Origin of the sequence: Ornithinibacillus californiensis, assembly GCF_001038485.1 — a bacterium.
Classification (GTDB): Bacteria; Bacillota; Bacilli; order Bacillales; family Amphibacillaceae; genus Ornithinibacillus; species Ornithinibacillus californiensis.
Window position 1 is genome coordinate 113,056 of record NZ_LDUE01000060.1, and the last position, 57,671, is coordinate 170,726.

56 protein-coding genes (2 of these 56 only partly in view) are annotated in these 57,671 nt (G+C 39.4%); 45 read left to right on the forward strand and 11 right to left on the reverse strand.

Annotated elements, in window-relative coordinates:
- The 3 genes in view from TE34_RS15600 to TE34_RS15610 are tightly spaced (each overlapping or abutting the next) and all read right to left on the reverse strand, a layout consistent with a single transcriptional unit that may run on beyond the window.
- On the reverse strand, positions 1-423 hold the 5' portion of the coding sequence (locus TE34_RS15600) for a P-II family nitrogen regulator (protein WP_047985742.1). Its footprint begins 315 nt before the window's first position; only the first 423 of its 738 coding nucleotides appear in the window; it begins with the start codon at positions 421-423; its stop codon lies beyond the left edge, outside the window.
- On the reverse strand, positions 377-1,147 hold the full coding sequence (locus TE34_RS15605; RefSeq protein WP_047985743.1) for a DUF1538 domain-containing protein: 771 nt from the start codon (positions 1,145-1,147) through the stop codon (positions 377-379). The genes TE34_RS15600 and TE34_RS15605 overlap by 47 nt, the downstream gene beginning before the upstream one ends.
- A complete protein-coding gene (locus TE34_RS15610; protein WP_047985744.1) occupies positions 1,144-1,836 on the reverse strand; it encodes a DUF1538 domain-containing protein in 693 nt (230 codons plus the stop codon). Before TE34_RS15610 ends, TE34_RS15605 begins: the two co-directional genes overlap by 4 nt.
- Before the next feature lie 306 nt (positions 1,837-2,142).
- On the opposite strand from TE34_RS15610, the gene TE34_RS15615 reads away from it, so the two are divergent.
- Complete coding sequence (locus tag TE34_RS15615; protein ID WP_047985745.1) at positions 2,143-2,895, forward strand: hypothetical protein; 753 nt, start codon at positions 2,143-2,145, stop codon at positions 2,893-2,895.
- Between the two features lie 279 nt (positions 2,896-3,174).
- On the opposite strand, the gene TE34_RS15620 is transcribed toward TE34_RS15615, so the two are convergent.
- Positions 3,175-4,236 (reverse strand): NAD(P)/FAD-dependent oxidoreductase, encoded by a 1,062-nt coding sequence (locus TE34_RS15620; RefSeq protein ID WP_047985746.1) that lies wholly within the window; start codon positions 4,234-4,236, stop codon positions 3,175-3,177.
- 233 nt (positions 4,237-4,469) lie between these two features.
- On the opposite strand from TE34_RS15620, the gene TE34_RS15625 reads away from it, so the two are divergent.
- On the forward strand, positions 4,470-5,246 hold the full coding sequence (locus TE34_RS15625; protein WP_047985747.1) for a hypothetical protein: 777 nt from the start codon (positions 4,470-4,472) through the stop codon (positions 5,244-5,246).
- Between the two features lie 33 nt (positions 5,247-5,279).
- Here TE34_RS15625 and TE34_RS15630 read toward each other — a convergent pair whose 3' ends face one another.
- Positions 5,280-5,954, reverse strand: coding sequence for an SIMPL domain-containing protein (locus TE34_RS15630; protein WP_047985748.1), 675 nt, complete (start codon positions 5,952-5,954; stop codon positions 5,280-5,282).
- 91 nt (positions 5,955-6,045) lie between these two features.
- Positions 6,046-6,915, reverse strand: coding sequence for a protease HtpX (gene htpX, locus TE34_RS15635; RefSeq protein WP_047985749.1), 870 nt, complete (start codon positions 6,913-6,915; stop codon positions 6,046-6,048).
- Positions 6,916-7,057: 142 nt separating this feature from the next.
- Between htpX and TE34_RS15640 the strand changes: the two genes are divergently transcribed.
- The 5 genes from TE34_RS15640 (at position 7,058) to TE34_RS15660 (ending at position 12,412) form a co-directional block, all read left to right on the forward strand.
- Entirely contained in the window at positions 7,058-7,540 is a 483-nt protein-coding gene (locus TE34_RS15640) for a PaaI family thioesterase (protein WP_047985750.1), read from the forward strand.
- 23 nt (positions 7,541-7,563) lie between these two features.
- The gene (locus tag TE34_RS15645; RefSeq protein WP_053075108.1) at positions 7,564-7,860 is read left to right on the forward strand and encodes a DUF3219 family protein; all 297 of its coding nucleotides are present in this window, start codon (positions 7,564-7,566) and stop codon (positions 7,858-7,860) included.
- A gap of 99 nt (positions 7,861-7,959) precedes the next feature.
- On the forward strand, positions 7,960-8,586 hold the full coding sequence (locus TE34_RS15650) for a LytTR family DNA-binding domain-containing protein (RefSeq protein WP_047985751.1): 627 nt from the start codon (positions 7,960-7,962) through the stop codon (positions 8,584-8,586).
- A gap of 124 nt (positions 8,587-8,710) precedes the next feature.
- Complete coding sequence (locus tag TE34_RS15655) at positions 8,711-10,228, forward strand: acetyl-CoA hydrolase/transferase family protein (RefSeq protein ID WP_047985752.1); 1,518 nt, start codon at positions 8,711-8,713, stop codon at positions 10,226-10,228.
- Positions 10,229-10,489: 261 nt separating this feature from the next.
- A complete protein-coding gene (locus tag TE34_RS15660; RefSeq protein WP_047985753.1) occupies positions 10,490-12,412 on the forward strand; it encodes an ATP-dependent DNA helicase in 1,923 nt (640 codons plus the stop codon).
- 383 nt (positions 12,413-12,795) lie between these two features.
- On the opposite strand, the gene TE34_RS15665 is transcribed toward TE34_RS15660, so the two are convergent.
- Positions 12,796-13,413, reverse strand: a complete 618-nt coding sequence (locus TE34_RS15665) for an NUDIX hydrolase (protein WP_047985754.1) — start codon at positions 13,411-13,413, stop codon at positions 12,796-12,798.
- A gap of 194 nt (positions 13,414-13,607) precedes the next feature.
- Here TE34_RS15665 and TE34_RS15670 point away from each other — a divergent pair, with 194 nt between their 5' ends.
- The 10 genes from TE34_RS15670 (at position 13,608) to TE34_RS15715 (ending at position 22,244) form a co-directional block, all read left to right on the forward strand.
- A complete protein-coding gene (locus tag TE34_RS15670) occupies positions 13,608-14,117 on the forward strand; it encodes a DUF3231 family protein (protein WP_047985755.1) in 510 nt (169 codons plus the stop codon).
- 195 nt (positions 14,118-14,312) lie between these two features.
- Positions 14,313-15,365 carry a fatty acid desaturase gene (locus TE34_RS15675; RefSeq protein ID WP_047985756.1) on the forward strand — a complete coding sequence of 351 codons (1,053 nt, stop codon included), beginning with the start codon at positions 14,313-14,315 and terminating at the stop codon, positions 15,363-15,365.
- 82 nt (positions 15,366-15,447) lie between these two features.
- Entirely contained in the window at positions 15,448-16,578 is a 1,131-nt protein-coding gene (locus TE34_RS15680; RefSeq protein ID WP_047985757.1) for a sensor histidine kinase, read from the forward strand.
- A complete protein-coding gene (locus tag TE34_RS15685; protein WP_047985758.1) occupies positions 16,575-17,177 on the forward strand; it encodes a response regulator transcription factor in 603 nt (200 codons plus the stop codon). The genes TE34_RS15680 and TE34_RS15685 overlap by 4 nt, the downstream gene beginning before the upstream one ends.
- Positions 17,178-17,566: 389 nt before the next feature.
- Positions 17,567-18,685, forward strand: a complete 1,119-nt coding sequence (locus tag TE34_RS15690) for a carbohydrate kinase (protein WP_407944367.1) — start codon at positions 17,567-17,569, stop codon at positions 18,683-18,685.
- The gene (locus TE34_RS15695) at positions 18,682-19,596 is read left to right on the forward strand and encodes a pseudouridine-5'-phosphate glycosidase (RefSeq protein ID WP_047985760.1); all 915 of its coding nucleotides are present in this window, start codon (positions 18,682-18,684) and stop codon (positions 19,594-19,596) included. Before TE34_RS15690 ends, TE34_RS15695 begins: the two co-directional genes overlap by 4 nt.
- Before the next feature lie 126 nt (positions 19,597-19,722).
- Positions 19,723-20,328, forward strand: a complete 606-nt coding sequence (wrbA, locus tag TE34_RS15700; RefSeq protein WP_047985761.1) for an NAD(P)H:quinone oxidoreductase — start codon at positions 19,723-19,725, stop codon at positions 20,326-20,328.
- A 157-nt stretch (positions 20,329-20,485) separates the two neighbouring features.
- The gene (locus tag TE34_RS15705) at positions 20,486-21,271 is read left to right on the forward strand and encodes an ion transporter (protein ID WP_047985762.1); all 786 of its coding nucleotides are present in this window, start codon (positions 20,486-20,488) and stop codon (positions 21,269-21,271) included.
- Between the two features lie 65 nt (positions 21,272-21,336).
- Positions 21,337-21,975: a pentapeptide repeat-containing protein gene (locus TE34_RS15710; protein ID WP_047985763.1), complete on the forward strand. Its 639-nt coding sequence runs from the start codon at positions 21,337-21,339 to the stop codon at positions 21,973-21,975.
- A 17-nt stretch (positions 21,976-21,992) separates the two neighbouring features.
- On the forward strand, positions 21,993-22,244 hold the full coding sequence (locus TE34_RS15715) for a hypothetical protein (protein ID WP_047985764.1): 252 nt from the start codon (positions 21,993-21,995) through the stop codon (positions 22,242-22,244).
- Positions 22,245-22,339: 95 nt separating this feature from the next.
- On the opposite strand, the gene TE34_RS15720 is transcribed toward TE34_RS15715, so the two are convergent.
- Positions 22,340-23,356 carry an LLM class flavin-dependent oxidoreductase gene (locus tag TE34_RS15720; protein ID WP_047985765.1) on the reverse strand — a complete coding sequence of 339 codons (1,017 nt, stop codon included), beginning with the start codon at positions 23,354-23,356 and terminating at the stop codon, positions 22,340-22,342.
- A gap of 238 nt (positions 23,357-23,594) precedes the next feature.
- Here TE34_RS15720 and gltB point away from each other — a divergent pair, with 238 nt between their 5' ends.
- The 5 genes from gltB to TE34_RS15745 all read left to right on the forward strand — a co-directional run bounded on the left by gltB (position 23,595) and on the right by TE34_RS15745 (position 33,705).
- A complete protein-coding gene (gene gltB / locus TE34_RS15725) occupies positions 23,595-28,223 on the forward strand; it encodes a glutamate synthase large subunit (protein ID WP_047985766.1) in 4,629 nt (1,542 codons plus the stop codon).
- A 23-nt stretch (positions 28,224-28,246) separates the two neighbouring features.
- The gene (locus TE34_RS15730) at positions 28,247-29,731 is read left to right on the forward strand and encodes a glutamate synthase subunit beta (RefSeq protein WP_047985767.1); all 1,485 of its coding nucleotides are present in this window, start codon (positions 28,247-28,249) and stop codon (positions 29,729-29,731) included.
- Positions 29,732-30,053: 322 nt separating this feature from the next.
- Positions 30,054-31,121: a 23S rRNA (adenine(2503)-C(2))-methyltransferase RlmN gene (gene rlmN, locus TE34_RS15735; protein ID WP_047985768.1), complete on the forward strand. Its 1,068-nt coding sequence runs from the start codon at positions 30,054-30,056 to the stop codon at positions 31,119-31,121.
- Positions 31,122-31,228: 107 nt separating this feature from the next.
- Positions 31,229-33,007, forward strand: a complete 1,779-nt coding sequence (gene asnB, locus TE34_RS15740; RefSeq protein WP_047985769.1) for an asparagine synthase (glutamine-hydrolyzing) — start codon at positions 31,229-31,231, stop codon at positions 33,005-33,007.
- 53 nt (positions 33,008-33,060) lie between these two features.
- Positions 33,061-33,705, forward strand: a complete 645-nt coding sequence (locus TE34_RS15745) for a DUF421 domain-containing protein (protein WP_047985770.1) — start codon at positions 33,061-33,063, stop codon at positions 33,703-33,705.
- A gap of 43 nt (positions 33,706-33,748) precedes the next feature.
- Here the strand turns inward: TE34_RS15745 and TE34_RS15750 are convergent, their stop codons facing one another.
- Positions 33,749-35,005, reverse strand: coding sequence for a GGDEF domain-containing protein (locus TE34_RS15750; RefSeq protein WP_047985771.1), 1,257 nt, complete (start codon positions 35,003-35,005; stop codon positions 33,749-33,751).
- 283 nt (positions 35,006-35,288) lie between these two features.
- Between TE34_RS15750 and TE34_RS15755 the strand changes: the two genes are divergently transcribed.
- Genes TE34_RS15755 through TE34_RS15770 form a run of 4 tightly spaced genes read left to right on the forward strand, consistent with a single transcriptional unit; the run spans position 35,289 to position 38,959 of the window.
- Positions 35,289-36,473 (forward strand): carboxylate--amine ligase, encoded by a 1,185-nt coding sequence (locus TE34_RS15755; RefSeq protein WP_047985772.1) that lies wholly within the window; start codon positions 35,289-35,291, stop codon positions 36,471-36,473.
- 13 nt (positions 36,474-36,486) lie between these two features.
- Positions 36,487-37,980, forward strand: a complete 1,494-nt coding sequence (locus TE34_RS15760; RefSeq protein WP_047985773.1) for a Mur ligase family protein — start codon at positions 36,487-36,489, stop codon at positions 37,978-37,980.
- Positions 37,981-38,018: 38 nt separating this feature from the next.
- The gene (cuyB, locus tag TE34_RS15765) at positions 38,019-38,744 is read left to right on the forward strand and encodes a cysteate racemase (protein WP_047985774.1); all 726 of its coding nucleotides are present in this window, start codon (positions 38,019-38,021) and stop codon (positions 38,742-38,744) included.
- 17 nt (positions 38,745-38,761) lie between these two features.
- The gene (locus TE34_RS15770) at positions 38,762-38,959 is read left to right on the forward strand and encodes a hypothetical protein (protein WP_047985775.1); all 198 of its coding nucleotides are present in this window, start codon (positions 38,762-38,764) and stop codon (positions 38,957-38,959) included.
- A gap of 49 nt (positions 38,960-39,008) precedes the next feature.
- On the opposite strand, the gene TE34_RS15775 is transcribed toward TE34_RS15770, so the two are convergent.
- A complete protein-coding gene (locus TE34_RS15775; RefSeq protein WP_047985810.1) occupies positions 39,009-39,989 on the reverse strand; it encodes an NAD(P)/FAD-dependent oxidoreductase in 981 nt (326 codons plus the stop codon).
- A gap of 370 nt (positions 39,990-40,359) precedes the next feature.
- Between TE34_RS15775 and TE34_RS15780 the strand changes: the two genes are divergently transcribed.
- A complete protein-coding gene (locus TE34_RS15780; protein ID WP_236687174.1) occupies positions 40,360-40,770 on the forward strand; it encodes a PaaI family thioesterase in 411 nt (136 codons plus the stop codon).
- Between the two features lie 72 nt (positions 40,771-40,842).
- Complete coding sequence (locus tag TE34_RS15785; RefSeq protein ID WP_047985776.1) at positions 40,843-41,214, forward strand: VOC family protein; 372 nt, start codon at positions 40,843-40,845, stop codon at positions 41,212-41,214.
- A 122-nt stretch (positions 41,215-41,336) separates the two neighbouring features.
- Here TE34_RS15785 and paaX read toward each other — a convergent pair whose 3' ends face one another.
- The gene (gene paaX / locus TE34_RS15790; protein ID WP_047985812.1) at positions 41,337-42,170 is read right to left on the reverse strand and encodes a phenylacetic acid degradation operon negative regulatory protein PaaX; all 834 of its coding nucleotides are present in this window, start codon (positions 42,168-42,170) and stop codon (positions 41,337-41,339) included.
- A gap of 456 nt (positions 42,171-42,626) precedes the next feature.
- Here paaX and paaA point away from each other — a divergent pair, with 456 nt between their 5' ends.
- From paaA to TE34_RS15875, 17 genes are all read left to right on the forward strand, one after another.
- Complete coding sequence (gene paaA / locus TE34_RS15795) at positions 42,627-43,616, forward strand: 1,2-phenylacetyl-CoA epoxidase subunit PaaA (protein ID WP_047985777.1); 990 nt, start codon at positions 42,627-42,629, stop codon at positions 43,614-43,616.
- Between the two features lie 18 nt (positions 43,617-43,634).
- Positions 43,635-43,988, forward strand: coding sequence for a 1,2-phenylacetyl-CoA epoxidase subunit PaaB (gene paaB / locus TE34_RS15800; protein WP_047985778.1), 354 nt, complete (start codon positions 43,635-43,637; stop codon positions 43,986-43,988).
- A complete protein-coding gene (gene paaC / locus TE34_RS15805) occupies positions 43,985-44,806 on the forward strand; it encodes a 1,2-phenylacetyl-CoA epoxidase subunit PaaC (RefSeq protein ID WP_047985779.1) in 822 nt (273 codons plus the stop codon). Before paaB ends, paaC begins: the two co-directional genes overlap by 4 nt.
- A gap of 63 nt (positions 44,807-44,869) precedes the next feature.
- Positions 44,870-45,367, forward strand: coding sequence for a 1,2-phenylacetyl-CoA epoxidase subunit PaaD (gene paaD / locus TE34_RS15810; RefSeq protein WP_047985813.1), 498 nt, complete (start codon positions 44,870-44,872; stop codon positions 45,365-45,367).
- 11 nt (positions 45,368-45,378) lie between these two features.
- Positions 45,379-45,684, forward strand: coding sequence for an EthD family reductase (locus TE34_RS15815; RefSeq protein WP_047985780.1), 306 nt, complete (start codon positions 45,379-45,381; stop codon positions 45,682-45,684).
- Positions 45,677-46,447: an enoyl-CoA hydratase/isomerase family protein gene (locus TE34_RS15820; RefSeq protein ID WP_047985781.1), complete on the forward strand. Its 771-nt coding sequence runs from the start codon at positions 45,677-45,679 to the stop codon at positions 46,445-46,447. Before TE34_RS15815 ends, TE34_RS15820 begins: the two co-directional genes overlap by 8 nt.
- A 7-nt stretch (positions 46,448-46,454) precedes the next feature.
- Positions 46,455-47,228: an enoyl-CoA hydratase/isomerase family protein gene (locus TE34_RS15825; RefSeq protein WP_047985814.1), complete on the forward strand. Its 774-nt coding sequence runs from the start codon at positions 46,455-46,457 to the stop codon at positions 47,226-47,228.
- Between the two features lie 24 nt (positions 47,229-47,252).
- A complete protein-coding gene (locus TE34_RS15830; RefSeq protein ID WP_047985782.1) occupies positions 47,253-48,773 on the forward strand; it encodes an aldehyde dehydrogenase family protein in 1,521 nt (506 codons plus the stop codon).
- A gap of 278 nt (positions 48,774-49,051) precedes the next feature.
- On the forward strand, positions 49,052-49,927 hold the full coding sequence (locus TE34_RS15835; RefSeq protein ID WP_047985783.1) for a 3-hydroxyacyl-CoA dehydrogenase: 876 nt from the start codon (positions 49,052-49,054) through the stop codon (positions 49,925-49,927).
- Complete coding sequence (locus TE34_RS15840; RefSeq protein ID WP_047985784.1) at positions 49,924-51,123, forward strand: acetyl-CoA C-acyltransferase; 1,200 nt, start codon at positions 49,924-49,926, stop codon at positions 51,121-51,123. The genes TE34_RS15835 and TE34_RS15840 overlap by 4 nt, the downstream gene beginning before the upstream one ends.
- 195 nt (positions 51,124-51,318) lie before the next feature.
- Positions 51,319-52,095: an enoyl-CoA hydratase-related protein gene (locus TE34_RS15845; RefSeq protein ID WP_047985785.1), complete on the forward strand. Its 777-nt coding sequence runs from the start codon at positions 51,319-51,321 to the stop codon at positions 52,093-52,095.
- A gap of 15 nt (positions 52,096-52,110) precedes the next feature.
- Positions 52,111-53,079 carry an NAD(P)H-dependent flavin oxidoreductase gene (locus tag TE34_RS15850; protein ID WP_047985786.1) on the forward strand — a complete coding sequence of 323 codons (969 nt, stop codon included), beginning with the start codon at positions 52,111-52,113 and terminating at the stop codon, positions 53,077-53,079.
- Positions 53,080-53,220: 141 nt separating this feature from the next.
- Positions 53,221-54,276, forward strand: a complete 1,056-nt coding sequence (gene pdhA / locus TE34_RS15855) for a pyruvate dehydrogenase (acetyl-transferring) E1 component subunit alpha (RefSeq protein ID WP_047985787.1) — start codon at positions 53,221-53,223, stop codon at positions 54,274-54,276.
- Position 54,277: 1 nt separating this feature from the next.
- The gene (locus TE34_RS15860; RefSeq protein WP_047985788.1) at positions 54,278-55,285 is read left to right on the forward strand and encodes an alpha-ketoacid dehydrogenase subunit beta; all 1,008 of its coding nucleotides are present in this window, start codon (positions 54,278-54,280) and stop codon (positions 55,283-55,285) included.
- A gap of 176 nt (positions 55,286-55,461) precedes the next feature.
- Positions 55,462-56,451 carry an ABC transporter substrate-binding protein gene (locus TE34_RS15865; protein WP_047985789.1) on the forward strand — a complete coding sequence of 330 codons (990 nt, stop codon included), beginning with the start codon at positions 55,462-55,464 and terminating at the stop codon, positions 56,449-56,451.
- A 121-nt stretch (positions 56,452-56,572) separates the two neighbouring features.
- Entirely contained in the window at positions 56,573-57,550 is a 978-nt protein-coding gene (locus tag TE34_RS15870) for an ABC transporter permease (RefSeq protein ID WP_084710741.1), read from the forward strand.
- Between the two features lies 1 nt (position 57,551).
- Positions 57,552-57,671 carry the beginning of an ABC transporter ATP-binding protein gene (locus tag TE34_RS15875; protein WP_047985790.1) on the forward strand. The gene runs 675 nt beyond the window's last position, so the window shows 120 of its 795 coding nt (coding positions 1-120); its start codon is at positions 57,552-57,554; its stop codon lies off the right edge, out of view.

Below are 57,671 nucleotides of genomic sequence, written 5' to 3' on the forward strand. Positions count from 1 at the left end.
ATTTACGATGGTAACGATTACGTCATAAAGTATCTTATCCTCATTCATGGTGATTGTAACCTCCTCCTCTTCGCCTGCTGCTGTATCTAATTCTAATCCAAGCATGTGACAAATTCCAGTAACATTTTTTGTATTAATAACAAAAGCAATTCCATGCTTTTTTTCATTTAATTTTGCGGTAGTAATAATCGTATCTAAAATGGTAGGATATATATCATCTGTCACTAACGTTAGTATAATTTCCCGTTCCCGTTCAACAGGGATGCCCATAAAACGCATCTTTTCTTCCGCGCGAAAACCATTTCCTAGGAGAGTAGTTCCGCCTTTGGCACCAGCTTTCTTCGTAGCTTGAACGATCTTTTTTGCTTTTTCCTTTTTAACGATCGTGATAATGAGCTTTTGATTTAGCTTGGTTTGAGGCATATTGTCTCTTCTCCTTCCTACCAAATAAAATTCCAAGTGTTAATACACTTAATATAGGAGCAAGTGCAACAAGTGCTACCATGCCGAAACCATCTAGAAGAGGGTCCCTTCCTTCGGTTACCGATGCCACCCCAACAAATAAAGCAAGTAAGAAGGTAGCTGTCATCGGTCCAGTAGCTACACCACCGGAATCAAAGGCAATAGATGTAAAAGTCTTGGATGAAAATTTAACCAAGATTAGTGCTATTATATATCCTGGCACGAGAAAATACCATAGGGAAATGCCCAAAAAGATACGAATAAAAGCAGCAACAATAGCTAAGCCAACTCCTATAGATAACGTGTATAAAAGTATTTTACCTGGTATATATCCACCGGAAACTTTTTCTACTTGATTGATAAGAACGCTTACAGCTGGTTCCGCATAGATAACGAAGAATCCGATGACGAACCCGATCGGTAAAAGAATCCATTTATTTGGTAAGGCACCAAGTTGTTTACCCATTAATTCTCCCACCGGCAGGAAACCTATATGTACGCCTTGTAGAAATATGGATAGACCTAAGAAAGTAAGTAAAAAGCCCATTCCGATATCTAGTATTTTTCGAAGCGGTAATTTTAAAAAGAATAGCTGGAAGAATAAAAACACAGCAGCTAATGGTGCTAATGCAGTAAATACATCTAACAACACGTGTGAAAAGCCTTCAAATATATTCAAGCTCATCCGTAAATCACCCCTAATAGTAGAACGGAAATGATGGGACCAATTGAAGCTAAGGCAACTAGACCAAATCCGTCGCTAGAGGATGATTTCCCGCGAATAACAGTAGCAACCCCTACCCCTAAAGAAAGAATAAAAGGAACGGTCAAAGGACCAGTTGTTACGCCACCAGAATCGAAGGAAATTGGCACAAAGGTTGCTGGGGTAAATGCAGCAAGCAGGAATATAACGGTATATCCAGCTATCAACAAATAGATAATGTTAATATTTAATATGATACGGAGCATAGCAAGACCAACAAATAAGCCTACCCCTAATGCAACAGATAATATTAAGATACTTTGAGGGATTTCACCACCAGATACGCTATCCACTTGAGTAGCGAGTACTCGTACATCTGGTTCAGCGACGGTTACAACAATTCCTAAAATTACTCCAAATAATACAATCATCCATACCTTTTTTGTCTTTGAAAGTGCAGAACCAATTAATTCGCCAACAGGTTGTAATCCGACACTAACTCCCAATAAAAATAATATAAGTCCAACACCTACCATAAGCGCTCCTAATAAGAATTGAAGGAAAACCTCTGTAGGCAATCCAATTAAAGTAAATTGGAGAATGGTAATGAGGATTGTGATAGGAACAATGGATAAAAATACCTCTTTTATAGTTTCCTTTATCGTTTCCATGTATGACCACCCTTCTTCACGATGTGATTATAATAAAGATAATAAAATGAGTATTCAGACTCTTAGGTGTAAGAAATTTTATGAGAAAAGAAATGGAGTAATAAAGTAAAAATAGGAGAAAAAAACACAGTGGTACAAATAAATTATATCACCAATTTGGAATTTTCATAAAGCAATTGAGCGGTAAATAGGATAGTTTATGAAAAAATATGAATTTTTGCAGAGTGGTTTTTTGGTTTACTGTCCCGTGTTATTACGAGGAGCATAGTATGAAGTAATGGAATCGCAAGAAAGGGAGAGGTAATTGTGAGCTTATTCATTAATAACCAAGCACATCCGAATCTATATAAAAATAGAACGTCCATCAATGAGCCTAATCAAACGATTTATCAAAGTGATTATTTAAAAGATCTATTAGCAGAGCAAAGTAAAATGAATGATACCTTTCAGCAAACAATGAAGAATCTACGGATTACGTTTCAAAAGCATCAATATAGTGAGGCGAAAAAGTGGAGAGAAGTTAACGAGAACTTAGATGAATTGAAGAAGAATAATGAACAACATGAGGAGTTTGAACAACAGACGAGGGAGTGGATTACGATGTTAGAGCGTAACAGCCAGGAACTTCACCGTATAGTAGAACAAAACGGTACGATCAATCAGGATATTTTGAGTGAAATAAACCGAATACATTCATCCAATGACGAAATTATGAAACAGTTAGCTGCCTTTCATGCTGCCAATGAGCAGGTTAGTAGTAAAATGGGAGAACTTGCAGACCAACAAAAACTCATGACAGAGCAAGTTTCCGCGCAAGACAATAAGCAGGATAAAGTATTAGAGCAACTAGAAAACCAAGAAGCACTAATGGAGAAGTCCTACCGACAACTGAGTACACTACGTTCCATCCTATTTGAACGAACTAGCTTCGTTGCAGAAAAAATCGAAGAAAGCTATAAACTAACATCATCCGTATTATACAAATTCCTAACAGGAACCGACAAACCCCTAACCCTAATGATGAACCAGAAGAGCCGAGAGACTAATAAGCAGGAGTAGTTCTGCGTATTAATACTAAGTTAAACTAATTAGTTAAGTGGATGAGGTTGGTATACAATAAAATTCTTCATTTAAATGCATAACAATACTAATTAGCTCCGGAAAATGTACGTAGACTCCTGCGGGAGGAACGGCATCGGTGAGACCCCGCAGTGCGCTAGCACGAGGAGGCTCACCAGCCGCCCGCGGAAAGCGGAGTACATTTTCCGGAGCGAGGTAGGTGCGCTATATTTTGGATTTCCTTATTACTGAACTCTATATTCCTAATCTCATTTCTAATTAATGTCTCTTACTTAACCACAACACACCAGACTTCACTACTCTAGGTACAATCCCCATTAAAGGCTGATTCATCATATTACCAAAACCATCATTTTTCCCAAGAGAACCAAGTGTCCCTTTTAAACGAATATCTTTTGGCTTTTTAGGTTCTTTATTGCGTAAGATACAATTTAATATGGTAGCTGTTTGTTCACCTTGTATACCTGCAAGCTGTGCACTCGGTGAGTATACAGAAGAAGCACAATCCCCAATGACATACACATTTGGTTGGTCAGGAACTTGATAGTATTCATTCACAATGACTTTTTCTTGGTTGTCTTTATCAAATGGTAATTCCCTTACAACACGATTTGGGCGAACCCCTGCAGTCCAAATCGTAACATCGTTTACGTAACACACCCCGTTGTTGCAAACCCCGTCTTTTTCCACGTATTCTACATTGGCGTGATGTAATACCTCTACATCATTTTTATTAAACCAATCTGCTACATAACCTTGAATTCTGGGATCAAATGCTCGTAATACAGAGCTCCCACGGTCTAATAGGCGAATGTTCAGATCGGCTCTACTCTCGCGGATTTCTGATGCTACTTCAATCCCACTAAGACCAGCACCAACGATTGTTACTTTTCCATTCGCTTTTAAATTACCTACTGCGACACCTGCTTTACGTGCTTTAGCAAAGGTTTGAACACTCTCGGTATAGACTTCTGCCCCTTCTACCCCATGATAATTATCCTCGCAGCCTAATGCTATTACTAAGTAATCATACGAAACTGTTTGGCTACGGTCTTGAAATAAGATCTGTTGGTTAACGGTGTCTATCTTTTCTACTTCCGCAAACACATACTCCACTTGTTCATGCTTTGGGAAATCGTTCCGTACGTCCTTATCTGCAACTGTACCAGCAACGATTGTATAGAATTCGGTTTTAAGTGATTGATACGGGTTACGATCAACAATTGTTAGCTTCACATCATTGGGTAATGCTTTATCAAGTAAGCCTAAAGCAACCTTAATTCCCCCATAACCTCCACCAAGTATTACTAAGTTTTTCATATAAATTGCCCCCATCCCCTGGTTGAAATGTGAATATTAGTAGTTTGGGATAATTAAATCCGTATTATTTCCACCTCTAAGATTAACAAAGAAATCATTGTTAGACTAGTAGAAATGGTAATCTTTATCAAATATTAAACGAAAATAAGAAGGATATATTCATGTATTTTCATTTTTTGGAAATAGTAACAAATGATTTTATATAAAATTTCATATAGAAAGGAAGAAAACAGATGAAGGAAAGATTGTTATTTGTGCTAGCAGCGGTTCTAATTGCCGGTTCATGGCAGGTCTCTACTGTATTCGGAGAAGGACAAGATGAGGTATGGTTTGATTTCTTGAAAAAGGATCAAGAGGAAGAAAATGAGCAGCAGGATGATGAGAAGGATAAGGATGTACATAAACATGAAGCTTGGATTAAGTACAAGGCAAAAGAGCTAGGAATTGAAACGGAAGGAAAGGAACTTGGTGACTTAGCAAAAGAAGTTAAGCAGGCAAAGCTCCTGAAAAAGGCAGAAGAGCTAGGTGTTGAGACGGAAGGAAAAGATCTAAAGCAATTAGCTAAAGATATTCATCATGCGAAAGTCCTGCAAGAAGCAGAAGAGCTAGGGGTTGAAACAGAAGGTAAAGAGCCTGAAGAACTAGCGGAAGAGGTAATGGATGTTAAGCTCCAAAAGAAAGCAGAAGAGCTTGGAATTGATACGGAAGGAAAATACAAGGAAGATCTTTTAAAGGAAGTTCAAATGGCTATCCTCGAGAAAGAAGCAGAGACTTATAATGTAGATACAGATGGAAAGAAACACCATGAAATTATCATGGATATCCATGAGGCAAAAATTTACGATTCGGCAGAGAAGTTAGGAATGGAAACAGAAGGCAAGAAGCCGCAGGAGATCCTGAATGAAATTTTTGAGGAGTATGCGGACGAAGCAAAAGAACTACAAATCTTCCCATTTGAAGATAATAAAGATAAATTTTACTTGCAACATTATATGAAAGAACATGATTAATGCTTGAGGAGGGACTGTCCCTCCTCAAGTTTTTTAATAGGTAAATTCAGCTTCTACTTGCGCTTTTATTTCTAGTTGGCCGGCTTCGATCGGGGTCGTTGCGGCACTTTCGGTGGAAACACCCAAAACGAATGGACGTGGTGGTTCAGGTGCCATGCTAGTAATTTCTTTAAGTCGGATTGGTACTTGGTTGATGGAAACACCGAGGGTTTGTGCCATGGTAGTTGCTTTATCTTGGGCATTTTGTATAGCATTCGTCAGTGCTTGATTATAATAGGGATTTTTATCGGATACAGTCAATTCAATGTTCCGCACCGTATTTGCCCCGTTATCCACAGCAATATCCACAATTTCACCAACCTTTTCTATTTCGTCAATTTGTACAGTAAGTAAATTGGTTACTTGATAGCCACGAAATACTTGGGTACCATTTTGGAAATCGTATTGGATATTGACTCGGAATTCGGTGGTCTGGATATTTTCTCGGGGAACACCACTGTTAACAATGGCATTAATCACATTCCTAGTTTGGGTAGCATTGGTTTGTTGAGCAGTTTGTAGGTCTTTGTTTTCGGTTATTACGCCCAATACTACGGTTGCTTGATCTGGTTGGGCAAGAACAGAACCTTCACCATAAACCTTAAGCAAATTATTGTTTTGTCTAGTTGGATACGCATTCCGGAAGTAAGGATTAGCTTGATAATACATTTTTTTCACCTCTTTTAGGTTAAATATATGAAACTAGTTGCCTAAAAGTGTGGAAAATGAAAAAGAAGTACTCCAGGAGTACCTCTTTCGTTTACGCTAAACGTCTAATTCGCTCATCTAAATCTGGGTGTGTAGAGAATAGCGATGATTTACGTTTATTATTAATTTTTAACGTAGCAATGGATGTATCTTCGCCACCTTTAATGCGGCCAGTATAAGCTTTCAGACTTTCTAATGCATGACGCATCTTATCTTTACCAGCTAAATCCGCACCACCACGGTCTGCGTGGTATTCACGGTGTCTGGAGTACGCGAATACAACGATGCTTCCTAAGATAGAGAATACAATTTGGAATACGATAATAGCGATAAAATGTACAATTGGTGCCAATTCTTCTTTTACGAATCGTGAAGCAGCAAATGCTACGATACGAGAAAGGAAGACTACGAATGTGTTAACGACACCTTGTAGGAGTGTCATCGTAACCATATCACCATTGGCAATATGGGCAACCTCGTGAGCAATAACGCCTTCTACTGCATCATCGTCCATTTCCTGTAGTAAGCCAGTAGAAACAGCCACTAGTGAACGCTTCTTAGAAGGTCCAGTAGCAAATGCATTCACTTCAGGAGAATGATAGATCCCAACTTCAGGCATGTGCATCATACCGGCAGCTCTGGATAAACGGTGAACTTTTTCCACAACGGCTTTTTCATATTCATTCAATGAGCCATTTGGATCAATTACTTGTACACCCATCATCTTCTTCGCCATCCAACGGGACATCGCTAGTGAAATGAATGATCCGGTAAAACCAATGACAGCACTGAAGATTAATAACAAACCAAAGTTAATACCGCCATTCTGAATATAGTTGATTGGTAAAATGCTAAAGATAATACTAATTGTAAGTAGTACTAATACGTTCGTTAGTAGAAAATAAAAAATTCTCTTTCCCATATTCTCACCTTTCTATTACATAAATTTTTAAAATTGTATCGACAATACGATAAGGTTATTATAATGGTAAAAGCCTTAAATGTCACCTGGAATAACTATATGAAAGAATGAGACAAGTTATTCAAAAAAAGGAGTGGGAGAAATGGTGGAAAATATTGTTCATGCGATTCAAGATGACTATGCAGATGATTATGCCTGGTGTTACGGTTGTGGCCGGTTGAACAAGGATGGTCTTAGACTACGAACGGGTTGGGATGGAGATAATACATTAACGATCTACACCCCACGCGAGGAGCAAACGGCCATACCCGGTTTTGTGTATGGTGGATTAATCGCATCCCTTATTGATTGTCATGGTACGGGATCGGCATCACTAGCTATGCATCGAAAAAATGGACATGAACCAGGAGAAGGGATTGAGCCTCCACGATTTGTGACAGGTTCATTGAAAGTTGACTTTGTCAAACCAACTCCCCATGGTGTACCTTTGAAAGCAGTTGGTACCGTGGAAGAGATTCACCCGAAAAAGTGGAACGTATCCGTTGAAGTGTTTGCAAATGATGTTTGTTGTGCAAAGGGTACAGTAGTAGCAGTCGTAATGCCAAACACATTCCTACAGAAATAAAGCTAAAAGAGGTGAACATCAAGATGAGTACGATATGGATCAATGAATTAGCAATTGAGGCAGAGAACTATAGCCTTACAACAGTTCAAGAAAATGGAGCAACATTACACCGATTGGAATTAGAATTCCAGGTAACACACGATACATACCATGACGTAACAGTGGATCTATACAAAAATGATTTTCTTGTTAAGATTCCAGGGGAAGCAATAGAGTTTCAAGCTAAGATAAATAACTACTCTACTTCTTTAACAAATTTGTATGAGAAGGATGCAGTAGGGGATTTTAAAGTAATATTGATAGAGAAGAGTGACTCTTGAAGAGGATTTCAAGAGTCATTTTTTTATGATACATGGTAAAATACAAGTATTCTTTGCTATATACCCATCTAAGAATTTTCTTATAAGGAGGTACCACCCATGGAAATTCTAAATATTATTGGAGAGCTCTTTTCCGATGAAATCTCTATCGCAGTTTCCAACGGAAAAGAATATATTTACTACCGACCTAGCAAACGAATAGACTTAAAGATTCGTCCGGGAGACCCGGTTAAGGAAGGTACCATTGCCTATAAAGCATATATGACAGAGCAGAAGGTTTCTGAGTTTATCGACCGTAATGTTTTTGGTGTTCCTTATCACGGAATGGCTGTACCATTTCATAAAAATGGGGAGATTGCTGGCTGTGTATTGGCAATCTATCCATCCTATACAGATGGGAAGTCCGTTATCACCTTGAAAACACATGATGGTTGGAAGCCAGTTCCATTTCAAGATGTCTATTATGTAGAAGTCAAAGATAGAAAAACACATGTGTATACGAAGCAATTTACTGGAACACATAAAAATACATTACAGGAATTTGAATACAATCTACCAAGAGATTTATTTATTCGTTGTCATCGTTCGTTTATTGTCAATGTTCATCATATAAAGGAAATATTCCCAGATACACATTCTACGTTTCTTTTAGAAATGGCTAACGGCGAGAGCATTCCAGTAAGCCAATCGTACTCCAGTTATTTCCGAAAAATGCTAGGATTCTAAAATATGCTGTTTTAGGATTCTTTTTTTCTGGTTCGAGCAGAAAAATACTCATTCCACCATGATTCCCCAAATTGTGAAATTATTACGATAAAATAAATGAAAACGCTTTACTGGGGGTTTGGATATGGGGAACAATCATGATCGTATAAAGGATCCTCGCCTACAAGACCGTGTAGTATCTGCCGAAGAAGCAGCATCTTGGATACAAGATGGGATGACATTAGGGTTAAGTGGATTTACTCGTGCGGGTGACGTTAAAGCAGTGCCAATGGCATTGGTGAAACGTGCTGAGTCAGGTGAAAAGTTTAAAGTTAATGTATTCACTGGAGCATCTCTTGGATCAGATGTAGACAAAATGTTTGCTGAAGTGGGTATGATTAATAAACGCCTTCCATTCCAGGCAGATCCAACGATGAGAAAAAAGATAAATGCTGGGGAGCATTTATTTGTGGATCATCATCTATCACACACAGCAGAATTACTTCGGGCAGATGTAATTGAGCGTGTGGACTATGCCATTTTGGAAGCAATATCTATTACAGCGGACGGGATGATTATCCCAACGACTTCGATAGGTAACTCGATGGCATTTGCTGAAAATGCAGAGTCCATCATTGTTGAGATTAACCTTGCACAGTCAGAACTATTGGAAGGACTACATGATTTATATAGTCCAGGCAAGCAAGGCGAACGGGATCCAATTCCAATGACAAGTGCTAGAGATAGAATCGGTACCATTGGAATTCCAGTAGATGAGAAGAAGATTAAAGGTATTGTCTTCACGAATCAAGTGGATTCACCATCAACGATTGTTCCACCAGATGAAGAAACACAGATTATGGCAAATCACTTACTGGAATTTCTTCGTAAGGAAATTGCTGCTGGACGACTAACTGAAAGACTAGCTCCATTACAATCTGGTATTGGATCAGTTGCCAATGCTGTACTACATGGCATGATAGACTCTGAGTTTACGAACTTGGAAGTTTACTCTGAAGTGTTACAGGATGCTGTATTTGATCTAATCGATGCAGGAAAAGTTGATTTTGCATCATGTTGTTCCATTACACTTTCAGAAGAAAAAATGAACCAAGTTTATAATAACTTTGAGCAATATCGAGATAAATTAATTATGCGTCCACAAGAGATTTCTAACCATCCAGAAATCATTAGGCGTCTTGGTCTAATTTCTATCAACACGGCGTTAGAGTTCGATATTTACGGAAATGTCAACTCTACACATGTATCTGGTACGAAGATGATGAATGGTATTGGTGGATCTGGTGACTTTGCTCGAAATGCTAGGCTAGCAATTTTTGTAACGAAGTCCATCGCAAAAGGTGGAGATATCTCAAGTGTCGTTCCTTTTGTTTCTCATGTTGACCATACCGAGCATGATGTCGATGTAGTCGTTACAGAGCAAGGTTATGCAGACCTTCGAGGTTTAGCCCCACGAGAGCGAGTGACGTTAATTATCGAAAATTGCGTACATCCGATGTACCGTGCTCAGATGTGGAAGTATTATGAAGAAGCGCTTGAACGGGGTGGGCAGACTCCACATGTGCTAGAAAAAGCTTTCTCTTGGCATGAAAATTTTGCAAAGCATGGAACAATGCTTGAAAAAGAAGGCGTAGTAAGCTAGTTTTTTTAGAAAAAGGGGCATTGGTACAAGGTGTCTTTACATCTCGTACAAACGGTTATATGTAATCATGGGGGCAACTTGATTACTAGAAATAACAAGGGGTTTGTGTTTTATATAGAATGGTATAACCGATTTTCTTTCTGGGGAGGAAGAAAATCGGTTTTTTCGTTTTCTCTATGAAAGGATAATCTTAAATTTGCGAATAGTAACCTACGACATGGTACAATATGATTCATGATAAACCATAAAGAGGGAAAAACAATGACAAAAAATAATGCATTACCATTTACAGTTTCAAAAGCAGAGAATTTCTTCGACCGGTTAGGTGATTATGTTGGCGATGTTTTCTATGATATTTTACCAGAGCAGGGCTATGAGCTACGTGATGAACAAATATATATGGCCTTTCAATTAGAACAGGCATTTAAAAATAAACGTACCATTTTTGCTGAAGCGGGAGTTGGTACAGGGAAGACCTTTGTTTATTTGATCTATGCTATTTGCTATGCAAGATATAAGGGGAAACCCGCGATTATTTCTTGTGCAGATGAAACACTAATTGAGCAGCTTGTGAAAAAAGGCGGCGATATTGATAAGCTTGAGCAGGCACTTGGTTTAGAGGTGGATGTAAGACTTGCGAAAGCGAGAGAGAATTATGTTTGTGCTAGGAAGCTCGGACAAATCGTTGGATTTACCGAAAATGAGGATATAATCAGAGTACATGAAGAGGTTCCAGATTTTGTGTACGATACTAGTTCCGCTAAGAAGACTTTCGAACGCTATGGTGACAGGAAAGAATATCCGTGGGTATCGGATGAAACGTGGGACAAAATTGCTTGGGACCCTTTACAACAATGCTCGACTTGTGAACTTAGACACCGTAGTGGACAAACATTAAACAGGGAATATTATCGTCATGCTACAGATCTCATTATTTGTTCGCATGATTTCTACATGGAGCATGTATGGACAAAAGAATCCCGAAAACGCGAGGGCCAAATTCCGTTATTACCAGAGTCTAGTACGGTTGTTTTTGATGAAGGGCATCTGTTAGAATTCTCTGCTCAAAAGGGCTTAACATACCGTTTCCATTCCGAAACATTACATAATGTGCTAACTGGATATATGGGGCAAGATGTTCGAGAGACATCACTTTATTTAATTGAAGACATTCTCACATTACATGAGGATTGGTTTGATCTACTTAGCGGTGTTGCTAAACAAGTACAAGGATCTAATCGTAAAGAGATTGTACTTTCGGATGAAATGATTACTATAGCATCAAAGTTATTTGAAAAGGTGGAAAAGCTATTAGATCAACTTGTGTTTGATTCAGAGTTGTTTACGATTGACGGGTACCATCTTAAGATTATTGAAGAATACTTAGAGTTTTATCATTATGGATTATCTCTATTCTTGAAGAAAGATGAAGGGGTCTTCTGGCTAGAGGAAACACTTGATACAACCACGCTTGTAATGATGCCAAGACTTGTAGAAGACGTGTTGAAGAAGGAAGTTTTCGCCAAGGATATCCCGTTTGTATTTTCTTCAGCAACGCTGTCCCAAAGTGGTGATTTCTCTTATTTAGCATCTAGTTTAGGGATTGAATCCTATGATTCCTTTTCCGTAGAGTCTCCATTTGATTATGACGAACAAATGAAAATATATGGGCATGTGAAACAGGATAATAAATGGGAGAAAATTGAAGAACAAGTTCTTCAAAACGATGGGGGCACCCTTGTACTATTTTCAGATGCAGAGGAAATGAATCATTTCCGAAATTCAATTCATCCGAATGAATGGTCTATCGATGTACACTTTGAAGGGGATCAAGAAATTAGTGAGATTGTAAAGTCATTCCAGTCTGATAACCAATCTGTACTATGTGCTCACCATTTATGGGAAGGGCTAGATGTTCCTGGTGAAGCACTGACGCAAGTTATAATCGCTTCCCTTCCATTCCCACCAAAAGATCCCGTGTTCCAAGCGAAGCGAAAACATGCAGAAAACCCAGAAAAAGAAGTAGATGCACCATACATGCTACTAAGACTACGACAAGGAATCGGCCGACTAATCCGAACAAATAACGACCACGGAACTATTCACTTGTGGGTGAATGAAAAAGAGAAGAAACATTACCAAGAAGAAATTGATAGCGTCATGCCTGTAGAGGTTAAGTGGTAGCGAGACAGGTAATAATTATAAAACTAGTTTTTTATTACGAGTAATGAACTACATTAGCTCCAGAAATATACGGAGACTCCTTGAAAAAGAAGGTCGCTTTTTCTGCGTGCGATGTGTCGCTGCCGTAGCGTTCCTTGTCCTGCGGGAGGATAGGCCTAGGTGAGACCCCACAAGATGCACCTGCGTCTGCAAGTAACGCTACGAAGAAGGCTTCCTCGGTGCAAGGCAGCAAGGAAGCCTATCCAAGTAGTAGCCTGGCTCACCAGCCGCCCGCGGCAAGGTAGACACTGCGAGGTTTTTTCGAGCAGATGTCGCACCTGTGCTGGAAGTAAAAGCGGAGTATATTTCTGGAGCGGGTTCTTGCTCCAAATAATCGTTCTTTTTTATTCTTGAATTAACTTTAAAAAATGCCTCAATATCTTCGCAGTCAATCCCCAAATCACTCGATCCTCATACCGATAAAACAGCTCTTCTACATGCCTAGTATTCCAGTTATACTTTTCCCCACCAACAATTAAATTAAAAGGAAAATTCTCCTCAGGAAATACTTTTACATTTACCAGATAAGACTCAGGTTCTGTTTCCTTAAAAAAAGATAACGGGACATAAAATACTTCCCCAACTTCGGATTCATTCGGAGCTATATTACTGACGCCAGAGATTTTACCCACAAAAGGATAAATGACCCTTCCCATATCAGCAACAACATAATCAATCGGAGTAACATCACTAATTTGATTATAGGTAATACCTAATTCTTCCGTAGTTTCTCTAATGGCACAATCCATCGGGCTATTATCTTCCGGGTCAATTCTTCCACCAGGGAAACAGATATCTCCAGGCTGTCTTCGTAAATGCATCGAACGAACCTCGAATAAAACATGGATTTCTCCGTCCAATTTAACCAGCGGAATTAGAACGGCAGATTGTTTGAAGTTCTCAATCCCCATGATTCCAGGGTCTCTAGAAGCTAATTTGTTTAAAATGTGTTGGATGTTCACATTTCCCCCTCCTGTTTCTATTCTTTTATTCATTATACTAATGAATAACCACAAATAACTAATAATATAAGGGAAAAGAAATAATTGTAAAAGAAAAAGTGAAAATAATGATTTAAATTCCTAAGAATAGACAATCTAAAGATGTGCGGTTTAGAAAGGTGGCACAGAAATTGAATTGGATAAGGAGGATGGCAATGGGAATTATGAGTGGAAATCCACAAGATGAGCCAATGCATTATGGTGAAGTATATGGAGCATGGGCCGCAGTTCTTGCAGGTAAAGCAATGATTGCTTCATACCAAACACTATTAAATCATGCTGGTGATGATGACCTCAAAAAGTTGATTCAAGAGGCAATCGAACAAGGAAAACAGGATAATCAAACAATTGAAAATCTATTAAAAGAGCATGGGATTGGATTACCACCAACTCCGCCAGAGAGACCAAATGCAGACTTAGAGTCCATTCCAACTGGTGCAAGATTTATGGATAATGAAATAGCAGCCAAAATGTCAGCCGATGTTGCTGCAGGGCTTGTAGCTGCTAGTCAAATGATCGGTCAGTGTATTCGAGAGGATATTGCGACGTTATTTGGGACAATTCATACACAGAAAGCTGGTTTTGGAGCTAAGTTACTTCGATTAAATAAGGAAAAGGGCTGGCTTGTACCACCCCCGCTTCACCTATCCAGTGTAGATGAGTAAAAACTATAAGTAACGAGTTGATGAGGTGGTGAAGCAATTCATCACCTTTTTTTAGTTAGAAAAAGTATTGTCCAGCCTAGCTTTTAGTACCTACATATGACACTTGTCATAATAACTACCTGACGGATATGACTTATAAATCACTTGATATCAGCCTAAAATATACAGTAATAAGAAACATTTAGGAGGAACAAAATGAGTAAACAGAAACAAGCTGAATTAAGAAAAAGTGTTCAACCATTTGCAAAGTCTGATACAAAGGCAAGTATCTTTCAACTACTAAATACAATTTTACCTTTATTTCTCCTTTGGTTTTTAGCATATCAAAGCTTAGCGATTTCTATATGGCTAACTATTCCTTTAACGGTTCTGGCGGCAGGCTTTGTCATTCGGACCTTTATTATCTTCCATGACTGTACACATATGTCATTTTTCCAAAATAAAAAGGCCAACCGTGTAGTTGGGACTATTTCAGGAATTATTACGCACTTTGCATTTGAAAAATGGAAATGGAGCCACTCCATCCACCATGCAACTAGTAGTAACTTAGACAAACGTGGAATTGGTGACGTTTGGGTAATGACTGTAGATGAGTATATAGAGGCATCATTTTGGAAGAGATTGTCCTATCGTCTATACCGTAACCCGCTTGTCATGTTTGGGTTAGGACCACTTTATTTATTCTTAATTTCGAACCGATTCAATCGTAAAGGTGCAAAACGGAAGGAACGAATCAATACCTATGTAATTAACGTTTCTATCGCTGTTATTTATGCACTATTAATTTGGGCTGTAGGCTGGCAGGCATTTTTGATCATCCAGCTACCGATTCTATTCATTGCAGGTGCTGCTGGAATTTGGTTGTTTTATGTACAGCATCAATTTGAAGATTCCTATTTTGAGAACGAAGAAGAATGGGATTATGTAAAAGCAGCAGTCGATGGAAGTTCATACTATAAGTTGCCAAAGATTATCGAGTGGTTAACCGGTAGTATTGGTTATCACCATGTCCACCATTTAAGCCCGAGGGTACCAAATTATAATTTAGAAAAAGCACATGAATCAACACCACCATTGCAAAAGGCAACTACAATTACATTGGCTACGAGCTTAAAGTCGATCCGCTTTAGATTGTATGACGAAGATAGTAAAACATTTGTCACCTTTAAAGAAATCAAACGCCGTCTGAAAAGTGAGAAGCCACAACTGTCTATTGCGAATAAAGAGGCAGGTATGCAAGGAGAGTAATTGTGTTGTGCTCCTATAGATTGTGTACTTGTATTGCCGGATTTCTGGTATAATCAGGGAAACATGAAATAGGAGGCCAACCATGGAGAAGTGGTATCACATTATCTCGAAGAATACAGGATTAAGCATCTATATATGGGTTATATTCTGTATTCTTCCTTTCTATTTCATCATTAGATACTCGACGCCTTTTGAGATTTTTATCGGTGTCGTTATGATCGTGTTATTTTTTACATCCTATCGGTTATCGTTTATAAAAAGAGGCTGGACGGTATATCTCGCAGTTGGTATTGAAATGGCGATTAGTATTGGGATGATCCTTTATTTTAGTTTTGTATATTTTTCGTTGTTTCTTGCCTTCTTCATAGGTAATGTCCAGAGTAAAGCAGGATTTATTACACTGTACGTTGTAAACTTAGTAACCACTATTACCGCAACAACGATTAGCTTCTTTACACATGGCCAAATTCTCTTCTCACAGCTTCCTTTTATTGTGATTAGTATCCTTGGTATCATCTTACTTCCTGTTAATCTATATAATCGAATAAAACAAGAGAAACTGGAGCATCAATTAGAGGATGCTAATGAGCGAATAGCAGAATTGATCGTGTTTGAAGAAAGACAACGGATTGCCCGTGATTTACATGATACCCTAGGACAAAAGTTGTCACTCATTGGACTTAAGAGTGACTTGGCTAGTAGATTATTACAGAAGCATCCGGATAAAGTCCAAAAAGAGATCATGGATATTCATCAGACGGCTAGAACGGCGCTGAAAGAAGTTCGAGAAATGGTTTCTAATATGCGTAGTGCGAGGCTGGAAGATGAAATCATTCATGCTAAGCAAGTGATAGAGGCTGCTGAAATGGAGTTTCACCTAGAAGGTGAAGCGAAACTAGAACATACACAACTATTAGTAGAGAATGTGCTAGGCATGTGTTTAAAGGAAGCAGTAACGAACATTGTGAAGCATAGTAATGCCAACATATGTACAGTTGTCATCCAACAAACACCTAGTGAGGTCAGTATTATCATAAAAGATGATGGGACTGGAATTGCTATACCAACAGTTAAGGGTAATGGGTTACGAGGAATGAAAGAACGGTTAGAGTTCGTCAATGGGAGTTTAGAGATTGAAAATACAAATGGTACAATTCTTACGATAAAAGTACCAAATGTTGTGAAACAACACTCAGAGGAGAGGTTGTCATGATTCGTATTGTGATCGCAGAGGACCAGCGGCTACTACTTGGAGCACTAGGATCATTACTAGATTTAGAGGATGATATGGAAGTAGTCGGAATGGCCAAAAATGGGGTAGAAGCCTTAGAATTGGTTCGGATCCATCAACCAGATATTTGTATTATGGATATTGAAATGCCATTAAAGACTGGTTTGGATGTCGCAGAGGAACTAAAAGACGATTCCTGCAAAATAATCATTCTCACAACGTTTGCAAGAGCAGGTTACTTTGATCGTGCTAGGGAAGCAAATGTCAGTGGCTATCTATTAAAAGACAGTCCTAGTGAAGAACTCGCAAACTCCATTCGCGTCATCATGGATGGTAGAAAGGTATATGCTCCCGAATTAATCGATATCGCGTATAGCAAACAGGAGAACCCACTATCAGAAAGAGAAGAACAAGTGATTCATCTGATTGCAGAAGGCAGAAACACAGAAGAAATTGCCAAACAACTTTTCCTTACAAAAGGCACCGTGCGTAATTATGTATCTAGTATTTTAGATAAACTAGAAGTAAGTAATCGAATTGAGGCAATTTCTCGTTTTAGAGAAAAAGGCTGGTTTAAGTAATGAGAGACTATTGAAGATGGATAGTCTCTTTTGTGTATGATTTTTTCAGCGTGAGCTCAACTTGGTTTGAAATAGACCTGATAGAAAATTACATGGACCCCAACCTGGAGAAGATAAGCCCGATAAAAATCACATGAGCCCGAACCAGAAGAGGGTGCTCCCGAAAAAAATTAGATGCTCCCAATCCCAAGATAGATGCTCCCAATAGTAACCTGCATAAGCCCAATCTAAATGTAGATGCTACCAATAAGGAACTCCCTTACAAAATCAGACGAAACCCTTACTCGGCATATAAAAAGAATATAGTCACCACCTAGTCATTGACATAAAACGATAAAAAAGATATCATAATAAACATAAGTTTAATATATAAACAAAAGTTTGATGAGGTGCATCAAATGGAACAAGCTCTAAATGAAAATGAACAAAAGTTATTTACTTTGATTAGAAAGAACCCATTTATTTCTCAGCAGGAATTAGCTGATGAAATGAATCTATCAAGACCTTCTGTTGCAAATTTAATTTCTGGCCTCATTAAAAAAGGCTATATCCAAGGTAAGGCATATGTGGTCAATGATACAAAACAGATAGTTAGTATCGGTGGGGCAAACGTAGACCGGAAGTTTTATGTGCAAGGGAATCTAAAACAAGGCACCTCCAATCCAATAAAATCAACGCAAAGCGTTGGGGGAGTTGCTAGAAACGTAGCGGAGAACCTTGGGCGATTAGGTATCAATATTTCGATGATTACGGCTAATGGCATGGATGCGGAATGGAGCCAAATTGAAGGAGCTTCTTCTCCTTATATGAACCTTGCCCAATCGATTCCGTTGGCTAATGAAACAACGGGATCTTATACGGCAGTAATTGATCAGAATGGTGAACTTGTGTTGGCTTTTGCTGATATGGCTATCTATGATTCCATTACACCGGAAATTTTGCAACCAAGACTATCCAAATTTGCCCAGGCGAAGTGCCTAGTAGCAGATTTAAATCTACCAGCAGAAACGATATCATTTATTCAACAGTTTGCATTAGCCAATAATATTCCGTTGGTTTTAATTACGGTATCAGCACCAAAGATGGAACGTCTACCTAAAGACTTACAAGGGTTAACCTGGTTAATTACCAACCGTGATGAAACCGAGACCTTCTTTAATGTGAACATAACCGATGAAGCGGATTGGGAAGCATCCGTCCAACGATGGTTAGATTTAGGTATTGAGAATGTAGTAGTCACGAATGGGAAAAAAGGTGCTTTGATAGGGAATAACAGAGAAGGAATTCAACATATTCCCGCATTGGAAGTAACTGAAGTACGAGATGTCACAGGGGCTGGAGATGCCTTTTCGGCAGCAGTAATTTATGCATGGTTAGAGGGAGAAAGTCTAGCCAACATTGCTAAAGCAGGTGCAATCAACTCAGCCAAGACGATTCAAACGAACTACACCGTTAGACAAGATCTATCCGCACAACAACTAAGATTAGATATGGAGGAATTACAATGAAAAAATACGTAGAATTATCAACAGAAGTAAGCCAAGCAATGGAACAAGGTAAACCAGTAGTTGCCTTAGAATCAACGATCATCTCTCATGGGATGCCTTACCCACAAAATGTACAAACAGCAAGAGAAGTGGAACAAATCATTCGTGACAATGGTGCGGTACCGGCAACCATTGCTCTTATTGATGGAAAAATTAAAGTTGGTTTAACCGATGAAGAATTAGAGCAGTTTGGAAATAGTAAAGGAGTAGCAAAAGTTTCCCGCCGCGACCTTCCATACATTCTAGCAACGAAGCAGCTTGGTGCAACAACAGTAGCGGCTACAATGATTTGTGCAGCACTTGCTGATATCAAAATCTTCGTAACAGGTGGAATTGGTGGCGTACACCGTGGCGCAGAAACGACAATGGATGTTTCTGCAGACTTAGAAGAGTTAGCACAAACAGATGTAGCTGTCGTGTGTGCTGGTGCCAAATCAATTTTAGACTTAGGGTTAACAATGGAATACCTTGAAACAAAAGGAGTTCCTGTTATTGGCTATCAAACAGAAACATTACCTGCTTTCTATACAAGAAGTAGTGAATTCCCAGTAAACTTTAAAGCTGATGATGTGGATGTCTTAGCAAATACATTGAAGGCAAAATGGGATCTAAATCTACATGGTGGAGCGGTTATCGCTAATCCGATTCCTGAAGAACATGCGATGCCGGAAGAGGAAATTCATACAGCTATTGAAACTGCAGTGAAAGAAGCAGCGGAAAATGGAATTTCTGGTAAGGATACAACGCCATTTTTACTTGGGAAAATTAAAGAAATTACTGGTGGAAAAAGCTTGGATTCCAATATCGCACTTGTAAAAAATAATGCCGTGCTTGGAGCGAAATTAGCAGTAGAGTTAAATGAGTTAAATTAATTTACTTAAAAGATCAACTATTACGTAGTTGGTCTTTTTTATGTAAAATATTGGTTTATGAGCTCATAAATAAAACAAGTTAGCAAATAATAGATGCGTATATAGTTATTTTAAGAACAAAGGAGAATGATAATGGTAAAGTTAGCAGTCATCTATTATAGTTCCACTGGAATAAATTATCAACTGGCAAAATGGGCTGAGGAAGGTGGAAAAGAAGCGGGTGCTGAAGTGCGAGTAGTAAAAGTACCTGAGCTAGCACCCGAAGCGGCAATTGAATCCAATCCTGGATGGAAAGCACATGTAGAGGAAACAAAGGATGTACCAGAAGCAAAAAGCGATGATATTGAATGGGCAGATGCGATCATCTTTAGTACGCCAACACGTTTTGGAAACGTAGCATCACAAATGAAACAGTTCTTGGATACACAAGGTGGGCTTTGGGCATCTGGTAAAACGGTTAATAAGGTAGTAAGCGCAATGACCTCTGCACAAAATCCACATGGTGGCCAAGAGGCTACTGTCCTGGCATTATATACATCTATGATGCATTGGGGTGCAATTATTGTACCTCCTGGTTATACAGATCCATTATTATTTGCAGCAGGTGGAAACCCATACGGAACGAGCGTATCGCAAGGACAAGACGGAAAAATGGTCGAAGATGTACAAGCTGCAGTAAAGCATCAAGCAAAACGAACAGTAGAAATAGCGAAAAAAGTAGCAGGAAGCTAACATTTATGATTACATTACGGCATTGGGAGCTTAAACTTAATGCCGTATTTTAATGCCATCATCTATCCCTGAAAAAACAATAGATTCTACTACTCTTTAAATGATGACAGAACTCCAAGTTAGCCTTAAAATAACTATGGAGGAGGAAGAATCAGAGATGAATCAATTCAGACAAACTTGCGCTAGAATTTCGCAACACTCTTTATTTATCAATGTCATTATCACATTAATCATTATTAATGCTATTTTAATAGGGATAGAGACATATACGTCGGTTGATAGTAAATACTATCAATGGCTAATTTTGGGGGACAGGCTATTACTATGGATCTTTACCATTGAAATTCTTATTCGTTTATTTGGTAGTAAATCATTAAAGGATTTCGCCAAGGATCCTTGGAATATGTTCGATTTTATCATTGTAGCTGCTGGTCATATTCTAGTCGGTAGTCATTACGTGACAGTACTACGTGTCGTGAGAGTACTACGGGTATTAAGAGCGGTGTCCATTATTCCATCACTAAGAAAAATGGTTAATGCACTAATTAAAACTATTCCATCGATGGGGACGATCTTGTTACTTCTAGGTATATTCTTTTATATTTATGCCGTTATTGGTACGATGTTATTTAGTACTATTGCGCCAGAGTATTTCGGACAATTACATGATTCGCTATTAACTCTGTTCCAAGTGATTACATTAGAATCTTGGGCAAGTGGTGTAATGGGACCTATATTAGCAGAAGACCCAACGTCCTGGTGGTACTTTGTGACTTTCATCGTGATAGGTGCTTTTGTTATTATTAATCTATTTGTCGGTGTTATTGTAAATAATGTAGAAGAAGCATCAAGAGAAGAAACACCTTCACCGACTGATATCAAACTTGCGGAAGTTCAACAAGAATTAGCTGAAATTAAACAACTATTAAAAAGTAAATACTAACAAGAAAATCCCCTCTATGTGTTCTTACCTAAGAGGGGATTTGTCCTAGAATTGGAGGGAGTACCATGAGCAAGTCGCTTACAATTAAAAAACCAAAATTACCACCCGAATTACCAATAAAGGATTTTGAGCAATTAGAAGATGGTTATTATGATAATGTTACATACAAAAATTGTGTGATATCAAGTGATGGAATAGATCGGTTTCGATTTGATCAAGTAATATTTGACCATGTTACTTTTGAAGGAGATTTTTCATCAGTCGATATAACCGACTGTTTCTTTGACCATTGTGATTTGTCGAATGTTGAGTTGTCCAAATCCAGCATTCATCGGGCTGAATTCAAGCAATCGAAATTAACTGGAGTCAGTATGGCTGAATCGACTTTAGAAAATGTACTTTTTGACAACTGTCAGTTAAACTTTAGTGCATTTGGTTACTCCAAACTGAAGCAAGTAAGATTCACAGAGTGTGCTATGAAAAGTAGTGACTTTTATGAATGTAAGTTTGAAAAGGTGGATATTCAACAGTCTGATATTAATGAAACTAATTTTTCCAATACGAAGCTTGTAGGTGTTGATTTATCAACTTGCAGATTTGAAGAATTGCAAGTTTCCCTCGAAAGTATGCGAGGCTGCACGGTGTCTACAGAACAGGCATTAGGATTTGCTAGGTTAATGGGGCTTGAGATTAAAGATATCTAAGGGGGAGGCATCATAGAATGAATAAATTAAAACTAATCTTATATGTAAGTGCAGTCCTGTTAATTGCTATTCCGACACTAATAGTTTTTATTTCTGATGCCAGTTTCAGCTCAACCACGAGTAACACAATAATTACTATATCAATTGTTTTCATAGTACTTGGCAAGGTCATCAATATAGTAGAGAAGAAAAAAGAGAATAATAGAATTGCTATAGATATAGGAGTCATTGTGGGATTAGCAATTGTGATATTACTAAGGTGGCTTTAAGGATGTTCGAAAAATGGAAAAAGAAAGATACAGGTGTAAAATGTTCAACCTGTATCTTTCTATAATTATCATTAACAAGACTTCCTACCAGTTGTTTACGCCATCATATCTGCAACAATCTCAAATGATCTCAATCGGTCTTCTTGATGGAAAATTTGAGAACCAATAATTAATTCATCTGCCTTTGTTTCTTCAATAAAGCTTTCAATGCCTTTCCGCACAGTTTCTGGACTTCCTACGATGGTAGTCTTAGGATCTAATGTTTCCCTAACAGCTGCTAGTTCTGCAGGAGAATATAATTCATCTAGATTATCGACAGGAGGCTGGAGCTTACCAGGGTTTCCTCTACGCAATTTTAGGAACTGCTGCTGCTGAGAGGTTGCAATGAATTGGGCTTTTTCATCGGTGTCAGCAGCAATAACATTGATTCCTAGCATAACGTAAGGCTTATCCAGTTGCTCAGACGGCTTGAAGTTGTCTCGATATAATTTTAGTGCTTGGAAAAGATACGCTGGTGCAAAGTGGCTCGCAAAGGAGAAAGGTAATCCTTTATGGGCAGCTAATTGGGCACTAAAACCACTTGAGCCGAGTAACCAAATCGGAACTTTCGCACCTAACCCAGGAACGGCCTTCACTCGTGAAAAGGGTTCATCTGAGAAGTAATCCTGCAATTCATTCACCTGCATCGGAAAATCCTCGACACTCATATTTAACGTTCTTCGTAACGCATAAGCTGTTGCCTGATCACTTCCAGGAGCTCTTCCTAAACCAAGATCAATTCTTCCGGGATACATCGCATCTAGTGTGCCAAACTGCTCCGCAATAACTAATGTTGCATGGTTTGGTAACATGACCCCACCTGCACCAACCCGCATATGGTTCGTTGCTCCAGCGATATGACCGATAACAACAGATGTAGCAGAGCTTGCGATTCCCTCCATGTTATGGTGTTCCGCTAGCCAATATCGGTTAAATCCCCATTTTTCTACATGTTGTGCTAGCTCTACACTATTCTTAAAGGACTGACTAGCATTACTTCCTTCTGTAATGGGAGCTAGGTCAAGAACAGACAGTGGTATATTTTTAAATGTTTTCGCATGATTTGAAATCAAGTCGATACACTCCTTTAAACTCTTCTTAGTAAGCAATGATAAGGATTTTACATCTTATAGTCCAATTTAACGCTTATAAGCAAATTTAATGAACGTGTTGTTAACGTTTTCATCCCTTGCTATAAAAGGAATTGTGCAACTGTAATTATCTGAATATTGTGTATTGACTGTAATTATGCTATAATTGTAGTTATCGCTTATTCTTTTGGGCTAATTATTTTCAGAAAGGAGCTAACATATGTCAGAAAGAGACTACCCTGAAAAACAGGGACTATACGCCCCAGACTTAGAGCATGAAGCTTGTGGTATTGGGATGATTGCAAATATAAACGGAAAACAGTCACATGCTATCGTTCAGAATGCGATTAATATGCTTTGTAATTTGGAGCACCGAGGTGGGCAATCTGCCGATACAAGTACGGGTGATGGTGCGGGAATACTCACCCAAATTCCAGATCGGTTTTTTCAGAAACAATGTGCCAAAGAAGGGATAACCCTGCCTAAGGCAAATGACTATGCCATTGGGATGTTCTTCCTTCCAAATGACCTCGAAACGAGAATAACTTGTAAAAACATTATTGAATCTATTGTAGAGGAAGAAGGGCAAACTTTTCTAGGATGGCGCCCCGTTCCGCTGAACGATTCCTTTATTGGAGAAGTAGCTCTAGAAAGTAAACCTACCATTAGACAAGGGTTCATTGAAAAGTCGCCACAGATTACGGACAAGAAAGAGTTTGAAAGAAAACTATACATCATCCGCAAACGAATAGAGAAAGTAATGAACCAACATACCGCCTATCATGACACCTACATATGTAGCCTATCGTCACAAACAATCATCTACAAAGGAATGCTAATCCCAGAACAATTAGACTCCTTCTACATTGATTTAAACCACCCTGAATTTAAATCGGCACTCGCATTAGTGCATTCGAGGTTTAGTACGAACACTTTTCCAAGCTGGAAACGAGCACACCCTAATCGATACACCATTCATAACGGTGAATTTAATACGATACGCGGAAATGTCAATTGGATGATGGCACGTGAAGGATTATGTGCATCCGAATATTTTCCGGAGCAAGACTTGCAAAGGATACGACCGATAGTGGATGCAGATGGTAGCGACTCATCTATCTTTGATAATGCATTTGAATTTTTGCATCTATCGGGGTACTCCTTAGCTCATACAGCAATGATGATGATTCCAGAGCCATGGGCGAATGCACCAACTATGGCTGGAGAGAAGAAGGATTTTTATGAATATCATAGTACATTTATGGAGCCGTGGGATGGACCGAGTGCAGTTGTGTTTACAGATGGAGCCCAAATCGGTGCATGTTTAGACCGAAATGGGCTGCGGCCGGCACGATACTACGTAACTAAGGATGGCATGATTGTCCTGGGGTCTGAAGTTGGTTCTTTGGATATTTTTGCAGACGATATCTTATACAAAAGCCGTCTTGAACCTGGAAAAATGTTGCTGATTGACTTGGAGAAAGGAATCATCATTCCAGATGAAACAATCAAGCTTCAAGTAGCAACACAACAACCGTATAAAGAATGGCTTATGGAGTTAAAGGATATTGATGATATACCTGATCCAAAAGAACAGATGGCTCCCTTGAGAGAAATGAACTTATTAAAAAACCAAGTTGCCTTTGGTTATACCCGAGAGGAAATAGATAAGATTATCAAGCCTCTTGTAGCGGAGGGGAAAGATCCAATTGGTTCCATGGGATATGATGCACCGTTAGCTATATTATCCAAAAAACCAAGATTATTATTTGATTACTTTAAACAGTTATTCGCCCAGGTTACCAACCCTCCAATTGATGCAATTCGAGAAAAAATGATTACGATGACCACTACTAGTATTGGACCAGAAGGAAACATGGTCGTACCCAGCCCAGAGAACAGTAAGAAAATCCGATTAACTACCCCACTCCTTACGAAACAGCAGTTAGAAATAATTCGCAAAAATAGAGTGCACGGTTACCAATCCACTACGATTTCAACCTTATTTGATATCGATAGTGATATAGAAAACGCATTGCAGTCGCTATTTGATGAAGTGGATCGTGAATTAGAACGTGGCGTTGAGTTTATCATCTTATCGGATCGCGGACTATCCAATTCGAAGGCCGCTATTCCTTCGCTACTCGCTGTCAGTGGGTTGCACCATCATTTAATTCGCAAGGGTATACGTACGAAGGTAAGTATTATTGTTGAATCTGGAGAACCAAGAGAAGTTCATCATTTCGCAACGTTACTTGGATATGGCGCAGAAGGCATAACACCATATCTAGCCTTTGATACGATAGAAGCTCTAGTAGAGAAGAAAGCTTTTGTGCCCATTTCAACAGAACAAGCCGTTCAAAAATATATTGGTGCTGTAACAGATGGCATTGTAAAGGTCCTATCTAAAATGGGGATAGCAACGATTCAAAGTTACCTAGGAGCGCAGATTTTTGAAGCAGTAGGAATCGCTACCACAGTAATCGCGAAATATTTTACTGGTACAGCCTCTCGTATAGGTGGAATTGGGTTAGATCTGATTCAGCAAGAGGTGTTAATGAGACATGAGAAGGCCTTTAAGCGTCATCGTGGAACAACGTTAGCCTTAGAGGACGGGGATGACTATCAGTATCGTGCAAACGGTGAGGATCACCAGTATAATCCTAAAACGATTTATACTCTTCAACATGCCGTGCGCTCTGGCGATTACCAACTATTTAAAACCTATTCGAAACTGTTAACGGATGAAAAGGAAAATCTCCAATCGTTAAGAGGGTTATTAACGTTTAAGAAACGAAAACCAATCCCGATTGATGAGGTGGAGTCTGTAGAGGATATTTGTGCACGGTTTAAAACGGGTGCGATGTCTTTCGGGGCGATAAGTAAGGAAGCACATGAATCACTAGCGATTGCCATGAACCGAATCGGTGGAAAAAGTAATTCTGGTGAAGGCGGAGAAGCCGTTGACCGTTTTCAGGTTGATCGAAATGGTGACCTGCGAAGAAGTGCAATAAAACAGGTGGCTTCTGGGAGATTTGGTGTGACTAGTAATTACTTAGTAAATGCAGATGAGATACAAATAAAAGTTGCGCAAGGTGCAAAGCCTGGCGAAGGTGGACACCTGCCTGGTAAAAAAGTATATCCATGGGTAGCAGAAGTACGTGGATCAACTCCAGGTGTGGAATTAATTTCTCCACCACCACATCATGATATTTACTCGATAGAAGATTTAGCGGAATTAATTTACAACTTAAAGAACACGAACCCTGATGCACGAATTAGTGTGAAACTCGTTTCAGCGGTTGGTGTCGGTACCATTGCAGCAGGCGTAGCAAAAGGCAGAGCAGACCACATCTTAATTAGTGGCTATGACGGTGGGACTGGAGCTGCTCCTAATACGAGCCTAAAGCATGCAGGCTTACCTTGGGAAATTGGTTTGGCTGAAACACATCAAACATTAGTATTAAACGGGTTACGTGACCGTATTGCCCTGGAAGCAGATGGCAAGATGATGACGGGGAGAGACGTGGTAATTGCGGCATTACTGGGAGCAGAGGAATTTGGTTTTTCTACTGCCCCCCTCGTCGCGTTAGGATGTGTCATGATGCGTGTTTGCCATTTGGATACGTGCCCAGTTGGTATTGCTACGCAGAACCCAGAGCTACGAAAGAAGTTCACTGGAAAGCCAGAGCATGTGGTCAATTTTATGCGATTCATTGCAATGGAAACCCGTGAACTGATGGCGAGTCTAGGTTTCCGCTCCATCACTGAAATGGTTGGTCGGACAGAAGCCTTAGAGATAACAAAAGATATTAATCACTGGAAAGCAAAGGATATTGACCTATCTGCATTATTATACCAACCGTTAAAAGGTGAAACAGCAGGAAGGTATAAACAGGTAGAACAAAATCATGGTATCGAACGAACATTAGATTATCAAGAACTGATTCCAAATTGCAAACGAGCACTTAAAGAAAAGAAGCAAGTTGAATGTACAACAGCAATCCGAAATATTCACCGAGCGACCGGAACGTTATTAGGAAGTATGATTACAAAAAAATACGGTGAAGCAGGTTTACCAGAGGATACGATTAAGCTAAACTTCAATGGCTCTGCTGGTCAAAGCTTTGGTGCCTATATTCCAAAAGGTGTAACGCTAAGGTTAATCGGTGATGCCAATGATTTTATTGGAAAAGGACTGTCAGGAGGGAGGATTATTGTCCACCCAGATCCAGTCGTTACATTTCAACCAGAAAAAAATATTATCGTTGGAAATGTTGCGTTTTACGGTGCTACCTCTGGAGAAGCATTTATACGTGGTATAGCCGGAGAGCGTTTTGCCGTAAGAAATAGCGGAGCAAATATTGTAGTAGAGGGTGTTGGTGATCACGGTTGCGAATACATGACTGGTGGAAAAGTTGTCGTTCTAGGAGCAACAGGGAAAAACTTTGCAGCAGGGATGTCAGGAGGCATTGCTTACATCTATGATGCCGATGGAAGCTTTAGAGAAAAAGCAAATCCAGAGATGGTTCACATACAAGGACTACAAGACTTATCAGAAGTCGATGAAGTGTATGAATTAATCGAAAAGCATGTCCGTCATACGAACAGTGTGTATGCAGAACGAATCTTATCGTACTGGGAAATCAACGTAAGTAAATTCATTCGTGTGATACCTAAAACATATGCAACGATTCAAGGAAGAATAAAAGAGTTAATGTTTTCTGGATTCGATAAGGATGAAGCAGAGTTATTGGCATTTCAAGAGATGCATCAGAATAACTTGAAGCAAGGTAAGGAACGTGATAACACTACTAAACTGTCTAAAGAAAAACTACCAAGCTTCTAGATAAGTCGGAAAGGAGGATCTTTATGGGGAAACATACCGGATTTATAGAGTATGAACGATTACCACAACCGGAAAGGGAAATAGAGAAACGAATAAAGGATTGGAAGGATTATACCTCTCCACCAAGCGAAAAAGATGTTCAATTGCAAGGAGCACGGTGCATGGATTGTGGCGTCCCAACCTGTCATGTAGGAATGGAAATTAATGGGGTTACAACAGGGTGCCCGCTTAATCATTTAATACCGGAATGGAATCAGCTCGTATATGAGGGGAAATGGGAGGAAGCGCTCATTCGTGCGCATGCAAAGAACAACTTTCCTGAATTTACAGGTATTGCTTGCCCGGCCCCTTGTGAAGGAGCCTGTGTTCTTGGTATCAATGAACCACCAGTTACAATTCGGTCAATTGAAAGGACCATTGTAGAAAAGGGGTTTGAAAAAGGATGGATTACACCGAATCCCCCAAAGGAAAGAACGGGTAAAAAGGTGGCAGTGATTGGATCAGGTCCAACAGGCCTAGCGGCAGCAGCGCAATTAAACCAAGCAGGCCATCTCGTGACGGTATTTGAGCGTGATGATAGAGTCGGCGGTCTATTAACCTATGGTATTCCCGAAATGAAACTACCCTATCATGTTGTGGAAAGAAGGGTAAACCTATTAGAAGAAGAAGGTATTCAATTCCTAACGAATACCGAGGTTGGTAAGGACTATTCAGTAGAGAGACTTAACGAGGAGTTCGACGCTACTATTTTAGCAACGGGATCGACGGTTCACCGCGGTATGGATGTAGAGGGGAATCACCTAGAAGGCGTTCATTTCGCAATAGATTTTCTCCACCAAAACACGAAAAGTTTATTAGATTCAGATTTAAAAGACGGCAACTACATTTCGGCTGAAGATAAGCATGTCATTGTTATTGGTGGTGGTGATACAGGTACGGATTGTTTAGCTACGGCCGTTCGACACAATTGCGAAAGCTTAACGCAATTTGATATATATGAAAAGAAGGGCGTAGAACGTGATGCTACCTCTAACCCATGGCCACAATATCCAATTATTCACCGCGTGGAATATGGTCAGAAGGAAGCTGCGCATAAATATGGAGAAGATCCAAGAGCATTTGCAGTAATGACAAAGAAATTTGTGGGAGATACGTCCGGATATATTAAGGAAGTCCATACGATTAATGTCAGAAATAAGTATGTAAACGGTAAAAAAGTGCGTGAAGAAATACCAGGCACAGAAAAAGTGTGGCCAGCCGATCTCGTACTAATAGCCATTGGCTTCCAAGGCCCAGAGCAACAACTACTCCATCAACTCCAACTAGAAACAAATCCCAACTCCACTGCCAAAGCAGCATACGGAGAATATAAAACCAACATAGACGGAGTCTTCTCAGCAGGAGACATGCGAAGAGGCCAAAGCCTCATCGTCTGGGCCATCCACGAAGGCCGAGAAGTAGCAAGAGAATGCGACAAATACCTAATGGGAGAAACAGATTTACCGTGATGTTTTGTTTTGGGAAATTTAAAGTATTTATAGTGTATATATTTAATTAGGATAAGAAGCTAGGATAACCCTCTGAGCAGCCCGTATACACGGAGACTCCTGCGGGAGGATAGGCCTAGGTAAGACCCCGGAAGAGCGATAGCTCTGAGGAGGCTTACCAGCCGCCCGCGGAAAGCGAAGTGTATACGGGCTGCGGATTAGGCAAGGAAATCGAAAAAATTAATTTGATTCAAATTCCCATATCAAGTATGATAGTAAAGTAATTCCGGTAAAACTAATACTAGTTATCTAGTTGATATAGAAATTTGGAGATGAGTATACTATGCAATTAAAATCCATCTATGGATTAACAATCGAGCAACTAACAGAATGGTTAGTTGAAAAAGGACAAAAGCGATTCCGTGCCGAACAAGTATGGGATTGGTTATACAAGAAACGTGTTCACGAGTTTTCGGATATGAAAAACGTCAACAAAGAAACCATCGAACTTCTACAAGAGAATTTCGTCATTGAAACATTAGACGAAGAAATTAAACAAGTTTCTAAAGATGGTACGGTTAAATTTCTATTTAAGTTAGCAGATGGAAATTTAATTGAGACGGTTCTCATGCGATTCAATTACGGTCTTTCCGTCTGTGTAACGACACAGGTAGGCTGTAATATTGGTTGTACCTTCTGTGCAAGTGGACTACTAAGAAAAAGTAGAGACTTAGACAGTGGAGAAATCGTAGAACAAATTATGAAGGTTCAAAAGCACTTGGATGAGCAAGGAAAAGATGAACGTGTGAGCCATATCGTTGTAATGGGTATCGGTGAACCATTTGACAACTTCACGAACCTTCTTGATTTCATCAACGTTGTAAATGATGAAAAAGGTCTGAAGATTGGCCAACGTCATATCACTGTTTCTACGAGTGGTTTGGCTCATAAAATCTATGAGTTTGCTGATACTGGATTACAGGTGAATTTAGCAATCTCGTTACATGCGCCAAATAATGAATTGCGTACGCAGATTATGAAAATAAACCGTGCTTTCCCAATTGAGAAGTTGATGAAAGCCGTTGATTATTATCTAGAAAATTCTAATCGCCGTATTACGTACGAGTATATTATGTTAAAGGATGTTAACGATCATAAAGAAGAGGCTCTACAGCTAGCTAAATTACTGCGAAGCAAACGCCACTTATCTTATGTGAATCTAATTCCTTACAACTCTGTAGAAGAACATGGTCAGTACCAACGAAGTGAAACAAGTGCTATCCAAGCATTCCACGAAGTCTTGAAGAAGAATGGAATAAATAGTGGTGTTCGCTGGGAAAACGGTGCAGACATCGATGCTGCATGTGGACAGCTAAGAAGTAAGCAAATTAAAAAACAAAAAATCGTATAAAAATGGTCCTATAAAAAGATTGGCTCTAAAAAATTAGAGTCAGTCTTTTTTTTACTGAATAAAATAACACAAAAAATACGTCTAATCATTAAAAAGGGGAAATGAATATGTCTGGATTTTATGGTGTGCTTAAAAAGAACGAATTAGAGCATAGTGAAGAAGAGATTGATGATAAAGATAATCCACTCCAACTATTTTGTCTCACGGAAAATAATCAAATTGAACCAAGATCCTTTATGGAGAGCCGTTTTCAAGTAGCTTTATATGGCGATTTATATAATGAGAGAACTTTACGAGCGACTTTAGAAAACAAGGGATACCAATTTGAAGGGGATACAGCCGAAGAAGTCCTCGCGACCCTGTTTCTAGAAAGTGGCAAGGAAGCATTTAAATTACTTCGAGGGATGTACGCATTTGTGATATGGGATGCAAAAGATGAAACTCTTTATGCAGTACGAGACCCTTTTGGGATAAAACCTTTTTATTATATGGAAACCGATGAGGAAATAATATTTTCTACAGAGAAACAAATCATAACCGAGCTTAGCCCCAATTTAACTCTTCACGAAGAAGCATTACAACATTACTTCTCCTTTCAATATGTTCCTACTCCGATGACCTTAGCCAAAGAAATTACAAGCTTAGAACCAGGTCACTTCTTCATCAAACAACTACCAAACCCTCTCCAAAAACACGCCTACTTTCAAGCGAATTTTGTACCAGTAGATGGAAATGAGCAACAAATCATCAATCGTATTCAGGAAGTGATGATTGATTCAGTCAAAGCACATATTCAAGGGGAAGCAGCAGTTGGTTCACTCTTATCAGGTGGAATTGATTCAAGCCTGATTGTTGCCTTAGCAAAAGACGTTAATCCTGCTATAAAGACCTTTTCCGTTGGGTTTGAGGAAGAGGGATATACGGAAGTTCCGATAGCACAACAAACCGCATTAGAACTGGGGGTAGAAAATATTTCTTATATTATTAAACCCCAGGAATATGTAGATATCCTACCTACCATTGTGCGTTACCTTGGTGAACCACTAGCAGATCCGTCGTGTGTGCCGTTATACTTCGCTGCCAAGCTAGCTAGTGAACATACGAAGGTTGTTCTGTCGGGTGAGGGTGCAGACGAATTGTTTGGCGGATATAACATATACAGAGAGTATCAATCGCTCAAATTCTTTCACCATCTATCACCAGCCCTATTAAATGGGCTCCATAAGCTATCGAGAGTAATTCCTATTGGCTGGGTAGGTAAAAGCTTTTTAGAACGAGGGACGACACCTCTCAACGAACGGTATATAGGTAATGCAAAGATTTTTGAGGAAAAAGAAAAGCAACTCTTTTTAAAAACCTATCATCCATCAAACCGGTATAGGAATATAACGGAGGACCTTTTCCAGCGTGTTCATGACGAGCACCCAACACATCAAATGCAATATGTTGATATCCATACGTGGTTGCCGGGAGATATTTTATTAAAAGCAGAACACATGACAAAGGCGCATGGAATAGAGTTACGAACACCATTTTTAGATAAAGAAGTTTTTGATGTTGCTAGTAAAATACCGGTAGCATATAAAATTGCAGATAAACAAACAAAGGTGATTTTACGGAAAGCTGCAATGGACTTTGTTCCTAGTGATGTAGTAAACCGAAAGAAGTTAGGCTTTCCGGTTCCAATCCGAAGTTGGCTAAAGAACGAACTATATGATTGGGCTTATGAAACAATGCAGGAAAGTGAAACAGACTGTTTATTGGATAAGGCATATTGCCTCAAATTATTAACGGACCATGCGAAAGGAAGTCGGGATAACGCAAGGAGAGTTTGGACCATTTTGATGTTTATGCTATGGCATCAGATTTTCATTGAAAATGAATAATTACCATCTTATTACAAAAACTTACCATATTAGAACAAAAGAGGAAGGTTTTTATGGAATTAGATTGGATATGGAAAGCGGTACTAATTGTACTTGCTGGAACTGTACTATTACGGTTTGCAGGAAGAAAGTCTATTTCACAAATGACCCTACCCCAGACGGTAATTATGATTGGAATCGGATCGTTATTAATTCAACCTGTTGCAGACAAAAATATTTGGGTCACAATAGGTGTTGGTGCAATCCTAGTTTTAACCTTAATTTTTATGGAGTATACCCAGATTAAGGGAGACTTTTTTGAGAAAATAATATCCGGAAGATCAAAGATATTAATCGATAATGGTACGATTAACGAAACAAATCTAAGAAAAGTAAGGCTAACAGTGGATCAACTCGAGGCAAATCTACGCCAACAAAATGTGACCAAGATAACAGATATACAGTATGCGACACTAGAACCGAATGGGCAGCTCGGATTTACACTTAAACCGGAAGCACAGCCAGTAACCAAGAAAGAATTCCAACAACTAGTGGACTTGATAAAAAGTATGTCAACTTCGAATGAACATATCATGGAATTAAATGAACAAATTAAACAAATGAAAAAGAATGTAGAACAACTAAAATTTCAGGATAATTTATTTACGGAAGCGGCTGATAACAGCCATGATAAGCAGGTTCCTAAGCATCTACAATAATCAATAGAGGAGGTTTATACCACATCCTGTGGAATAACCTCCTCTATTGATATCTTGACGACAGCGGTATATCTGCTATGCCGTTTTTGGCTGAAATTCGATTTTTACCAAGGTCTTTTGATTTAATTAACAGTTGATCCGCATACACATATGCTCTCTTTATATCTAGTGCATCATTCGTCTTATAGTAGTAGAGTCCGAATGAAGCAGTCATTGGGATTTGAATGGCTTCATTGTTGTATTCTGCAATAGCTGGGGTGTTTTTTATCCCATCTCTGATTTCCTCTACTAATGCAAAGCACTCTTCATAACTACGGTTTCTTAAGAATATCGTAAACTCTTCGCCACCACTCCGAAATAAATAATCATCTTCTCGAAGAAAACTTTGTACAGTCGCGGCAAAATGCTGAATAGCGCGGTCTCCCACTGCGTGATTATAGGAATCATTAATTAGCTTGAAAGAGTCAATATCTGATACGATGATTCCTAAAGGTTCTTTGGAGTTATTAAGCTCGTCCATTTTTTTATCCATAAAGGTTCGGTTATATAGCCCAGTTAGAAAATCAGTATACGCCATTTGTTCGTACTTATCTCGTTCCAACTTATGTTGGAGCGTTTGGTTAATGGCAATGTTCGACCGACTTACTAAGTAGTTTAATAAGAATAATCCAACGACCATTTCCCATTGTTTGCTTTCCAAGAAGACAAATAATAATCCATTAGAGAAAGCTATTTTGCCAATGTCAAGAATACTTCTGCTCTTAATAAAAGAGAGTGCCTCTTTCATTGTTTTAATTTCTCCCATTAACAGAAAGACAATCGATAAGTAGATGTGGGATAAATAGGACATGATGATTACGATTGTAATGATTAATATCCAAAAACCAAATGGTATATTTGCAAAGATTGGATTTAGTGCTTGAAATAGATAATATCCTATTGCACCATTTAGGGCAAAAGCACCAGTATTATAAAAGGTATGTAATAATTCTTCGTCGTCAGCAATTTTCGTTGCCTTACGAATGCCATAAACTGTAAACATATAGAGTGCTTCATAGAAGAATGCACCAAAGGGTCCAACGAAGAGAGCAATCCCTAAGCTATAGGGAATGGTATAGTCAATGGTTGAACTTCCTTGTTTGACAACTACCTTTAGGTGATAATATAAAGTAGAAAAGGTATAAAAAAGAAATAGTGCAATAAAGTAATCTTGTAACTCTACCTGTATGCCACCAGCACGAAATGCAACAATAACTGAAGTAATAAATAGTAGAATAATAAATACTCTATCTAAGCGCATTGACTTCCCTCCCCCCTTTACTTATATATCTATCTACCAATAACAATTGGGTATATATTCCTATACTATAATATAACATATTTTTAATTCTAATAATTAATAATTTTGCTAAAAGTTATGGATTTAATAATTTCCTGCCTACAAAAGAGAATAATGGCTTATTGAAGTAAACCTTGTACACGCGTATAATGAGGGGTATATAATAAAGAAGGATAACTATTTATTTTTAATAAACATACAAAAATATGAATAGGATAATAACACCCTAATAGGAGTATCGGATATGAAACATAAAGCAGTCATTTTAGGAAATAACTATTATATAGGACTTAGTGCCATTAGAAGCCTTGGTAAAGAAGGTGTCCACACTGTTGCAGTGGATTATTCCGAGGAAGATCGCTATGGTGCTGCTTCTAAATATTGTTCGGAAAAAATAATCGTACCACATTATAAAAACGAAACGCGGAAATTTATCGATGCATTAATTGATTATGCGAAAAAACAAGACGCAAAGCCAGTATTAATTCCTTGTCACGATACATATCTAGAGGTAATAGATACTTATTTGCATGAGATCAAGGAATATTATTTGATTCCACAAACGGAGCAAGGGTTAGCAACGAAAGTAATGAACAAGGATACGCTTCACGCTCTGGCAGTGAAACATGGCGTGCGAGTACCTGAGACAATTAGAATAAACGAGCCTAATTTCAAAGAGAAAGTAGAACGGGAGATTAAGTTTCCATGCTTAGTAAAGCCATTCGACTCCCCAACCTTTGTACGAACGTTTCGGAAAAAAATCTTTAAAGTTCATACAATGGCTGAGCTAGAGGATGCACTAGAAAAAGCGAAGGATGCGAACTTAGAGGTATTCATTCAACGTATTATCCCTGGTTTTGATGACCATATGTATACGTTTGATGCTTACTTGAACCAAGAATCCAAGGTAACGCATTGGACGACTTGCCAAAAATTACGTCAATATCCAATAAATTTTGGTGCTTCCGTATATACCATTCAAAAGTACACCCCCGAACTTTTTGAACTTGGTTCGAAGTTTTTAGAGGGAATTGGCTATAAAGGGTTTGCGGAGATTGAATTTAAGAAAGATGAAGATACAGGCGAATATTATCTGATTGAAATAAATGCTCGTATTACTAACTTTAATCATTTACTTTATAAAGTAGGGCTCAATTTCCCTTATATAACTTATCGAGAAATGATTGGTCAACCACTCGAACCAAAAGCAGTTACTGAAACGACAAATCGTGCGTTTTGGTATGGTTATGAAGATTTACTAGCGGTAAAGGATTATGTGAAAACCGGTCAACTGAAACCAGGTACCGTAGTAAAATCATTGTTTAGACCAAAGGCATATGCCATCTGGAGTTTAAGTGATCCAAAGCCTGCAGTATCATTTATGAAAGCTAGAGTAGGTAAGCTATTAGGCGGACGAAGGAAAGGATAGGAGGTAGTTAGAAATGCAATTAAGTGAATTGTTATCGGCAATCGAAGTTTCCAATGATAGGGAAGTCAAACAGGTTGAAATAAATAATATCTCCTATCATTCGCAAAAAGTTGTGGAAGGGGATCTCTTTGTCTGCGTGAAGGGGTATAAAACAGACGGTCATAAGTACCTTCCGGATGCGGTAAAACGCGGAGCTGTAGCGGCAGTGGTCGAGGATTATCAGGAGAATGTGGATATTCCCCAATACGTGGTACAGGATAGTCGTATTGCTTTAGCTAGATTAGGTGCTCGTTTTTATCAAAACCCATCATCCAAATTAAATATGATCGGGATTACAGCTACGAATGGAAAAACAACTACCTCATACATGACGAATGCTATTTTAGAAAATGAAGGACGTCGCACCGGTTTGATTGGCACAGTTATCATTAAAAATGGTGACCAATCCATCCCGGCTGAATTAACTACACCAGAATCACTAGACTTACAACGTTATTTAAATGAAATGGTTCAAAATGATGTGACGCATGTGACGATGGAAGTTTCCTCGGCAGCATTAGAATTAAACCGGGTAGAAAGCGTTGAATATGATATTGTCTCATTAAACAATATGAGTAAAGAACATATGGAGATGCACGGAACTTTCGAAAGATACTTCGAAGTAAAATCAAGCTTAATTCGAGATGCATCAGAAAATAGTTTTGCGATATTGAATCTAGATGATCGTTATTCTGCATCACTTGTAGATAAAACAAAAGCTAAAGTTATTTCCTTTGGTGTAGAGAATAAAGAGGGCTATATCCATTGTAAAAACCTCGATCTAACTTCTGGTAGAGGTAAGTTTACGGTTGAAATATTAAAGTCATTTGAGGCAAATGGAATTACGTATGAACCAAGTGAATTTGATGTGGAACTAGGAGTACCTGGTCTTCACTCTGTTTATAATGCAATGGTTGCTATTACAGCTGCCCTTATTAGTGGAGTTCGGGTGTCCACCATCCAAGAAACGTTGAAAGAGTTCACTGGTGTACCTCGACGATTTGAATTCATCTATGAAGAGGATATCAAAGTGGTTGATGATCACTTTGCTAACCCAGGAAATATTAATGTAACACTACAAACCATAGATTATATGGACTTTGAGAACTTACACCTCGTCTATGCGATTCGTGGTCAACGAGGAGCGACGATTAACCGTGAGAATGCAGAGGTTATTGTAGAATGGGCTAAAGCACTTAAAATTAACGAAGTAATAGCAACGCGTAGTGTATCCCATACTACCTCTAAAGATGAAGTAACCGATGATGAAGTGAAAGCATTTTTAGGTGTAATGGATCAAGCGAATATTAAAGTGCATTTATATGATGAATTACCAGACGCAGTTAACAATGCGTTATCCAAAGCAAATTCGGGTGATTTAGTATTGCTAGCAGGTTGCCAAGGTATGGACTATGGCGCTGGTATAGCGCTTGAAGCATTAAACAAAGAAAATGTAGAAGTAAAATAAGTGTCTGCACGCAGCTAGATACAAAGCAGGTGGAACAAATGAAACAAAAAAAACTCGGTGTATTAGGTGGAATGGGACCTGCTGCAACATCGTTATTTTTTGAGAGAGTCATTGAAAATACAAAAGCAAATAAAGACCAAGAACATATTGACATGGTTATTCTTAACCATGCCACGATTCCAGATCGGACAAGGGCTATTCTTGATGATAATAAAGAACCATTCCTAGAAGCGGTAAGAAAAGATTTTGAAATCTTTGAAGCTGCTGGAATTGATCATATCGCCATTCCTTGTAATACGTCTCACTATTTCTATGAAGAAATGCAGGCGATGACATCTATACCTATTATTCATATGATTGAAGAAACGGTTAACATGATCCGCTCTCAATTTGGACAAACTGCCAAGGTTGGTATTTTAGCAACAGATGGTACGATTAATACTGGTATATATCAGGAAGAATGTCATAAATATAATATGAAAGCTCTCATACCAAATGTGCATGACCAACATAAAGTTATGCAAACCATTTATGATTTTAAAGCCGATAAACCTGTTGACGTAAAAGCGTTTGAACAAATTATTTCTAACCTAATTGAAAAAGAAAAATGTGATTGTGTCATACTGGGATGTACGGAGCTTTCCTGTATTGAGATTTCCAATCATCTAAAGCAGTATTGTGTTGATGCAATGCAAGTATTAGTGAACGAATCCATTATTCGGTCAGGAAAAGAAATCAAGCGGGCGGCAGTCGTATCTCATTAGAGTAAGGGGGGAGATTCATGTTATCAAATAAAGAAGCATTTGATGAATTCTTACTCGAATCATTCAAGGATGGCAGAAGTAAACGTGAATTAAGATTATCAGTAGAAGAAGCAAATTATATTAAAGTAAAAATTCCAAAAGCAAAGTTTAAAAAGATACATGATAATAAAAATATTTCAATCAAAGAATGGTATGAAGTAGACACGCAACGATAAGTAAAGGATGTTTCTAAGGGGGATCCCCTTTTGAAACATCCTCTTTTTATTAAGTCGTACTAAACAAATGTGTGCTATGAACACTCAGCTTTGCACGTGGATCGAGGAATGATTTGGCGTGATTAACGGCAATCGTTGCTTCCCCAAACCCAGTAGCAATTAGCTTTGGTTTCCCTTCATAGGAACAAATATCTCCACAAGCATAGACCCCAGGAATATTCGTTTCCATCTTTCCATTAACCATAACTGCATTCTTAGTAGTTTCTAGACCCCAAGATTTAATCGGTCCTATATTCGTAATAAACCCGTAATTCACAATAACTTCATCAACAGGAATAGTTTTCTGCTGTTCTCCCTTCACCTCTTGGAGGACAACCTCACTAATCTTTCCATCCTCCCCAATGAGCTCAATTGGTTCAAATGGTGTTTTGATGGATACAGAGGAATTTTTTAATTGGGTTAGGCTATGTTCATGTGCTCGAAAAGCATCTCGGCGGTGGACAAGCGTCACGGCACTGGCAAACTCGTCTAGAGCTAGTGCCCAGTCAACAGCTGAGTCCCCACCACCACAAATTAATACCCGTTTTCCTTTAAAGTCCTCTAATCGCTTTACAAAGTAGTGAAGATTGCTCTTTTCATAGAATGATGCTTGGTCTAGCTTCAGTCTTCTCGGTTCAAAGGCTCCGGCACCTGCGGAGATAATAATGCTTCGCGAGAGATGAATGCCTTTTGAGGTTTGAATAGTAAATAAACCGTCCTCAGTCTGACTAATATCTTGAACTTGCTCGTTTAAACAGATTGTAGGTGAAAAGGTGAGTGCTTGTTTATGCAATTGAGTTATTAAATCTTTTGCTTTGACACCAGGAAATCCAGCAACATCATAAATGTATTTATCCGGATATAGTGCTGCTAACTGTCCACCTACTTCTGGCATACTATCAATGATTTTTACGGATGCTTCTCGCATTCCAGCATAGAATGCTGTGAAAAGCCCGACTGGGCCTGCACCGATAATGGTAATATCAACCATCTGATTCAACTGTATGCCTCCTTTCTTATAGTTCCAATTAGTTTTAATTCTATAATTATTATATGACGTAAAAATAACGTAAATAATATTATTGATATATAAATAATAAAAATTATATGTTAAAATGTCAATAATATTTGTAATAATGAAAAATAAAGGCATCTTCTCCTACATTATTCAAGTGTCCTTATAGATTACATGGAGTGTAAGGGGTTGTATTTACAATTGGTAGATAATACAACCAATTGTTGTAATTAGGACTATATTGATAATAATAAGTTGTCCTAGATTATTTTAGATAACGTAATTCAAACGTTTGTTTATTATTTATAGAATTAACTAAACTAAATGATTCATAGGAGTGATAGTAGTGAAATATTCTATTTCTGATTTACAACAAGTAGCAACTAGTGGATTAACTCCTCCACCATGTGATTTAACGATGCAGATAAAGGTTGAGTATGCCGAAGATGGCGTTGCGAAAGGCATTTGGAAAGTGGATGAAAAGTACATAAATGGTCTAGGTGTAGTAATGGGAGGCTTTTTATCCTCAGCAGCTGATATTTTAATGGCATATGCGATAGCTTCCAAGCTTACGGATAAACAAGGATTTGTATCGATTGATTTGGATACAACCTTTCATCGACCAGGATTGGAAGGAGAAATAGAGGTAACTGCTAGAGTTGAGAAAATGGGGAGAACGTTAGCATATGTAGTGGCCGATCTTGTTCAAAATGAGAAGAAGATTGCTACGTGTGTGTCATCGTTATTGATTAAATAGTAGTAACTAGATAGACTAAAATGATATAATGGGAACATACGTACGTGTTAAAGCTTTAGGGGGGAGGATTTGATGACTAAAGGGAATATAAGACAAATCCAAGCAATTTCGCTTTACACACCAGACATAGAACAGTCTGTTGAGTTTTATAAAAATACTTTTGGAGCATCTGAATTGTTTCGCTCTAACCAAACGGATGGCTCAAATATGGTAGGATTATCATTTGCTGATGGAGATACAGAGTTTGTTTTACATGATAGTGAGAAATTGAAAGAACCTGATATTGAAGTTTATGTTGATGATGTGAATGAATTCTATCACACACATGAGGAAAATAGTAATATACATTGGATTCAACCACCAATCAAGAAACCTTTTGGCGGACATCTTGCTGTTATGCGTACGATGGCAGATGACATTGTTCTTATAATTGTTGGTCCGTAATAAATTCCTCTAAATATAAATCAAACGCATGGATTCGAATTATCCATGCGTCTTTATGTTTTGATCCTATTGTAAATCGCCATTGCAGTTATGATTTCCAATGTGTATTATATTTTATTTTACTACTTCTTTAAGCTATCTTGTAATTTGTTGATTTCGCCCTGTTCATATACTTCCCTAAAGAATCGTCTTGAGGGTTCAATTAACATTTTATAGTAGTCGGTAAATAGAGATGCAGCAGAATCCCCTAACCATTTCTTCGGTAACAGTTCTTGTGGAAGGTTAGGATCAACAAATAAGAACTTACGATATTGGTGAACTAAAAGTGCTGATTTAACGAAGCAACTTCCATCGGATAGTTCGCCTTTTTCAATTTTGTTTTTATCAATCACATACTTTTGACTATATTCTTGGATAAATTGCTGGTACTTTTCATTGACTTCATCCAGATTCCAGCATTTCTGAACTAATTCTTCTTCGTTATTCGTGCCAATGTAAGAGGCATTGAAGAAAGTAACATATTCATGAATATCATATTTATCAATTAGTACATTAACTTGTTCTTCTAAAGGATTTGGTGTTATCCAACAGCTGTTAGAGAGCAAGCCAAAGCCACTCCAAACTAGTTCTTTTCTTAATTCATCTCGTAGGTGACGCTTGTTTTCCGGAATTGTGTAGACTAGCAAACGCCAATTTCCATCCCAGGATGGGTGCTCTGTTTTATAGATTCGCTTCGATGCTTCTTCCATTCGTGCTTTTCCTCTGTCAGTGAGAGAATAATAGCTTTTATTACCAATCTTCTCCGATTGTACCCAGCCCTGTTTGCTCATTCTAGAAATTGCCGCACGAACCGATTGCTCGTTATGACCGAATTCCTCTAATAACCGAATTAAGCTACCAATCCAAATGACATTATCATAATGTCTAATATAATCCCCAAATAATGTAAATATCATTGATCTTGTATTGAATTGCTTTTCCAACTAAAACGCCCTCTCTTATGTACATCCAAATACGTATTTATCATTGGTTCAAATTTTAACAAAAGTTGTGGGAAATGGATAGTTATCTTTAATAAACCTGCTGAGTCCGCAGCCAGTATACACTTCGCTTTCCGCGGGCGGCTGCTGAGCCTCCTCGTGCTTACGCACTGCGGGGTCTCACCTAGGCCTGTCCTCCCGCAGGAGTCTCCGTGTATACTGGCTGCTAAGAGGTTTTATCCCTACATTTTCTTCCATTATGTTCATTTCAATTATATAGAACCATCTTAAAAAAACGAAATGAAGGTAGTACATCACCAATTATAGCACGATTTGTCGATATAATTTTCTAAAAATTAAAATTATCATATTGTCATTAGTATTACACTTTGTTATCATAACGTTAATGAAACGTTATGAAAGGGTGGTACGATGTATAACTATGTGGAAGATGGGGATTCGAAGACAACTGCATATGTAGAGCATGATCAAGAGAAATATGATGCATTTATGGCCCGAATTGAAGCAGGAGAAAAAATAGAAGCTGATGACTGGATGCCAGCCGATTATCGTCAGGCATTGATCAAATTAATATCCATGCACGGGATTAGTGAAATTATGGGAGCACTACCAGAGAAAGAATGGGTACCAAAAGCTCCTACCTTGCGAAGAAAGCTAGGTATTATGGCAAAGGTGCAAGATGAGATGGGCCATGGGCAGCTTTTACTACGTGTTGCCGAAGACCTAATGAAGCCTTTCGGAAAAACAAGAGAAAATTTAATGGAAGATTTATTAAATGGAGATTTAAAGTTTCATAATGTATTCCACATGCCGACGAAGACTTGGGCTGATGCTGGAATGGTAGGCTGGCTTGTGGACGGGGCGGCAATTATGTCCCAAACGAACATGTTAGATGCCTCCTATGGTCCATACCAACGGGCGTTACAACGAATCTGTCAGGAAGAAGTTTTCCATGCGCAACATGGTGAATCTATCATCATGGCATTAGCTGAGGGGAATGAATACCAGCGTAGTATTTTACAAGAATCATTGAATCGTTGGTGGCCAGCTCTACTCATGTTCTTTGGACCAGCTTCTGCAGAAACGACTGGTTCTTCTAAACAAGATATTATGATCAAATATAAGATTCGTAAAAGCACGAATGAAGAATTGCGCCAAGCATTCTTATCGAAATATTTACCACGGGTATTCTCGCTTGGGTTAACGATTCCAGATGAAACGATCCATTATGATGAAAAAGAAGAGAAGTGGATTTATAAACAGCCGGATTGGGCTGAATTTAAGCAAATCATCCGGAATAAAGGACCAAAATCTAAAGAGCGTCTACGCTTACGAGAGATTGCCTATGAAAATAATCGCTGGGTAAGGCAGGCACTAGCTCAGGAACCTGTAAACGTGTAATTGGAGGGGAGGATGTAAATGGTGAAGGAGTCTGATTTTTACCAAGTATATGAAGTATTTAGTAGACGAGGTAATAAAGCACCGATGCAACACCAATTCAGCTTGTTAGCACCAAATAAAGAAATGGCAATGGTAATGGCTCAGGAGAATTTCATGCGTCGTGAAGATGTCGTTGATGTTTGGGTCGTGAAACAAAGTGATATTCGGAAGATGAATAGTGAGGAAAGACAGAGCCTAACGAACCGTTTGGATAATAAGCAATATCGAACAACAAAAGGCTATGGTTATTTGCGGCAAAAGTGGAAGGAGAAAGAGCAAGGCATGCTTGATGAGAAGGAAATCATGTCTTGGAAAGAGGTGAAGAAAAAATGAGCAACATCATCGAAACGCCAGAGCAAGCCAAACAAGATGCTACGTATTACCAAGCATTGCGAGAACTTTTACTTCAATTAGCGGATGATGATTTGTTAATTTCCTTTCGAGGATCGGAGTGGCTAGGATTAGCCCCCCATATTGAGGAAGATGTAGCATACTCATCCATCACCCAAAATACGATGGGGCATGCGGTTATGTACTACAACCTATTAGAAGAGTTAGGGGAAGGAAGAGCAGATATTCTTGCCCATGACCGTCAGCCAGATGAACGTCGAAACGGCTGTTATTTGGAAAAGCGTAATGGTGAAGGAATGTATTTAGAAGAGCCGTATTATGACTGGGCTTTAGCAGTAGTTCGGAATTATTTCTATGAAACTTGCAAAAAGATTAAATTGGAAGCGATTGCAAATAGCTCCTATCAACCATTAGCCCATGTAGCTAGGAAGGTATTGATGGAACATCCCTATCATTTAGCACATTGGAAGCTGTGGATGAAGCAACTGCAATCTTCAACGGATGAAGCCAAAAAACGCATGCAGACAAGAATCGATGAGGCCTGGGTGGAGTTCGCAGATGTCCTTGAATTAGGGAATCTTGCTACTGATATGCGGAAACACCGTTTAGTAACGATTAGTGAAGAAGAAATAAAGGATAAGTGGCTAGATGAGGTTAAAACAATTTTAGTAGATTTACCTGAAGGACCAGTTGGTAAAAAATATGGAAGTGGTAGAAACGGTGAGCACACGGATGATTTAAAGCAAGCCCTCGATATATTAGCGGAAGTGTATAACAGCGATAAAGCGGCAGCCTGGTAATAGGCATGTCTTTAAGATTACTAGAATAAATATGAAGGAGAGGAGGAGAGACACGTGAAAGAGATAACTAGACAAGAAGAAATTTTTAATGTGTTAAAAACTGTCGATGATCCGGAACTCCCTTCAGTTAGTGTTTATGATTTAGGAATGGTACATGACGTGCGTATCGATGGGAACTCCGTTGAAATTAAAATGGTTCCCACATTTGCGGGCTGTCCAGCACTAGAGTTTATCGAAATGAATGTGAAAAAGGCAGTGGAGGAATTAGCGTGGGTACGTGCTTGCCAAGTGAAATTCACGATGGAAATCCAATGGTCGACTGATGCGATAACGGATAAAGGAAAAGAAGAGTTAAAAAAGCATGGTATTGCACCACCACCAGAGAATTTCCGACCAGGGGATGAATGGACGGTGAACTGCCCGTATTGCAACTCAGACTACACCTCCATGGAGAATATATTTGGGCCGACTGCATGTCGCAGTATTTTATATTGCATGGCCTGCCGTAATCCTTTTGAAGCAATGAAACCAGTGGTACAGCCACTAAATACCAATTACTAGGGGGAATTAAAATGGTAAAACTGATTGCATTATACAAACAGCCGGAAGATAAGGAAAAATTTGATGAGCATTATTTCAATACACATGCACCATTAACTAGTAAAATTCCAGGTCTTAGAAAAATGGAAGTTACGAAAATAGTAGGTTCACCGATGGGGAAGAGCGAGTTCTATTTATTATGTGAGATGTATTATGACGACCATGAATCACTACAAAATGCAATGAAAACTGATGAAGGAAAAGCTTCTGGAAGAGACGTCATGAAATTCGCTGGCGATATTGTCACGCTAATGATTGGTGAAGAGGTCAATGAATAAGTTCATCAAGGCGTATTCGGAAGACGGTGTTGGAGTAATTCAATTAGATCGCCCGGAAGTGCTTAATGCGCTGAATAGGGGAATGGTCGAGGAGATTGTTGCCCAGCTCGAATCATTTGATCGGAATGAATTGATTCGAGTGATTGTCCTAAAAGGAAATGAAAAGGCATTTGCTGCAGGTGCAGATATCGAGGAAATGTTGGAGGAGACGTCGCTCTCGTTAGAACTACTAAATCCATTTGCAGAGTGGGACAAAATTAGTTTGATTAAAAAGCCAATACTTGCGGCAGTAAACGGGTTTGCATTAGGTGGTGGCTTTGAATTAGCCCTCCACTGCGACTTAATTATTGCAAGTGAGGATGCTAAGTTTGGCTTTCCAGAGGTAAAGCTAGGTGTCCTACCAGGTGCAGGTGGCACACAGTTTTTAACGAAAGTAATGGGCGTTCGAAAAGCGCTAGAGTGGATCTGGTTAGGGGAGCAAATGACTGCGGATGTAGCCCATCACTATGGTGTGATTAACCGAATCGTTGCACCCGAATTAGTAGAAGAGGAAACGATGCGCTTAGCTCATCAACTAGCGAAGCAAGCACCAATCTCCTTAAGGCTGATTAAGGAAGCAGTTCATGCTGCAGCAGATTTAACCTTGCTAGAAGGGAAGCTATTAGAGCGAAAAAACTTTTACTTGGCATTTTCCTCGGAAGACCAGAAAGAAGGAATGCGTGCTTTTACAGAAAAACGCCCACCTTCATTTAGGGGGAGATGAGAAAATGATCTTTGAAACTATTTTATATGAGAAAAAAGCAGGAGTAGCTCGGATTACTCTAAATCGACCAACTGCTTATAATGCGTTTACGGAGCAAATGAATAGGGAGATTGGAAAAGCACTAAAGACTGCAACGAAGGATGAGGAAGTAAAATGTATCGTTCTCACCGGAAGTGGCAAAGCATTTTGCTCTGGTCAAGACTTAGCGGGTGTAGATGAAACGACCAACCATGCTGACTTCCTCAGGGAGCGATATCATCCCATGTTAAAAACGATAAAGGAGACGCCGAAACCAGTTATTGCTGCCATTAATGGAACAGCAGCTGGAGCGGGAATGAGTTTAGCATTTGCTTGTGATTTTCGAATCATGCATAGTCATGCCAAATTAGTCAGTGCGTTTATGAATATTGGATTAGTCCCGGATTCGGGATTTCTTTATATACTTCCACGACTAGTTGGTTATGCAAAGGCATTAGAAATAGCGACACTTGGAAAACCGATTAAAGCGGAAGAAGCGAAGGAACTTGGATTAGTTACGGAAATTGTGAGCGAAGAAGAATGGGATGTTGCGGTAGATAAGTTTGCTGAGGGAATAGCAAACTTGCCAACAAAAGCATTCTCTCTGATCAAACGTTACATGTTAGATAGCATGCATGAGGATTATGAAACGTTTTTGGAAAAAGAAGCTTATGCCCAACGTATTGCTGGTTTAACTCAGGATCACCAAGAAGGCATGCAAGCATTTGTTGAAAAGCGGAAACCAAACTTTGTTGGAAAATAAGTTATTTACGAAGGAGGAAGATGAATGGAACAAGCAGTATCTGATAAGATCACATCGGTTGGAGAAATGAAACGAAGTCATTATGCGATGATTATCAATGGAGAACGAGTGGAGAGTGTATCCGGTGAGGTGTTTGAAACCTTTGATCCTGCAAAAGGAGAGGTTATTGCGACAATCGCCAAGGCTCAAGTAGAGGATGCAGAAAGAGCGGTTCAAGCAGCAAGAAACTCCTTTGATAACGGGAAGTGGCGTAAATATCCAATTGGTAAAAGAGCTCGTGTGTTAAACAAAATTGCTGCTATTATGAGAAGTCGTTTTAACGAGCTTGTAGAACTAGAAGTTTTGAACAGTGGTAAAGCTTTGGGCGCAGCTCAAGTGCAAATCAGTCAAGCGATAGAGGATTTTGAATTCTATGCAGGTGCCATTGTTGGACATAGAGGAACGGTTAATAATATGCCGAATGGATTTTTTAACTATACACATAAAGAGCCTGTTGGGGTCTGTGCACAAATTATTCCTTGGAACTATCCAGTGATGATGGCAGCATGGAAGATTGCTCCTGCGATTGCTGTGGGATGTTCTGTCGTTGTAAAGCCAGCTAGCTTAACGCCGATAACAGCAATTATCCTAAATGAAATTTGCCACGAAGCCGGAGTGCCTGAAGGAGTGGTTAATACGATTCCTGGATCAGGCCAAGTGGTAGGGGACTATTTAGTGACGCACAAAGATGTAAACAAGGTTGCGTTTACTGGTTCTACACCAACTGGAAGAGACATTATGGAAAAGGCTTCTAGTACATTGAAGCGTTTAACATTGGAGTTAGGTGGAAAATCACCAAGCATCATTTTTGAAGATGCGGATTTAGAAGCGGCTGTAGCTGGATCAATTTTTGGAATTTACTTTAATACAGGGCAATCCTGTGAGGCAAGATCGCGCTTGTTTGTTCATGATGCGATTTATGATGAATTCATGGAGCAATTTGTTGCTAGAACACAAAAATTAAAGCTAGGTAATCCATTTGATAAAGCAACACACGTCGGCTCAATTATTAGCAGAAGCCAACTAGAGAAGGTTGATTCTTATGTACAATCTGCCCGCGAGGATGGCGCAACCATTTTAACAGGTGGAAAGGAACTGAAGATAGAAGGATTTGAAAATGGTTATTGGTATGAACCAACGATTATTGCCGATGTGACACCGGATATGAAAGTTGTTCGGGAGGAAATCTTTGGTCCGGTTGTAGTTGTTGAGAGATTTACGGATGAGCGTGAAGTCGTTAAACGTGCAAACGATACGGAATATGGTCTTGGCTCTGCCATCTGGACAACAAACCAAGCAAGAGCAACACGTGTAGCCCACCAAATCCAAGCCGGAATTGTCATGGTAAACAGTCCATTCTCCGCCTTCCCAGGAACACCGTTTGGCGGCTACAAACAATCCGGATTCGGCCGAGAACTTACTGTAGAGACACTAGATTTATACATGGAAGACAAAAGCGTCCTTTCTTACTACGGTCCAAAACCAATAAATCCGTTTGGGGTTTAATTTATTTTTACTGTCACTTTATAAAAAGTGGTGAAAAAAGTCGTTGCACATAGCGGTCCGAACACACGGAGACTCCTGCGGGAGGAAAGGCATCGGTGAGACCCCGGTGATGCACCTGCGTCTACCAGCATCGCTACGAAGCAAGCTTCCTCGGTGCAAGGCAGCGAAGGAGCGTATTCAAGTAGTAGCCTGGCTCACCAGCCGCCCGCGGAAAGCGGAGTGTGTTCGGACCGCGGTCAACGAGAGGAAAAAGGTCTAGACGAAAGGAATGTTCACCAATGACAATAAATAAAATCACTGTCGTTGGGGCTGGTGTGATGGGGCGGGGCATAGCCTATGTCTCGGCCCTTGCTGGTTTTCATACGACATTAGTTGATGTGTCCCAAGAACAACTTAAAAGTGCTCTAACAGAACTAAAAGGGCTGGCTGATAAAGCGGTAGCACGCAATAAGATTACCGAAGATGCTGCAGTAGCAATATTCCACCAATTACATACATCCATAGAGTTAGAAGCTGCTGTCCAAGCAACGGACTTTGTAATAGAAGCAGTACCGGAAAAACGTGACTTAAAAAAACATGTACTAGAAACGATTGATACGCATGCTCCGAGCCATATCGTTATTGCTTCGAATACATCAACGATTAGCCCTACTGAATTAGGATCTTATACGAAAAGGCCGGATCAAGTAGCGGCAATGCACTTCTTTAATCCTGTACACCGTATGCAACTAGTTGAAATTGTAAAAGGACTTGAGACGGGGGAAGAAACAGTAAAGACGATTAAGGAAATAGCAGGACGTATGGGGAAAGAGACCGTCGAGGTGAAGGAGTTTCCGGGATTTGTGACAAGTAGAATTAGTGCCATGGTCGGTAATGAGGCTTTTTATATGCTTCAAGAAGGTATAGCTAGTGCAGAAGATATTGATAAAGCCATTAAACTTGGCCTGAATTATCCAATGGGACCACTAGAACTTGGTGATTTAGTTGGGTTAGACACAAGGCTAAATAACCTGAAATATTTACATGAAACCCTAGGAGAAAAGTTTCGACCAGCACCATTACTAGAACAATATGTGAAAGCAGGAAGACTCGGCAGAAAAACAGGTCGTGGAGTATATGATTATTCAAATGATGGTGAGTTGATTAAAAAATGAGAGATGTTGTCATTGTTGATGCGCTAAGGACACCAATTGGAAGGTATAAAGGCGCACTAAAAGATATCCGACCGGATGATTTAGGTGCCATTGTTATTAAAGCTTTGCTAGAGCGAAACCCTTCTTTACCGCACGTACAAATTGAAGAGGTTGTGCTAGGGAATGCCAATCAAGCTGGTGAAGATAACCGTAATGTTGCAAGAATGTCTGCGTTACTAGCTGGATTACCTGTCGAGGTTGGAGGAACAACTATCAACCGTCTATGTGGGTCTGGTTTGGATGCGGTGATGTATGCTGCACGTGCAATAGCAGTAGGTGAAGGTGATGTGTTTATCGCTGGTGGAACAGAGAGCATGACCCGCGCTCCTTTTGTCATGGCTAAACCAGAAAAGGAATTTCCTAGAGGGAATATGGAGTTGATGGACACTACGATTGGATGGCGTTTTGTTAATTCGAAGCTGGAAAACATGTATGGAACAGACTCCATGCCCCAAACGGCAGAAAATGTGGCGACTCGTTATGGGGTAAGTCGTGAGGAACAAGACCATTTTGCCTACCAAAGCCAGATGCGTGCAAAACAGGCGGTAGAAGAAAATCGATTCGCTAACGAGCTAGTACCAGTGGTTTATCATGATCGCAAAGGTAATGAAATTCGAGTTGAACAAGATGAACACCCTCGTCCTGATACATCATTAGAAAAACTTGCGAAACTAAGACCAATTTTCAAAAATGGAACAATTACCGCGGGTAATGCTTCTGGTGTAAATGATGGAGCATCGGCTCTTTTATTGATGAGTGCAGAAAAAGCCAAGAAGCTAGGCTTGAAACCTTTAGCCCGTTATATTACAAGTGCAACGGCAGGACTTGAACCTGCTGTAATGGGGCTGGGACCAATTTATTCGTCCCAAAAGGCTCTGTCTCGCGCAGGGCTAGCCGCATCTGATATTGGTTTAGTGGAATTGAACGAAGCGTTCGCATCTCAATCGATAGAATGTATCAGGCAACTGGAGCTAGACTCCGAGATTGTTAATGTAAACGGTGGAGCCATTGCTTTTGGCCATCCGCTTGGAGCAAGTGGAGCACGTATATTAACTACTTTAGTTCACGAGATGAAACGGAGAAAGGTTCATTATGGATTAGCAACGATGTGTATCGGTGTCGGGCAGGGGATTTCGGTAATTGTGGAAGGGATGTAAGGACATCAACCAAAACTCTCACGATATCAACCGTTCTCCCTTCCATATCAACCTAATATCATAAACATCAACCGAAACGGGGAAATATCAACCGTTACCGCAAACATCAACCAATTTAAGCAAATTATCAACCGAAAATATCAAACTATCAACCAAACTACCAAAACTTGCCGACAGATAGAAAGGAGTGCCTTCGTGGAAACGATTCTTTTCCAAATCAAAAACAACATTGCCTATATCACATTAAACCGTCCAGAAGCCTTAAATGCTTTTAACTATCAAATGCTCACCGAGCTTCACGAGAAGGTTAACCAAATTCATCTCGATCGGAGCATCAGAGCTGTTATCATTACTGGTTCTGGTGAAAAATCCTTTAGTGCTGGTGCAGATTTAAAGGAAAGAAAAACATTATCAGAACCAGAGGTACGACGGAATGTGAAGGCTATACGAGATTGTTTTGATGCAATTGCAAACCTACCCCAGCCAACGATTGCTGCTATTAATGGTTACTGCTTCGGCGGTGGATTTGAGTTAATGATTGCCTGTGATTTCACTATTGCTGTTAAGGATGCCAAGATGGGATTAACAGAAACTAGTTGGGCAATTATTCCTGGAGCAGGTGGTACACAGCGCTTACCTCGATTAATAGGCGAGATGCGGGCAAAAGAGCTTATCTTAGCAGCGAAGAAGATTTCTGCGCAGGAAGCAAAAGAACTGGGTCTAATCCTGAAAGTTGTAGACAAAGAATCTCTTTTAGACGAATGCGAGGATTTCGCCCATCTAATTCTACGAAATGGTCCGATTGCTATTACGCAAGCAAAGTATGCCATTAGTCTAGGGATGAACACGGACCTAAATACAGGGTTAGATATTGAAGCAAAAGCCTATGAGTTTACCATTCCTACTGAAGATAGGTTAGAAGCATTACAAGCTTTTAGTGAAAAGCGCGCGCCGAATTTTCAAGGCAAATAGCGAGGGGGTATAACGATGAACGGAGTAACAGAACTATTAAACATTCATTATCCAATCATTCAAGGCGGTATGGGGAATATATCTAATGCCAAGCTTGCTGCTGCAGTTTCAGAAGCGGGGGGATTAGGAACAATTGGTTGTGGCACGATGACAGTTGATCAAGTAGAAGAAATAATAATCGAAACAAAACAATTAACAGCTAAACCATTTGCTTTAAATATTGCAATAAGTGTAACCCCACATGTCGAGGATCTAATAGAACTTAGCATCAAACACCATATACCTGTTATTTCATTATCAGCTGGTAACCCCGCGCCATATATTCCTATCCTACACGAGCACAAAAAGGTAGTTATGGTCGTTGTTGCATCGGTACAGCACGCAGAAAAAGCGGAAGCGGCAGGTGCAGATATTTTGGTTGCAGAAGGGTATGAAGCAGCTGGAATCAACTCCGCATTGGAGCTAACTACTTTTACACTTATCCCTCAAGTGAAACAGCGTGTGAGCAAACCAGTCATTGCAGCCGGTGGAATTGGTGATGGTAAAGGGTTAGCTGCAGCAATGATGCTTGGAGCAGAAGGTGTACAAATCGGAACCCGCTTTATTGCAACAAAAGAAGCACCTTTTCATGACAAATATAAAGCACAGCTCATTCAAGCGAATGGGACGGATGCGATTATTATTGGTCGTAGCCTTGGAAGGATTAGGCGAGTAATGAATACGAGTTATGCAAGAGAGTTAATAGAGAAAGAGAAAAGCGGTGTCAGTTTACAAGAGTTTGGTCAGTTCACCTCCGAAGAGTTTCATGTGAATGGTGCGATTAAAGGAGACATGGAGCGAGGTTTTATCAATGGTGGCCAAGTGGCTGGATTAATTGAAGATATACCAAGTGTGAAAGAGTTAGTAGAAGGGATGATAACAACTGCGAAAGCCCAGTTGGAGTCGGGATTATCCGTAGTGGGTTCACTAATTGCGAGCAAGTAGTTTGAAAAGTATATATTTTTCTAACAATTAATTGACCGGTCTATAACATGGTGGTACAATAACGTTAAAATAACGTCATATAAAGGTAAAATGAATGCGTTATTGAGCCGGAATGATAGCCGGCTTATTGGAGGTTTTTAGATGGAAGAGGTATATCCTTTAAAGCAAATTATCGACGATCATGGAAACCTTGTTGATAAAAGTAGTAAGTCTCTCATAACTCGAGAGCTTGTCCAAAAAGCGTACTATCACATGTATCGGATTAGGACATTCGATAAAAAAGCAAAAAGCTTACAGCGACAGGGGAGAATTGGAACATATCCGCCATTTGAAGGGCAGGAGGCTGCCCAGGTTGGGAGTGCACTTGCGCTAGAGGAGAATGATTGGTTATTTCCAACGTACCGTGACCATGGTGCGATGCTAACGTTTGGAGCAGACATGACACGTACGTTTCTATACTGGAATGGTAGATTAGAAGGCTGTCAACCGCCAGAAGGAAAACATATATTTCCTGCAGCCGTCCCAATAGCTACGCAAATTTTGCACGCTGTTGGTGCATCATGGGCGGAAAAACGAAAGGGAACGAAGAATATAGCAATCGCCTATTTTGGTGATGGGGCAACATCAGAGGGAGACTTTCATGAAGGGTTGAACTTTGCAAGTGTGTTTCAGACTCCAACAATTTTATTTAATCAAAATAATGGCTATGCCATCTCTGTACCGTTTGAGCGACAGATGAATTCAAAAACAGTCGCGCAAAAAGGAATCGCTTATGAAATACCAAGTATACGAGTAGATGGGAATGATTTCTTTGCCGTTTACTTTGCGATGCAAGAAGCAACACGCCGTGCTAGAACAGGTGGTGGTCCAACCTTGATTGAGGCAGTGACATGGAGAACAGGTGCACATACAACAGCGGATGACCCGACGAAATATCGTCCGGATGGCATTGGTAAAGATATCGTTGATCCACTTCTGCGATTAGAACGAATGATGAAGAATGAAGGATATTGGGATGAGGAATTTATCCAATCAACGCGTGAGAGGATTGAAGAGGAAATTGATGACGCTGTAAAAGCAATGGAGTCCTATCCGAAAGCTAAGCCTGAGGATATGTTTGATCACGTATTTGCAGAATTACCAGAGCAGTTGGTTAAACAAAAAGAATCTTATCTTCAGTTGTTAAGGGGGGAATAGGATGACTACCGAATATACGGAAAGAATAGCTACCAAAAATATCACGATGATCCAAGCGATTAATGATGGTATGAGAACAGTCCTCGAACGTGATCCGACAACATTAATCTTAGGAGAAGATGTTGGGAAAAACGGAGGTGTTTTCCGGGCTACGGATGGACTGCAAGAAGAATTCGGCGAGGATAGAGTAATCGACACGCCTCTTTCTGAATCTGGTATTATCGGCACATCGGTAGGATTAGCTGTAAATGGGCTTAAACCGATTGCGGAAATTCAATTTATGGGATTTATTTATCCGGCCTATGATCAGATTATGACGCATGTTTCACGAATTCGTATGCGTACAATGGGGCGTTATTCTGTTCCATTGGTTATTCGTGCACCATTTGGCGCAGGAGTTAGAGCTCCTGAAATACATTCTGACAGTGCGGAAAGCTTGTTTACACATATGCCTGGAATAAAAGTAGTTTGCCCAGCGACTCCTTATGATGCGAAGGGTTTATTAATAGCAGCAATAGAAGACCCTGATCCGGTTTTGTACATGGAACCAATGCATAGCTATCGTTCCTTTAGGGAAGAGGTTCCGACCGATTACTATACGGTTGAAATCGGTAAAGGTAAAAAGCGAATAGAAGGTAATGATGTCACGTTAATTACGTGGGGAGCAATGGTTCCTTTAGTAGAAAAAGTTGCAAATCAGGTAAAGGGACGTGGAATTGACTGTGAAGTAATTGACCTGCGCACCTTATATCCAATTGATGAGGGACTAATAGCTGAATCTGTTCAAAAGACAGGGAGAGCTGTTGTCATACATGAGGCTCCAAAAACAGGTGGACTTGGAAGTGATATTGTATCCATCATTAATGATACATCCTTTCTATATTTAAAAGCACCAATAGAAAGAGTATCCGGTTTTGATGTACCAGTTCCATTTTCTAGTTTGGAGAATCATTATTTACCAACTCCAGAACGAATTAACAGAGCAATTGAAAAAGTGATTGATTTCTAAAGAAAGGGGAGTATTAAAAAATAATTTAAGATTTTGTCGAATCAATCTGTGGACATGGGGGAAAGCGTTTTCAAATATCAAGAATTATCAAAAAATAGGGTTGACTTGCATTTTCAGTATGTTATAATTTCTCAAATTATACATTAAGTTTAGAAGAGTCTAAGGGGGAGTAGAGAATGAAAAGAGGGCTTCAGTTATTAATCGTAGCAATTATTAGTATCGTTGTTTTAGCAGCATGTGGTACAAGTGGGGATGGTGGAGATACATATAAAATTGGTGCATCTCAGATTGTAGAGCATCCATCATTGGATAATGCATATGAAGGATTCAAGAAAGCTTTGGAAGATGCCGGGCTTGAGGTTGAATTTGACTATCAAAGTGCACAAGGTGACCCAAATAACCTAGGGCCTATTTCAGATGGATTCGTTGCGGATGATGTTGATTTAATATTTGCTAATTCAACACCTGCTGCACAAGCTGCTCAAGAAGCGACAAAAGATGCATTAGATATTCCTGTTTTATTCACATCTGTAACGGATGCTGTAGATGGAGGATTAGTTGAAGCAATGGATAAGCCAGGTGAAAACATCACTGGGGTTGTTGACCTACATCCTGATGCGATAAAAGAAACAATCAATTTTATTGATAAGTACTTCCCTGATTCTACAGTAGGCTTGTTATACAATGCTGGTGAGGCAAACTCAGTTACACAAATTGAGGCAGTACTTGCTGCTGGTGAAGGAACTTCTTTAAGCTTTAAAGAACGTACAGTAGGAAATTCTTCGGAAGTACAACAAGCTGCAGCTTCATTAGTGAGTGAGATTGATCTTTTCTATATCGTGACAGATAATATGGTAGTTTCCGCATTGGATAGTGTGGTTGCTGTAGCTAATGAACAAGATATTCCATTAGTTGTTGGTGAGCCGGATTCCGTTGCTAAAGGTGGTTTTGCAACATTTGGTATTGATTACTACACAATTGGATACCGTACTGGTGAAATGGCGGTAGAGATATTGAAAGATGGTAAAAAGGCTAGTGAAATTAATGTAGAGTATCCACCAGAAATTCAATTATTTATTAATAAAGAAGCTGCTGAAGAACAAGGCATCGAATGGAATGCCGATTGGGATGAAGATGCGCAGTTTATAGAAACAGCTACTGAGTAGAAAATTAGTAAATAAACCCTATATGTCCAAGACGAAGCAGGCTCTTAGCCTGCTTCTCTATTCTAACGAGTGAATTTCCACATTTATACAAATAAACAATGTGGAAAAGGAGGTAATAATCGTGCTTTATGCTTTATTTGGTGCTGTTGAGTCTGGAATTATTTATGCAATTATGGCTTTAGGGGTATATTTAACCTTCCGAGTACTGGACTTTCCTGATTTAACAGTAGATGGTAGTTTCGTAACTGGTGCTGGTGTTGCTGCAATCTCTATCGTAAATGGAGTTTCTCCTATTGTAGCCACACTTCTTGCAATTGCTGCAGGGTTTCTTGCAGGCTGTGTCACCGGTCTTCTTCATACAAAAGGAAAAATCAATGCATTATTATCAGGGATTTTGATGATGATTGCATTATATTCCATCAACTTACGTATCATGGGTCGACCAAATGTTTCCTTGAATAACCAGGACACCATATTCTCGCAACTTCGCGAGGTTTGGCCAGTGGGGATTGATGAATTTCTCGGTGGTATGTTCACCGCTGTTGGCTCACGTGCCCCTGCTACATGGGTAATAGTTTTCTTCATGATTATTGTTACTTTAGGAATTAAATTCTTAGCAGATTACTTCTTAAAGACAGAAGTTGGCTTAGCGTTACGTGCAACAGGAGATAATCAAAGAATGATTCGCAGTTTTTCAGCGAACACGGATAACCTAATCATCTTAGGGGTTGGGATATCCAATGCGTTGGTAGCATTAGCTGGTGCACTAATCGCTCAATTAGGTGGATTTGCAGATGCCTCCATGGGAATCGGGATGATTGTTATTGGATTAGCATCTGTAATTATTGGGGAAGCATTATTTGGTAAGAGAACGATTATGATCACAACACTGGCTGTTGTTTGTGGGGCAGTCATTTACCGTATAGTTGTTACGATCGCTCTACGTGTAGATTTCCTAGATGCGGGTGACATGAAGATGATAACAGCATTCATTGTTATGCTGGCACTTGTTGCACCACGAATCATGCAAGCTCAGAAGGATAAGAAACGCCGACTACAGAAGCGGGCAGCACTTGAGCAAGTAAGGGAGGGTGCCTAATATGCTACACGTTACAGATGTATCTATTACGTTTAATGAAGGTACTCCAGATGAGAAAAAGGCATTACAAGATATCAATCTTGAGCTTCAAGAAGGGGATTTTGTCACTGTTATCGGAAGT

Bases quoted from the DNA above. Each gene is read 5' to 3' on its own strand.
- TE34_RS15605 (WP_047985743.1), bottom strand. From the start codon at position 1,147: ATGAGCTTGAATATATTTGAAGGCTTTTCACACGTGTTGTTAGATGTA.
- asnB (WP_047985769.1), top strand. From the start codon at position 31,229: ATGTCTGGATTTTATGGTGTGCTTAAAAAGAACGAATTAGAGCATAGT.
- TE34_RS15670 (WP_047985755.1), top strand. From the start codon at position 13,608: ATGGGAATTATGAGTGGAAATCCACAAGATGAGCCAATGCATTATGGT.
- rlmN (WP_047985768.1), top strand. From the start codon at position 30,054: ATGCAATTAAAATCCATCTATGGATTAACAATCGAGCAACTAACAGAA.
- TE34_RS15745 (WP_047985770.1), top strand. From the start codon at position 33,061: ATGGAATTAGATTGGATATGGAAAGCGGTACTAATTGTACTTGCTGGA.
- TE34_RS15650 (WP_047985751.1), top strand. From the start codon at position 7,960: ATGGAAATTCTAAATATTATTGGAGAGCTCTTTTCCGATGAAATCTCT.
- TE34_RS15835 (WP_047985783.1), top strand. From the start codon at position 49,052: ATGACAATAAATAAAATCACTGTCGTTGGGGCTGGTGTGATGGGGCGG.
- pdhA (WP_047985787.1), top strand. From the start codon at position 53,221: ATGGAAGAGGTATATCCTTTAAAGCAAATTATCGACGATCATGGAAAC.
- paaB (WP_047985778.1), top strand. From the start codon at position 43,635: ATGGTGAAGGAGTCTGATTTTTACCAAGTATATGAAGTATTTAGTAGA.
- TE34_RS15785 (WP_047985776.1), top strand. From the start codon at position 40,843: ATGACTAAAGGGAATATAAGACAAATCCAAGCAATTTCGCTTTACACA.
- TE34_RS15755 (WP_047985772.1), top strand. From the start codon at position 35,289: ATGAAACATAAAGCAGTCATTTTAGGAAATAACTATTATATAGGACTT.
- TE34_RS15820 (WP_047985781.1), top strand. From the start codon at position 45,677: ATGAATAAGTTCATCAAGGCGTATTCGGAAGACGGTGTTGGAGTAATT.
- TE34_RS15840 (WP_047985784.1), top strand. From the start codon at position 49,924: ATGAGAGATGTTGTCATTGTTGATGCGCTAAGGACACCAATTGGAAGG.
- TE34_RS15750 (WP_047985771.1), bottom strand. From the start codon at position 35,005: ATGCGCTTAGATAGAGTATTTATTATTCTACTATTTATTACTTCAGTT.
- TE34_RS15710 (WP_047985763.1), top strand. From the start codon at position 21,337: ATGAGCAAGTCGCTTACAATTAAAAAACCAAAATTACCACCCGAATTA.
- TE34_RS15770 (WP_047985775.1), top strand. From the start codon at position 38,762: ATGTTATCAAATAAAGAAGCATTTGATGAATTCTTACTCGAATCATTC.
- TE34_RS15675 (WP_047985756.1), top strand. From the start codon at position 14,313: ATGAGTAAACAGAAACAAGCTGAATTAAGAAAAAGTGTTCAACCATTT.
- TE34_RS15715 (WP_047985764.1), top strand. From the start codon at position 21,993: ATGAATAAATTAAAACTAATCTTATATGTAAGTGCAGTCCTGTTAATT.
- TE34_RS15850 (WP_047985786.1), top strand. From the start codon at position 52,111: ATGAACGGAGTAACAGAACTATTAAACATTCATTATCCAATCATTCAA.
- htpX (WP_047985749.1), bottom strand. From the start codon at position 6,915: ATGGGAAAGAGAATTTTTTATTTTCTACTAACGAACGTATTAGTACTA.
- TE34_RS15630 (WP_047985748.1), bottom strand. From the start codon at position 5,954: ATGTATTATCAAGCTAATCCTTACTTCCGGAATGCGTATCCAACTAGA.
- TE34_RS15655 (WP_047985752.1), top strand. From the start codon at position 8,711: ATGGGGAACAATCATGATCGTATAAAGGATCCTCGCCTACAAGACCGT.
- TE34_RS15625 (WP_047985747.1), top strand. From the start codon at position 4,470: ATGAAGGAAAGATTGTTATTTGTGCTAGCAGCGGTTCTAATTGCCGGT.
- TE34_RS15680 (WP_047985757.1), top strand. From the start codon at position 15,448: ATGGAGAAGTGGTATCACATTATCTCGAAGAATACAGGATTAAGCATC.
- TE34_RS15640 (WP_047985750.1), top strand. From the start codon at position 7,058: ATGGTGGAAAATATTGTTCATGCGATTCAAGATGACTATGCAGATGAT.
- TE34_RS15620 (WP_047985746.1), bottom strand. From the start codon at position 4,236: ATGAAAAACTTAGTAATACTTGGTGGAGGTTATGGGGGAATTAAGGTT.
- wrbA (WP_047985761.1), top strand. From the start codon at position 19,723: ATGATAATGGTAAAGTTAGCAGTCATCTATTATAGTTCCACTGGAATA.
- TE34_RS15860 (WP_047985788.1), top strand. From the start codon at position 54,278: ATGACTACCGAATATACGGAAAGAATAGCTACCAAAAATATCACGATG.
- TE34_RS15610 (WP_047985744.1), bottom strand. From the start codon at position 1,836: ATGGAAACGATAAAGGAAACTATAAAAGAGGTATTTTTATCCATTGTT.
- paaX (WP_047985812.1), bottom strand. From the start codon at position 42,170: ATGATATTTACATTATTTGGGGATTATATTAGACATTATGATAATGTC.
- TE34_RS15815 (WP_047985780.1), top strand. From the start codon at position 45,379: ATGGTAAAACTGATTGCATTATACAAACAGCCGGAAGATAAGGAAAAA.
- gltB (WP_047985766.1), top strand. From the start codon at position 23,595: ATGTCAGAAAGAGACTACCCTGAAAAACAGGGACTATACGCCCCAGAC.
- TE34_RS15645 (WP_053075108.1), top strand. From the start codon at position 7,564: ATGAGTACGATATGGATCAATGAATTAGCAATTGAGGCAGAGAACTAT.
- TE34_RS15695 (WP_047985760.1), top strand. From the start codon at position 18,682: ATGAAAAAATACGTAGAATTATCAACAGAAGTAAGCCAAGCAATGGAA.
- paaA (WP_047985777.1), top strand. From the start codon at position 42,627: ATGTATAACTATGTGGAAGATGGGGATTCGAAGACAACTGCATATGTA.
- TE34_RS15660 (WP_047985753.1), top strand. From the start codon at position 10,490: ATGACAAAAAATAATGCATTACCATTTACAGTTTCAAAAGCAGAGAAT.
- TE34_RS15865 (WP_047985789.1), top strand. From the start codon at position 55,462: ATGAAAAGAGGGCTTCAGTTATTAATCGTAGCAATTATTAGTATCGTT.
- TE34_RS15830 (WP_047985782.1), top strand. From the start codon at position 47,253: ATGGAACAAGCAGTATCTGATAAGATCACATCGGTTGGAGAAATGAAA.
- TE34_RS15705 (WP_047985762.1), top strand. From the start codon at position 20,486: ATGAATCAATTCAGACAAACTTGCGCTAGAATTTCGCAACACTCTTTA.
- TE34_RS15775 (WP_047985810.1), bottom strand. From the start codon at position 39,989: ATGGTTGATATTACCATTATCGGTGCAGGCCCAGTCGGGCTTTTCACA.
- TE34_RS15730 (WP_047985767.1), top strand. From the start codon at position 28,247: ATGGGGAAACATACCGGATTTATAGAGTATGAACGATTACCACAACCG.
- TE34_RS15685 (WP_047985758.1), top strand. From the start codon at position 16,575: ATGATTCGTATTGTGATCGCAGAGGACCAGCGGCTACTACTTGGAGCA.
- paaC (WP_047985779.1), top strand. From the start codon at position 43,985: ATGAGCAACATCATCGAAACGCCAGAGCAAGCCAAACAAGATGCTACG.
- cuyB (WP_047985774.1), top strand. From the start codon at position 38,019: ATGAAACAAAAAAAACTCGGTGTATTAGGTGGAATGGGACCTGCTGCA.
- TE34_RS15760 (WP_047985773.1), top strand. From the start codon at position 36,487: ATGCAATTAAGTGAATTGTTATCGGCAATCGAAGTTTCCAATGATAGG.